At 71.2% G+C, this 55,675-nt stretch carries 53 protein-coding genes, 3 tRNA genes and 1 pseudogene (2 of these 57 running past the window's edge); 30 read left to right on the top strand and 27 right to left on the bottom strand.

Annotated features, from left to right (window positions below; translation table 11 throughout):
* The 8 genes from ACIBUY_RS10730 to ACIBUY_RS10695 all read left to right on the top strand — a co-directional run.
* A protein-coding gene (locus ACIBUY_RS10730) for an ABC transporter ATP-binding protein (RefSeq protein ID WP_399152375.1) crosses the window boundary here: on the top strand, nt 1-805 show its 3' portion. The gene continues 269 nt to the left of window position 1, outside the view; only the last 805 of its 1,074 coding nucleotides appear in the window; the start codon falls outside the window, past its left edge; its stop codon occupies nt 803-805.
* Nucleotides 798-1,673 (top strand): 2-aminoethylphosphonate ABC transporter permease subunit, encoded by an 876-nt coding sequence (locus ACIBUY_RS10725; protein ID WP_365563417.1) that lies wholly within the window; start codon nt 798-800, stop codon nt 1,671-1,673. The genes ACIBUY_RS10730 and ACIBUY_RS10725 overlap by 8 nt, the downstream gene beginning before the upstream one ends.
* Nucleotides 1,660-2,457 carry an ABC transporter permease subunit gene (locus ACIBUY_RS10720; protein WP_365563420.1) on the top strand — a complete coding sequence of 266 codons (798 nt, stop codon included), beginning with the start codon at nt 1,660-1,662 and terminating at the stop codon, nt 2,455-2,457. Before ACIBUY_RS10725 ends, ACIBUY_RS10720 begins: the two co-directional genes overlap by 14 nt.
* 47 nt (nt 2,458-2,504) lie before the next feature.
* On the top strand, nt 2,505-3,566 hold the full coding sequence (locus ACIBUY_RS10715; RefSeq protein WP_399152374.1) for a 2-aminoethylphosphonate ABC transporter substrate-binding protein: 1,062 nt from the start codon (nt 2,505-2,507) through the stop codon (nt 3,564-3,566).
* Between the two features lie 128 nt (nt 3,567-3,694).
* Nucleotides 3,695-5,215: an alkaline phosphatase family protein gene (locus tag ACIBUY_RS10710; RefSeq protein ID WP_365563425.1), complete on the top strand. Its 1,521-nt coding sequence runs from the start codon at nt 3,695-3,697 to the stop codon at nt 5,213-5,215.
* A gap of 83 nt (nt 5,216-5,298) precedes the next feature.
* Nucleotides 5,299-6,078 (top strand): HAD-IIA family hydrolase, encoded by a 780-nt coding sequence (locus ACIBUY_RS10705; RefSeq protein WP_399152373.1) that lies wholly within the window; start codon nt 5,299-5,301, stop codon nt 6,076-6,078.
* A gap of 101 nt (nt 6,079-6,179) precedes the next feature.
* The gene (locus tag ACIBUY_RS10700; RefSeq protein WP_399152372.1) at nt 6,180-6,728 is read left to right on the top strand and encodes a hypothetical protein; all 549 of its coding nucleotides are present in this window, start codon (nt 6,180-6,182) and stop codon (nt 6,726-6,728) included.
* A 7-nt stretch (nt 6,729-6,735) separates the two neighbouring features.
* On the top strand, nt 6,736-7,404 hold the full coding sequence (locus tag ACIBUY_RS10695; RefSeq protein ID WP_399152371.1) for a class F sortase: 669 nt from the start codon (nt 6,736-6,738) through the stop codon (nt 7,402-7,404).
* A gap of 282 nt (nt 7,405-7,686) precedes the next feature.
* Here the strand turns inward: ACIBUY_RS10695 and ACIBUY_RS10690 are convergent, their stop codons facing one another.
* On the bottom strand, nt 7,687-8,436 hold the full coding sequence (locus ACIBUY_RS10690; protein ID WP_365563622.1) for a GAF and ANTAR domain-containing protein: 750 nt from the start codon (nt 8,434-8,436) through the stop codon (nt 7,687-7,689).
* Nucleotides 8,437-8,598: 162 nt separating this feature from the next.
* Between ACIBUY_RS10690 and ACIBUY_RS10685 the strand changes: the two genes are divergently transcribed.
* Nucleotides 8,599-9,597: a glycoside hydrolase family 6 protein gene (locus tag ACIBUY_RS10685; protein ID WP_365563625.1), complete on the top strand. Its 999-nt coding sequence runs from the start codon at nt 8,599-8,601 to the stop codon at nt 9,595-9,597.
* Nucleotides 9,598-9,657: 60 nt separating this feature from the next.
* Here the strand turns inward: ACIBUY_RS10685 and ACIBUY_RS10680 are convergent, their stop codons facing one another.
* The 4 genes and pseudogenes from ACIBUY_RS10680 to ACIBUY_RS10665 form a co-directional block, all read right to left on the bottom strand.
* A complete protein-coding gene (locus ACIBUY_RS10680) occupies nt 9,658-11,598 on the bottom strand; it encodes a kelch motif-containing protein (RefSeq protein WP_365563626.1) in 1,941 nt (646 codons plus the stop codon).
* Nucleotides 11,595-13,547 carry a glycosyltransferase family 2 protein gene (locus tag ACIBUY_RS10675; RefSeq protein ID WP_365563628.1) on the bottom strand — a complete coding sequence of 651 codons (1,953 nt, stop codon included), beginning with the start codon at nt 13,545-13,547 and terminating at the stop codon, nt 11,595-11,597. Before ACIBUY_RS10675 ends, ACIBUY_RS10680 begins: the two co-directional genes overlap by 4 nt.
* 359 nt (nt 13,548-13,906) lie before the next feature.
* A pseudogene (locus ACIBUY_RS10670) lies at nt 13,907-14,310 on the bottom strand (FadR/GntR family transcriptional regulator); the annotation flags it as partial.
* Between the two features lie 351 nt (nt 14,311-14,661).
* Nucleotides 14,662-14,735, bottom strand: a tRNA-Lys gene (locus tag ACIBUY_RS10665).
* Between the two features lie 207 nt (nt 14,736-14,942).
* Here ACIBUY_RS10665 and ACIBUY_RS10660 point away from each other — a divergent pair.
* From ACIBUY_RS10660 to ACIBUY_RS10640, 5 genes are all read left to right on the top strand, one after another.
* Nucleotides 14,943-16,232: a peptidoglycan-binding protein gene (locus ACIBUY_RS10660; protein WP_399152370.1), complete on the top strand. Its 1,290-nt coding sequence runs from the start codon at nt 14,943-14,945 to the stop codon at nt 16,230-16,232.
* Nucleotides 16,233-16,317: 85 nt separating this feature from the next.
* Nucleotides 16,318-17,574 carry an SPFH domain-containing protein gene (locus ACIBUY_RS10655; RefSeq protein WP_399152369.1) on the top strand — a complete coding sequence of 419 codons (1,257 nt, stop codon included), beginning with the start codon at nt 16,318-16,320 and terminating at the stop codon, nt 17,572-17,574.
* Between the two features lie 196 nt (nt 17,575-17,770).
* Nucleotides 17,771-18,391, top strand: coding sequence for a lytic polysaccharide monooxygenase (locus ACIBUY_RS10650; RefSeq protein ID WP_365563638.1), 621 nt, complete (start codon nt 17,771-17,773; stop codon nt 18,389-18,391).
* 129 nt (nt 18,392-18,520) lie between these two features.
* Nucleotides 18,521-19,060 carry a DUF3592 domain-containing protein gene (locus tag ACIBUY_RS10645; RefSeq protein WP_399152368.1) on the top strand — a complete coding sequence of 180 codons (540 nt, stop codon included), beginning with the start codon at nt 18,521-18,523 and terminating at the stop codon, nt 19,058-19,060.
* Nucleotides 19,061-19,213: 153 nt separating this feature from the next.
* Nucleotides 19,214-20,914, top strand: a complete 1,701-nt coding sequence (locus tag ACIBUY_RS10640; protein ID WP_399152367.1) for an AMP-binding protein — start codon at nt 19,214-19,216, stop codon at nt 20,912-20,914.
* A 129-nt stretch (nt 20,915-21,043) separates the two neighbouring features.
* Here ACIBUY_RS10640 and ACIBUY_RS10635 read toward each other — a convergent pair.
* The 6 genes from ACIBUY_RS10635 to ehuB all read right to left on the bottom strand — a co-directional run bounded on the left by ACIBUY_RS10635 (nt 21,044) and on the right by ehuB (nt 25,250).
* Nucleotides 21,044-21,117 (bottom strand) — tRNA-Lys (locus ACIBUY_RS10635).
* A 74-nt stretch (nt 21,118-21,191) separates the two neighbouring features.
* Nucleotides 21,192-21,962 (bottom strand): IclR family transcriptional regulator C-terminal domain-containing protein, encoded by a 771-nt coding sequence (locus ACIBUY_RS10630; protein ID WP_365563646.1) that lies wholly within the window; start codon nt 21,960-21,962, stop codon nt 21,192-21,194.
* A gap of 172 nt (nt 21,963-22,134) precedes the next feature.
* On the bottom strand, nt 22,135-22,950 hold the full coding sequence (gene ehuA / locus ACIBUY_RS10625; protein WP_399152366.1) for an ectoine/hydroxyectoine ABC transporter ATP-binding protein EhuA: 816 nt from the start codon (nt 22,948-22,950) through the stop codon (nt 22,135-22,137).
* Nucleotides 22,940-23,617, bottom strand: a complete 678-nt coding sequence (gene ehuD / locus ACIBUY_RS10620) for an ectoine/hydroxyectoine ABC transporter permease subunit EhuD (RefSeq protein WP_365563651.1) — start codon at nt 23,615-23,617, stop codon at nt 22,940-22,942. The genes ehuA and ehuD overlap by 11 nt, the downstream gene beginning before the upstream one ends.
* Nucleotides 23,614-24,345 (bottom strand): ectoine/hydroxyectoine ABC transporter permease subunit EhuC, encoded by a 732-nt coding sequence (gene ehuC, locus ACIBUY_RS10615; protein WP_365563654.1) that lies wholly within the window; start codon nt 24,343-24,345, stop codon nt 23,614-23,616. Before ehuC ends, ehuD begins: the two co-directional genes overlap by 4 nt.
* A complete protein-coding gene (gene ehuB / locus ACIBUY_RS10610; RefSeq protein ID WP_365563657.1) occupies nt 24,342-25,250 on the bottom strand; it encodes an ectoine/hydroxyectoine ABC transporter substrate-binding protein EhuB in 909 nt (302 codons plus the stop codon). Before ehuB ends, ehuC begins: the two co-directional genes overlap by 4 nt.
* 109 nt (nt 25,251-25,359) lie before the next feature.
* On the opposite strand from ehuB, the gene ACIBUY_RS10605 reads away from it, so the two are divergent.
* A complete protein-coding gene (locus ACIBUY_RS10605; RefSeq protein WP_365563660.1) occupies nt 25,360-25,869 on the top strand; it encodes a DUF3830 family protein in 510 nt (169 codons plus the stop codon).
* Between the two features lie 19 nt (nt 25,870-25,888).
* Here ACIBUY_RS10605 and ACIBUY_RS10600 read toward each other — a convergent pair whose 3' ends face one another.
* Together ACIBUY_RS10600 and ACIBUY_RS10595 are read right to left on the bottom strand one after the other, a co-directional pair.
* Nucleotides 25,889-27,295 carry an amidase gene (locus ACIBUY_RS10600; RefSeq protein WP_399152365.1) on the bottom strand — a complete coding sequence of 469 codons (1,407 nt, stop codon included), beginning with the start codon at nt 27,293-27,295 and terminating at the stop codon, nt 25,889-25,891.
* Between the two features lie 75 nt (nt 27,296-27,370).
* Nucleotides 27,371-28,381 carry a D-2-hydroxyacid dehydrogenase gene (locus ACIBUY_RS10595; RefSeq protein WP_365563665.1) on the bottom strand — a complete coding sequence of 337 codons (1,011 nt, stop codon included), beginning with the start codon at nt 28,379-28,381 and terminating at the stop codon, nt 27,371-27,373.
* A 190-nt stretch (nt 28,382-28,571) separates the two neighbouring features.
* On the opposite strand from ACIBUY_RS10595, the gene ACIBUY_RS10590 reads away from it, so the two are divergent.
* From ACIBUY_RS10590 to ACIBUY_RS10580, 3 genes are all read left to right on the top strand, one after another.
* Entirely contained in the window at nt 28,572-29,369 is a 798-nt protein-coding gene (locus ACIBUY_RS10590) for an aspartate/glutamate racemase family protein (protein WP_365563668.1), read from the top strand.
* 2 nt (nt 29,370-29,371) lie between these two features.
* Nucleotides 29,372-30,103: a decarboxylase gene (locus ACIBUY_RS10585; protein WP_365563670.1), complete on the top strand. Its 732-nt coding sequence runs from the start codon at nt 29,372-29,374 to the stop codon at nt 30,101-30,103.
* A 92-nt stretch (nt 30,104-30,195) separates the two neighbouring features.
* Nucleotides 30,196-31,320 carry an LLM class flavin-dependent oxidoreductase gene (locus ACIBUY_RS10580; RefSeq protein WP_365563672.1) on the top strand — a complete coding sequence of 375 codons (1,125 nt, stop codon included), beginning with the start codon at nt 30,196-30,198 and terminating at the stop codon, nt 31,318-31,320.
* Nucleotides 31,321-31,409: 89 nt separating this feature from the next.
* On the opposite strand, the gene ACIBUY_RS10575 is transcribed toward ACIBUY_RS10580, so the two are convergent.
* Nucleotides 31,410-32,777 carry an MFS transporter gene (locus tag ACIBUY_RS10575; RefSeq protein WP_399152364.1) on the bottom strand — a complete coding sequence of 456 codons (1,368 nt, stop codon included), beginning with the start codon at nt 32,775-32,777 and terminating at the stop codon, nt 31,410-31,412.
* A 77-nt stretch (nt 32,778-32,854) separates the two neighbouring features.
* Complete coding sequence (locus ACIBUY_RS10570; RefSeq protein WP_365563678.1) at nt 32,855-33,313, bottom strand: nuclear transport factor 2 family protein; 459 nt, start codon at nt 33,311-33,313, stop codon at nt 32,855-32,857.
* Between the two features lie 84 nt (nt 33,314-33,397).
* On the opposite strand from ACIBUY_RS10570, the gene ACIBUY_RS10565 reads away from it, so the two are divergent.
* Complete coding sequence (locus tag ACIBUY_RS10565) at nt 33,398-34,288, top strand: LysR family transcriptional regulator (RefSeq protein WP_365563680.1); 891 nt, start codon at nt 33,398-33,400, stop codon at nt 34,286-34,288.
* 41 nt (nt 34,289-34,329) lie between these two features.
* Here the strand turns inward: ACIBUY_RS10565 and ACIBUY_RS10560 are convergent, their stop codons facing one another.
* The gene (locus ACIBUY_RS10560) at nt 34,330-35,994 is read right to left on the bottom strand and encodes a putative bifunctional diguanylate cyclase/phosphodiesterase (RefSeq protein ID WP_399152528.1); all 1,665 of its coding nucleotides are present in this window, start codon (nt 35,992-35,994) and stop codon (nt 34,330-34,332) included.
* A gap of 502 nt (nt 35,995-36,496) precedes the next feature.
* Here ACIBUY_RS10560 and ACIBUY_RS10555 point away from each other — a divergent pair.
* A complete protein-coding gene (locus ACIBUY_RS10555; RefSeq protein ID WP_365563684.1) occupies nt 36,497-37,726 on the top strand; it encodes a M6 family metalloprotease domain-containing protein in 1,230 nt (409 codons plus the stop codon).
* 282 nt (nt 37,727-38,008) lie between these two features.
* Here the strand turns inward: ACIBUY_RS10555 and ACIBUY_RS10550 are convergent.
* The 7 genes from ACIBUY_RS10550 to ACIBUY_RS10520 all read right to left on the bottom strand — a co-directional run bounded on the left by ACIBUY_RS10550 (nt 38,009) and on the right by ACIBUY_RS10520 (nt 44,315).
* Nucleotides 38,009-38,082: transfer RNA gene (locus tag ACIBUY_RS10550), tRNA-Lys, on the bottom strand.
* Nucleotides 38,073-38,699, bottom strand: coding sequence for a bifunctional DNA primase/polymerase (locus ACIBUY_RS10545; RefSeq protein WP_399152363.1), 627 nt, complete (start codon nt 38,697-38,699; stop codon nt 38,073-38,075). The genes ACIBUY_RS10550 and ACIBUY_RS10545 overlap by 10 nt, the downstream gene beginning before the upstream one ends.
* Nucleotides 38,700-38,854: 155 nt before the next feature.
* Nucleotides 38,855-39,211, bottom strand: a complete 357-nt coding sequence (locus tag ACIBUY_RS10540; RefSeq protein WP_365563689.1) for a hypothetical protein — start codon at nt 39,209-39,211, stop codon at nt 38,855-38,857.
* A gap of 101 nt (nt 39,212-39,312) precedes the next feature.
* Nucleotides 39,313-40,689: an AAA domain-containing protein gene (locus ACIBUY_RS10535; RefSeq protein ID WP_365563691.1), complete on the bottom strand. Its 1,377-nt coding sequence runs from the start codon at nt 40,687-40,689 to the stop codon at nt 39,313-39,315.
* Entirely contained in the window at nt 40,686-42,266 is a 1,581-nt protein-coding gene (locus ACIBUY_RS10530) for a hypothetical protein (protein ID WP_399152362.1), read from the bottom strand. Before ACIBUY_RS10530 ends, ACIBUY_RS10535 begins: the two co-directional genes overlap by 4 nt.
* Complete coding sequence (locus tag ACIBUY_RS10525; protein ID WP_399152361.1) at nt 42,263-43,423, bottom strand: hypothetical protein; 1,161 nt, start codon at nt 43,421-43,423, stop codon at nt 42,263-42,265. Before ACIBUY_RS10525 ends, ACIBUY_RS10530 begins: the two co-directional genes overlap by 4 nt.
* Entirely contained in the window at nt 43,338-44,315 is a 978-nt protein-coding gene (locus ACIBUY_RS10520) for a phosphatase PAP2 family protein (RefSeq protein WP_399152360.1), read from the bottom strand. Before ACIBUY_RS10520 ends, ACIBUY_RS10525 begins: the two co-directional genes overlap by 86 nt.
* 213 nt (nt 44,316-44,528) lie before the next feature.
* On the opposite strand from ACIBUY_RS10520, the gene ACIBUY_RS10515 reads away from it, so the two are divergent.
* On the top strand, nt 44,529-45,128 hold the full coding sequence (locus ACIBUY_RS10515; RefSeq protein ID WP_365563703.1) for a histidine phosphatase family protein: 600 nt from the start codon (nt 44,529-44,531) through the stop codon (nt 45,126-45,128).
* 255 nt (nt 45,129-45,383) lie between these two features.
* Here ACIBUY_RS10515 and ACIBUY_RS10510 read toward each other — a convergent pair whose 3' ends face one another.
* Nucleotides 45,384-46,775 (bottom strand): tetratricopeptide repeat protein, encoded by a 1,392-nt coding sequence (locus ACIBUY_RS10510; RefSeq protein WP_399152359.1) that lies wholly within the window; start codon nt 46,773-46,775, stop codon nt 45,384-45,386.
* A 291-nt stretch (nt 46,776-47,066) separates the two neighbouring features.
* Between ACIBUY_RS10510 and ACIBUY_RS10505 the strand changes: the two genes are divergently transcribed.
* Both ACIBUY_RS10505 and ACIBUY_RS10500 read left to right on the top strand, forming a co-directional pair.
* Nucleotides 47,067-47,477, top strand: coding sequence for a hypothetical protein (locus ACIBUY_RS10505; protein ID WP_365564007.1), 411 nt, complete (start codon nt 47,067-47,069; stop codon nt 47,475-47,477).
* Between the two features lie 81 nt (nt 47,478-47,558).
* Complete coding sequence (locus tag ACIBUY_RS10500; protein ID WP_365563709.1) at nt 47,559-48,431, top strand: fused MFS/spermidine synthase; 873 nt, start codon at nt 47,559-47,561, stop codon at nt 48,429-48,431.
* Nucleotides 48,432-48,454: 23 nt separating this feature from the next.
* Here the strand turns inward: ACIBUY_RS10500 and ACIBUY_RS10495 are convergent, their stop codons facing one another.
* Entirely contained in the window at nt 48,455-49,018 is a 564-nt protein-coding gene (locus ACIBUY_RS10495; RefSeq protein ID WP_399152527.1) for a hypothetical protein, read from the bottom strand.
* 196 nt (nt 49,019-49,214) lie between these two features.
* On the opposite strand from ACIBUY_RS10495, the gene ACIBUY_RS10490 reads away from it, so the two are divergent.
* The 7 genes from ACIBUY_RS10490 to ACIBUY_RS10460 all read left to right on the top strand — a co-directional run bounded on the left by ACIBUY_RS10490 (nt 49,215) and on the right by ACIBUY_RS10460 (nt 55,174).
* Complete coding sequence (locus tag ACIBUY_RS10490; RefSeq protein WP_365563711.1) at nt 49,215-49,919, top strand: response regulator transcription factor; 705 nt, start codon at nt 49,215-49,217, stop codon at nt 49,917-49,919.
* Entirely contained in the window at nt 49,916-51,316 is a 1,401-nt protein-coding gene (locus ACIBUY_RS10485) for a HAMP domain-containing sensor histidine kinase (RefSeq protein ID WP_365563714.1), read from the top strand. The genes ACIBUY_RS10490 and ACIBUY_RS10485 overlap by 4 nt, the downstream gene beginning before the upstream one ends.
* A gap of 189 nt (nt 51,317-51,505) precedes the next feature.
* Nucleotides 51,506-52,987 (top strand): cellulose binding domain-containing protein, encoded by a 1,482-nt coding sequence (locus ACIBUY_RS10480; protein WP_399152358.1) that lies wholly within the window; start codon nt 51,506-51,508, stop codon nt 52,985-52,987.
* A 157-nt stretch (nt 52,988-53,144) separates the two neighbouring features.
* Nucleotides 53,145-53,723, top strand: coding sequence for a TetR/AcrR family transcriptional regulator (locus tag ACIBUY_RS10475; protein WP_399152357.1), 579 nt, complete (start codon nt 53,145-53,147; stop codon nt 53,721-53,723).
* A gap of 88 nt (nt 53,724-53,811) precedes the next feature.
* Nucleotides 53,812-54,582, top strand: a complete 771-nt coding sequence (locus tag ACIBUY_RS10470) for an SDR family NAD(P)-dependent oxidoreductase (protein WP_399152356.1) — start codon at nt 53,812-53,814, stop codon at nt 54,580-54,582.
* Nucleotides 54,583-54,659: 77 nt separating this feature from the next.
* On the top strand, nt 54,660-54,923 hold the full coding sequence (locus ACIBUY_RS10465) for a type II toxin-antitoxin system prevent-host-death family antitoxin (RefSeq protein ID WP_365563726.1): 264 nt from the start codon (nt 54,660-54,662) through the stop codon (nt 54,921-54,923).
* Complete coding sequence (locus ACIBUY_RS10460) at nt 54,920-55,174, top strand: type II toxin-antitoxin system RelE/ParE family toxin (protein ID WP_365563729.1); 255 nt, start codon at nt 54,920-54,922, stop codon at nt 55,172-55,174. Before ACIBUY_RS10465 ends, ACIBUY_RS10460 begins: the two co-directional genes overlap by 4 nt.
* Before the next feature lie 98 nt (nt 55,175-55,272).
* On the opposite strand, the gene ACIBUY_RS10455 is transcribed toward ACIBUY_RS10460, so the two are convergent.
* Together ACIBUY_RS10455 and ACIBUY_RS10450 are read right to left on the bottom strand one after the other, a co-directional pair.
* Entirely contained in the window at nt 55,273-55,467 is a 195-nt protein-coding gene (locus ACIBUY_RS10455) for a DUF397 domain-containing protein (protein ID WP_399152355.1), read from the bottom strand.
* 11 nt (nt 55,468-55,478) lie between these two features.
* A protein-coding gene (locus tag ACIBUY_RS10450) for a helix-turn-helix transcriptional regulator (protein ID WP_365563735.1) crosses the window boundary here: on the bottom strand, nt 55,479-55,675 show its 3' portion. The gene runs 685 nt beyond the window's last position; only the last 197 of its 882 coding nucleotides appear in the window; its start codon lies beyond the right edge, outside the window; the stop codon is at nt 55,479-55,481.

Genomic DNA, 55,675 nt, shown 5'->3' with positions numbered 1-55,675 from the left:
GTACGCCCTGTTCCCGCACATGCGGGTCGAGGACAACGTCGCGTTCGGGATGCGCGCCCAGAAGGTGCCGAAGGGCGAGATCCCGGGCCGCGTCACCGAAGCCCTCGAAATGACCGGCATGGCCGCGTACGCCAAGCGTCATCCGCGCGAACTCTCCGGCGGCCAGCAGCAGCGCGTCGCCATCGCCCGCGCCCTCGCCATCCGGCCGGGCGTGCTGCTCCTCGACGAGCCGCTGTCCGCGCTCGACGCGCAGCTGCGCTCCGGGATGCTGGCCGAACTGGCGCGTCTGCACCGGGAGTTGCCCGACGTCTCCATCCTCTACGTCACGCACGACCAGGTCGAGGCGCTGACCCTGGCCGACCGGATCGCCGTCATGGACAAGGCGCGGCTCCAGGACGTCGGCACGCCGCAGGACCTGTACCGCAGGCCGCGCACCGAGTTCACGGCGTCGTTCGTGGGCAACGCCAACCTCCTTCCCGTCACGGTCGGTTCGGGCTGCGTCAGCTTCGGGCAGGCCGAACTGAAGGTGCCCACCCAGGACATCGCGCCCGGCGTCACGGCCACCCTGTGCGTGCGCCCGCACCTCGTCGGGCTCGGCGACGGGCCCAACGCGCTGACCGGCGAGGTCGCCGAAGTGCAGTGGCGCGGCTCGACGCACCGGCTCTACGTCGATGTGGACGGGCACCGCGTCAAGGCCGACCTGCGCGAGCTGCGGACGCCTCCGGCGCTCGGCGAGCGGGTCACGGTGCACTTCGCGCCCGAGGACGGGGTGCTGCTCGCCGCGGGGGTGGGCAAGGATGGCTAGTACGACCCTGAGCGCACCGGTCAAGAAGGCCGTCCCCAAGTCCCGTAGGAGAGTGGGGGGTTGGGTGTGGGCGCTGCCGCCCGTCGCCGCCCTCGGCGTCGTCTTCCTCTATCCCCTCTTCCTCGTCGCCAAGCAGTCCCTGCAGCCCGACACCGGCGGCACGTCGCTGACGCCGTACACGGACGTCTTCGCCTCGACCGCGTTCCGCGAGGCGCTCGGCACGACCGTGTGGCTGGCGCTCGGCTCGACGGTCGGCTGCCTCGTCCTCGGGTTCGCGCTCGCCCTCGTCATCGCGTTCGTGCCGTTCCCCGGCGGGAAGGCCGTCGCCAAGTTCATCGACGTGTTCCTGTCCTTCCCGTCCTTCCTGATCACGCTCGCCCTGCTCTTCGTGTACGGGCAGGTCGGCATGGCCAACGGGCTGTGGACGGACGTCACCGGCGCCGCCACCGGGCCCTTCCAGTTCCTGACCACGCCCTGGGGCGTCCTGCTCGCCGAGATCACGTACTTCACGCCGTTCGTGATGCGGCCGCTGCTCGCCGCGTTCTCCCAGGTCGACACGGCCCAGCTGGAAGTCGCCTCGTCGCTCGGCGCGCGGCCCGCGCGCATCGTGCGGCAGGTCATCCTGCCCGAGGCCCTGCCCGCGCTCGCCGCCGGCGGTTCGCTGGTCCTGGTGATGTGCCTGAACGAGTTCGGCATCGTGCTGTTCACCGGGGCGAAGGGCGTCACGACGCTCCCGATGCTCGTGTACAGCAAGGCGATCCTGGAGTCGGACTACCCGGGGGCGTGCGTGGTGGCCGTGGTCAACGTCCTTATATCCGTAGGCCTTTACGGCCTGTACAGGGTGGTGAGCCGCCGTGCTGGTGCATAGCAAGCCGGGCAAGTGGGCCACCTGGGTCCTCTTCTTCCTCCTCTTCCTTCCCCTCTTCGCGCTGCCCCTCCTCGTCATCGTCGCCGCGTCCTTCGCCACGAACTGGTCCGGCGCGTTCCCCTCTGGGTTCACCGGAGGCCACTACACGGCCGCCACCAGCGGTGACTCGCTCACCGCGCTGACCACCAGCCTCGTCACCGCCGTCACCGCGAGCGTGCTCGCGCTCGTCGTGGGCGGGTGGGCCGCGCTCGCCGCCGCGTCGCTGAAGAAGGGCGGGCGCCGCGCCATGGACGCCCTGTTCATGCTGCCGGTCGCCGTGCCGTCCGTGGTCGTCGGGCTCGCCGTGCTCGTCGCGTTCAGCAAGCCGCCGATGCTGCTCAACGGCACCCGCTGGATCGTCATCGTCGCGCACACGATTCTTGTCACCGCGTTTGCCTACCAGTCGGTTTCGGCCGCCATCGTGCGTCTCGACCCGGCGTACGAGCAGGCCGCGGCGTCCCTCGGCGCCCGGCCCGCGTACGTCCTGTGGAAGGTGAAGCTGCCGCTGCTGCTGCCGTCCCTGAACGCGGCCGCGGGGCTCTGCTTCGCCCTCTCCATGGGCGAGTTGAGCGCCACGATGATGCTCTACCCGCCGGACTGGATGCCGCTGCCGGTGCAGATCTACGCGACCACCGACCGCGGCTCGCTGTTCACCGGGTCCGCGATCGCGGTCGTCCTGATGGGCGCGACGCTGCTCGTGCTGCTCGCCGTGTCGCGGATCCGCACCAAGGCCTCGTACCGCTGACTTCTCACCCGCCAAACCCCCTGATCTTGCTAGGAGTTCACCTCGCCATGCGCAGAAACACGCTCACCGCCATCGGCGCCGTCGTCGGCAGCCTCGCCCTCGCCGCGACCCTGACCGGCTGCGGCGGCAGCTCCAGCGCCTCCGACGCGAAGGTCGTCACCGTCTACAGCGCCGACGGCCTCAAGGGCGAGAACGGCGACGGCTGGTACGACCAGGTCTTCAAGGACTTCGAGAAGAAGACCGGGATCAAGGTCAAGTACGTGGAGGGCGGCTCCGGCGAGATGGTGCAGCGCGCCGTCCGCGAGAAGTCCAACACGCAGGCCGACGTCCTCGTCACCCTGCCGCCGTTCATCCAGCAGGCCGGTGGCAAGGGCCTGTTGGCGAAGTACGAGCCGAAGGGCTCCGACCAGGTCGACGCGGCCGACAAGGGCGCCGACGGCACCTGGACCTCCGTCGTCAACAACTACTTCGGCTTCATCTACAACAAGAAGGAGCTGAAGACGCCCCCGCAGACGTGGGAGGAGCTGCTCGACGGGAAGTACAAGAACAAGCTGCAGTACTCCACGCCCGGTGTCGCCGGTGACGGCACCGCCGTCGTGGTCAAGGCCATGCACGACTTCGGCGGCAAGGACGCCGCCATGGCGTACCTGAAGAAGCTGCAGGCCAACAACGTCGGCCCGTCCGCCTCCACCGGCAAGCTCGCCCCCAAGGTCGACAAGGGCGAACTCCTCGTCGCCAACGGCGATGTGCAGATGAACTTCGCCCAGGCCAAGACCATGCCCAACCTCGGCATCTGGTTCCCGAAGACCGAGAGCGGCAAGCCCACCTCCTTCGCCCTGCCCTACGCGGCCGGCCTCGTGAACAAGGCCCCGCACAGCGCCAACGGCAAGAAGCTCCTCGACTTCATGCTGGAGGCCAAGCAGCAGCAGGAGGTCAGCTCCATCGGCGGCGGCTTCTCCGCCCGCAGGGACGTCAAGGCCACCGACGCGAACGCCGTCGCCCTCGCCAAGGTCATGGACGGCGTCGAGATCTTCGAGCCCGACTGGAGCGACATCGACAAGAACCTCCAGACGTACGTGGAGGACTGGAAGTCGGCGACCGGTTCCTGACCGTTCATCGCGGCGTTCACCGCCGGGCTCTTCCCCACGGGCGGAGCATTGCGGAAAGATAACGGGTATAGACCCAACGCCCCTGGTTCTCCAGGGGCGTTGGCGTGCCCCCACCTATGGAGAACCCCATGGAGGACCGCATGGAGGACCGCCGCATGTCGCCGTCAGGCATCACCCGCCGCTCGATGCTCATAGGTACCGCCACCGCAGCCCTGGCCGTGTCCGTCGCCCCTGCCGCCCACGCCGCGGCCAAGACCCCCAAGGTCCTGGTCATCGGCCTCGACGGCACCCTGCTCAGCAGAGTCAAGGTCGCCGCGGCGCCCCGCCTGAAGGCCCTGATGGCAGCGGGCCTGACCGCGCCCAGCTCGATCTACGCCAACCCGCTGGCGCCCACGCTCTCCGGGCCCGGCTGGTCGACGCTGATCACGGGCGTCTGGCCCGACAAGCACAACGTGAAGGACAACAACTTCACCGGCCACAAGTTCGCCCAGTACCCGGACTTCCTCACCCGGATCGAGACCGCGAAGCCCAGCCTGTCGACGTACGCCGTCTCCTCCTGGGCCCCGCTCACCGACACCGTCTTCTCCTCGAAGGTCGACACCCGCGTCTCCACGCCGAGCGCCGAGTACGACACGGGCACCACCAGCCGCGCCGTCGCCCGGCTCAAGACCGCCAACCCGGACGCCGTCTTCGTGCAGCTCGACAACGTCGACCACGCGGGCCACTCCTACGGTGCCGCCAGCCAGCAGTACCTCGACGCCATCGCCGGCGTCGACGGACAGGTCGGTCAGATGGTCGACGCGGTCACGTCCCGTGCCACGTACGCCAATGAGGACTGGCTGATCCTGATCACCGCCGACCACGGGCACACCGACCCGGGCGGCCACGGCGGCTCCAGCTGGCAGGAGCGGCAGACCTTCATGATCGCCACCGGCGGCACCGTCACCGCGGGCTCGACCCGCTACGACGTCAAGATGCCGGACATCGCCGCCTCCGCCCTCGCCCACCTCGGCGTCGCCATCGACCCGGCCTGGGGCCTCGACGGCCGCCCGATCCAGCAGCCGAGCCCCGACGACTTCGACACCCTGCGGGCCAAGCTCACCGGCCCGGTCGACGAGAGCGGCATCGGCTCCGGCGTCATCGGGTTCACGCACACCCCGCCCGCCGGCTGGTCCGTCGACAACTCCGCCATGGGCACCGGCGGCGTCACCGAGTGGCGCGGCTGGTCCTTCACCACCGACGAGTTCTGGACCAAGGCCGAACGCGACCAGCAGCGCGAGTCCAACATCCGCGCCCGGAACGTCTTCGCGGTCGCCGACGGCGACGAATGGTCCGACAAGACCGTCTCGGGGACCTTCGACTCGACCCTGATCAGCCCCGACTTCCCGGTCACCGGCGGCCGTTCGGCCACCCTCACGTACACGACCATCTACCGCCAGGAGTCCCCGCAGAAGGGCGAGGTCCTCGTCTCCTACGACGGTGGCACCCCGGTCTCCGTGAAGACGTACACGGCGGACGTGCCCTCGCGCACGGAGACCGTCGCGCTGTCCGTGCCCAACGGCGCGACCAGGGCGAAGGTGCGTTTCCGGTACACCGGCGGCAACAACTGGTTCTGGACCATCGACGGGGTCAAGATCAGCGGTTCCTGATTAGGCTGTGGGCGTCGGCACAGAGTCGTCCCGGCGCCCCAGACAGCACGGTTGTTTGACCGCGTACCGCAGGAGTGCACCCCATGGCAGAGCGCAAGCCCATCGATTCGTGGCTCACCGACATGGACGGGGTGCTCATCCACGAGGGAGTGCCGATCCCCGGCGCCGACGCCTTCATCAAGAAGCTCCGCGACTCCGGCAAGCCCTTCCTGGTGCTGACCAACAACTCCATCTACACCGCCCGCGACCTCCAGGCCCGCCTCACCCGCATGGGCCTGGAGGTCCCGGTCGAGAACATCTGGACCTCGGCCCTGGCCACCGCCAAGTTCCTGGAGTCCCAGCGGCCCGGCGGCACCGCATACGTCATCGGCGAGGCGGGCCTGACCACCGCCCTGCACGACATCGGCTACGTGCTGACCGACCACGCGCCCGACTACGTGGTCCTCGGCGAGACCCGTACGTACTCCTTCGAGGCCATGACCAAGGCCGTCCGGCTCATCAACGACGGGGCCCGCTTCATCTGCACCAACCCCGACGAGACCGGCCCCTCCACCGAGGGCCCGCTGCCCGCCACCGGCGCCGTCGCCGCCCTCATCACCAAGGCGACCGGCAAGCAGCCCTACTTCGCGGGCAAGCCGAACCCGCTGATGATGCGCACGGGCCTGAACGCGATCGGGGCGCACTCCGAGTCCAGCGCCATGATCGGCGACCGGATGGACACCGACGTGCTGGCCGGGCTCGAGGCGGGCATGCAGACCTTCCTGGTGCGGACCGGGCTGACCAGCGACGCGGACATCGCGAAGTACCCGTTCACGCCCTCGCACGTCGTCGACTCCATCGCGGACCTCGTCGACCTGGTGTGACCCGGTGTGACCCGGCGCGACCGGTGTGACCTGCGGCCCGGTGCTCCCGGGATGCGAAAAGCGGGCGGACGCGTGAACCTGCCAGTATCAGGAGGTTCACGATGCGTGCAGGTCTGCTTGCTCTGAGTGCCGCAGGGGCGGCCGTCGTCCTGGCCGCCGGGCCGGTCGCCGCCGACGGCGGATCCGTCGCCGTCAACCCGTACGCCGTACCTCCGGGAACCGACGTCGACCTGCGGGTCACGGGCTGCGAGGGGACGACCGGGCGCGCCTACTCCGACGCGTTCGTCTCGCCCGGCGTGCTCGCGCCCTCCGCGGACCAGCCCACGCTGTTCGCGGAGGCCCGCGTGAAGTCGTCCACGGCCCCGGGCAACTACGAGATCAAGGTGACCTGCGACGGCATCGACGCCAAGGTCAAGGGCACCGTACGGGTCCTCGACGGGCGCACGAGCCCGTCGCCGACCCCGACCGCGCCCGTGCACGCCGGAGGCGGCGGAGCGGCCGCCCAGCTGGCGGCGGCGCAGCCGCAGGCGCAAGTGGAGGAGGACGGGCCCGGCACCCGGCACGCCGTGATCGGGCTCGTGCTCGCCGCGGTCGCCGCCGTCGCCGTGGCCTTCCGCAGCGTCCGGCGCCGCCGCTCCGCACAGGACTGAGGCCGCCGTGAGCGACCGGCCGGGCACCACCGGACGCCTGATCACCGGCGTCGCCTGGGCGGTGCTGCTGCTCGGCCTGTGGCTGTGGGGCCGCGGCATCACCGAGGTGAACCTGTCCTCGCCGACCACCGGTGACGCCGCCGTCGGCCGCCCCCTCGACGTCGACCTGCCCGCCGCGCACAAGCCCGTCAAGGCCGCGAAGCCCCAGCGCGTCGACGTGACCGCGCTGCGCATCCAGGCCCCCGTCGTGGCCCGCGGCCTGGACGGCGGCGGAGCCATCGACCCGCCGCCCTACGACCAGTCGGGCGTCGTCGGCTGGTACGGCGGCGGCGTGCAGCCGGGGGAGCGCGGCACGTCCCTGTTCGTCGGGCACGTCGACACCGAGACGCGGCCCGCCGTCTTCTACCACCTCAGCGAGGCCAAGCCCGGTGACGCGGTACGGGTGGTGCGCGACGACGGCTCCGTCGTCACGTTCACCGTCGACGACGTCCAGGTCTTCGCCCGTGACGCCTTCGACCCGCACAAGGCGTACGGGCCGCACCGCTCCGACCGCGCCGAGCTGCGCCTGATCACCTGCGGCGGCACCTTCGACAAGGCGTCGCGGACGTACACCGCGAACGTGGTCGTCTCCGCGTATCTGACCGGGGTCGACGGGGCGCCGGGCAAGGCGACTTGAGCGGGAGGCATATGCGCGGGGCACCTGGCCCGACCGGCGACCCGCTCCCCCCGGAGCCGCCGGCCGGGCTGGTCCTCGACCGCGCGCGCAACGGGCTGCGGGAGTAGCCCGGCGCCGGCGCGGGAGGCTTTGAGGATTCGTCCGGTCCTGAACGTCTGCACGGCCGAGGTCTGGGGCCACTGGTCAGACTGTAGAACGGATGGGCTGCGCGGCCTAGAGGGCGTTTGACGCCAAGTGCGACGCCGCTGACGGACGGTGATGGTCCCAGGTGGCTCCGGGTTTTCAGGCGGATCCGGACTTGCCGGGCCGTAACTGAACGTCGGTCAGGGCCCGTTGGAGGACGGCCCGGGCGACCGTGTCGAGCTGAAGCTGGTTACTGCGTGCGTACTGGCGCAATGTCGAGAACGCGGCGTCCGGCTCGGTCTCCCAGCGCTCGGCGAGCATGCCCTTTGCCTGCTCGATCCGCACACGGCTGGCAAGTGCCGCTTGCAGCTGCCGCGTCAGCTCCCTGTACTGCGCGTAAGCACGCTGATTGTGCAGTCCTACGGCGGCCATGTCGGCCAGCGTCTGTGCGATCGCCAACCCCGGGTCGCTCCAAGGGAGTTCGGACAGGAACACGCCGAGTGCGCCGACCACGTCGTCGCGCCGGCGCAGCGGCACGGCGTAGGTGGCCCCGATGCCGCGGCGCCGGGCGGCCGCCGTGAAGGCGGGCCAGCGGGCCGCGGCCTCCGCCGAGTCCAGGCCGACGGGCGGCACGGCCTTCCCGGTCTCCAGGGACTCGTGCGCCGGGCTCGCGGAGCGTTCCGTGTGCAGCAACTCCCGTACGAGATCGTCCTGTTCGGCGCTGTGTGCGACGGTCGACGCGCCGTCGGGATGGGCGAGCAGGACCCCCGCGCCCCGGGCGCCGACGAGGTCCACGCAGGCGTCGGCCAGGCGGCGCAGATAGTGGACGGGGTCGAAGTCGGTGCGCAGGACGTCCGCGCACTCCACCAGGGCGGCCGCAAGACGCAGTTCGCGGGTCGGATCGGCCATGTCACCTGCCCCTCTCGCCCCGTGGGCAAGACGTTCACTGCTCCGCGCCTACCCAGGTGCGGCAGGCTGTAACAGGTCATTGACAAGCCCGGTCCGGCCTCGTGGCCCGTGGGGGACGTATGACACGATTGAGGGCCAGACAGTGCACCCAAGGGGGAGTGGATGTACCGGAAACTGAGGGCCGGAGCGGTCGTCGTGGGGGCGGCGCTGCTCGTGTCCGCGTGTTCCTCAGGAGGAGACAAGGAGGAGGGCTCCTCCTCGCCGCCGGTCGAGCAACAGCCGAAGGCCGCTGACCCGTTCTGGGTCAATCCGGACAGCAAGGCCGCGGAGGCCGTCGCGTCGCTCGAGAAGGACGGCAAGGACGCCGACGCGGACAAGGTCCGCAAGATCGCCGAGCAGCCCAGCGGTGAGTGGATCCTGCCGGAGAACGCCGAGGACCAGGCGCGCGGCTTCACCGAGGCCGCCGAGAAGGCGGACCGGGACGCGCTGCTCGTGCTCTACAACATCCCGCACCGCGACTGCGGCCAGTACTCGGGCGGCGGCGCCGCCGACGGGAACGCGTACCGGGCGTGGATCGACCAGGTCGCGGCGGGCATCGGGGAGCGGCGCGCGACCGTCGTCCTGGAGCCGGACGCGGTCCAGCACATGGTGGACACCTGTACGCCTGAGCAGTTCCACGAGGAGCGCTACGACCTGCTCAAGGGCGCCATCGGCAAGCTCAAGTCCCTGAAGAACACGACGGTTTACCTGGACGCGGGCAACGCGGGCTGGGGCAAGCCCGACCAGATCTTCCAGCCGCTGAAGCGGTCCGGCATCGACCAGGCCGACGGCTTCTCGGTGAACGTGTCGAACTTCTACACCACCGCGGACTCCGTCAAGTACGGCAAGGAACTGTCGGCGAAGGTCGGCAACAAGCCGTTCGTCATCGACACGAGCCGCAACGGGAACGGGCCGTACACCAGCGGCAACAAGGACGAGAACTGGTGCAACCCGCCGGGCCGCGCCCTCGGCGAGGCCCCGACGACCAAGACCGGCGACCCGCTGGTGAAGGCGTACCTGTGGGTCAAGCGCCCCGGCGAGTCGGACGGCACGTGCAAGGGCGGCCCGAAGGCGGGCGAGTGGTGGGGCGAGTACGCCGTGAAGCTGGCGGCCGGCAAGTAGCGCAAGCGTGAGGGGCGCGGGAGTCAACTCCCGCGCCCCTTCGCACTGTTGTGAGCCGCGCTACGGCACGTGCACCCACTGCGCCTTGCTCGGCGTCCCCTGATCGTCCGTCACGAACAGCATGTACCAGCCCGATTCCACCAGCGACCGGCTCTTCGGCACCGTCACGGTGACCGAGTCCGCCGACTTCTTCAGGTCGAGGGCGATCGACGTCTGGTCCACGTCGGTGACGTGCGTGGAGGCGCTGGGCCTGATCAGCCGCGCCGTCTTGATCGAGGAGGCGTGGTCGGTCTTGTACGTCGCCGACGTGCCCCGCGTGATCGTCTTCTCGCCGCCCTCGAGCGTCGGGCGCGAGTCCCGGTACAGATAGGGCGGCGTGTAGATCTCGATGCGCTGCTCGAACTCGCCGGGCTTGGTGTTGGCCTTGTCCGCGTAGAGCGAGTCGGAGCCGAAGAACAGCACGCGCCCGTCGGGCAGGAGCAGCGACCCCGAGTGGTAGTTGCGGCCCACCTCCGGGTCGGCGACCTTCTTGAAGGTGTTGGTCTTCGTGTCGTAGATCCGCGCCTGGTGGATGTTGGAGTCGCCGCGCCCGCGGTAGTCCTCCGAGCCGCCCGAGACCAGGACCGAGTCGTCGGGCAGGATCGAGGCCTGCGGATAGCGCGTGCCCTTCTCCAGCTCGGGCCCGTCCGTGAACGCCGGGTTCGCGTCCTTCAGGTCCACGATCCGGGTCTTCTTGCTGGACAGCTTGGACTCACCGACACCGCCGCCGCCGATCACCATGTACTTCTGGTTCTGCGCGGGCGGCAGCTCGACCGTGTTGGCCGTCTCCATCATGTTCGGGTCCGAAAGGCCCGGGATCTTCTGGAACTTGTTGGTGCTGAGGTCCCAAATGCCGGGCACACGGCCGACGTTGTCCGGGCCGTATCCGGCGTTCGCACCCGAGTAGAAGATCTTGCCGTTCTCCATCTGGAACAGCGCGGGATACGTCGGGAACTGGCGGACGTCCTTCGTCAGATACGTCCACTTCTTCGTCTTCGGGTCGTACACCTCGTTCTTGCCGGGCACCAGCTGCCCGATCTCGTCGAGGCCCGAGACGGACAGCACGCGGCCGTCGGAGAGCGTGGTCAGCGTGGGGTACCAGCGCGCCTCGTTCATCGGGTCGACCTTGATGTACTTCTCGGCGACCGGGTCGAACTCGTAACTGTCCCGGATCCCCTGGAAGTCCTTCTTGTCGAGCGCGAGCTTCTGCGCGATCCCGTACACGTTGCGCGCGTCCGCGCCGGCGAGGCCCTGCACCCGGTAGTTGTCCTGCGTGCCGGTCTCGTACTTCGTACCGGACTGCTGCGCCTCTACGTAGACCCGGCCCAGGCCCGGGTCGTTGCGCAGGAACTTGCCGGTCGCCGGGTCGAAGACCTTGGTCGCCCGCTCGACCGTGATGTTGTCCTTGGCGACGAACGTCTTCCCGTTCTCCTTGCCGGTGAACTTCGTGCCGGCCTTGATGGTCTTGGGAGCGTCCGGGTCCTCGTTGTGCACGATCATCAGGCCGCCGGCCTTGGTGACGTCGCCCTTGAGCTTCTCGTAGCGCTTGGTGCCGCCCGCGATCAGCAGGTTCCCGTTCGCCAGCTGCGTATGTCCCGTGCAGAACAGGTCCGTCGGCGTCGGGATCTTCTTGATGGTCTTCTTCACCGGGTCGTAGAGCCGGGTGTCGAACTTCTTCGCGTCGAAGTTCTTCTGGTTGTTGCCCGACCCGGCGACCAGCAGGATCTTGCCGGTGTGCAGCAGCGCCGCGTGGATCGTGTTCAGGCGCATGTCCTCGGGGAAGTCGATGACGTCCCAGTGCCCGTTGTCCGCCTTGTACTCGGGTCTGTTGATCTTGTACTCGTGGTACTTGGCCGACCCGAAGCGATACAGCCAGGGTCCGTTCATCCCGGCCAGCGCCAGTACCACCACCGTGCCGATGGCTATGCGCCGGGCACGGCGGCGGCTCGCACCGTCTTTCACTTGTTACGTCCCCCCAGGGAGATCTGCATGGTCTGGTCGTTGCCCCCGTCGCCCGTGCTCGCGGCCCAACTGGGCTTCTGCTGCGGCACGCTGTGCGGCTGCGCGGCAGGCTGGGGCGGCACCTGCTGCTGCGCGGGCGCCTGGGCGGCGGGCGGCTTGGGCTTCTTCTTCTCCTGGCGCAGCATGTACCGCCAGGTGAGCATCGGCGTCGCGGTGATCAGCAGGGCGAAGCAGGCCCAGGTGATCATCGCCGGGTGCGAGTGGCCGTACACGAAACCGGCGGCGATCGACCCGGCGAAGACGAGGATGAAGTACCAGTGGTAGCGGAACGTGCCGAACCAGCGGTCGGGGCTGGCCGAGTCGCCCTTGGGCGTGACGACGAACTTGCTCTTGCGGCGCAGCACCGAGTCGAACAGGGCCTTGGCGTACAGGGGGGCCGACAGCGCGGACATCACCATGCCCGCCACACCGCCCGAACCCTCGGGCTCGTGCGGCGACACGTTGTGCCGGCGGTTCCAGATGTAGAGGCCGATCTGCAGCGCCGACGCGTTCCCGTACAGCATCAGCCAGATCGTCGGGTCGATGTTCACGCCCGATGCGCCGAGACCCAGGAACAGGGCACAACTCAGCGCCGCCAGAATCCAGTTCATGGCCGACATCGGGTAGAAGATGATCATCATCGTGTAGTTGAAGAGCTTGCTCGGCGGGAGCGAGAAGAAGCCCTTCCAGTACTGCTTGAGGATCGTCTCGTACGTGCCGCGCGACCACCGCATCTGCTGCGTGAAGAAGTCCGTCCAGGCGCTGGGGCCCTCACCGACGGCGAGCACGTCCGGGGTGTACACGGAGCGCCACTTCTTGCCCGTCGCCGGGTTCTTCGCGCGGTGGATCTCGAAGCCGGTGGCCATGTCCTCCGTGATGGAGTCGTACAGGCCGCCGATCTGCTTGAGCGCCTTGATCCGTACGGCATTCGAGGTGCCGACGAACATCGGCGCCCCGTAGCGGTTGCCCGCCCGCTGGATCAGCGCGTGGAAGAGGAACTGCTGCGACTCGGCGGCCTTGGTGACGAAGTTGTCGTAGTTGCCGTAGACCTGCGGGCCGATCACGAAGCCGATGTTCGGGTCGCGGAAGAAGCCGAGCATCCGCTCCAGGTAGTTCGGCAGCGGCACGTGGTCGGTGTCGACCGAGGCGAAGAAGTCGTAGTCGTCGCCGTGCGCGTCCAGCCAGGCGTTGTAGTTGCCGTGCTTGGTCTTGGCGCGGTGCGGGCCCTTGGCCTGGTTCCACTTCGCAACTCCCTTGCGGGAGAAGTGGTGTACGCCGAGCCGCTCGCAGACGGCCTTCACCTCGGCGTCGTCGCCCTCGTCGAGCAGCCAGATGTGCAGCAGTCCCCGGTGGCGCAGCTTGACCGCCGCCTCCAGGGTCTTCGTCACCATCTCGATCGGCTCCTTGCCGGGCACGAACGAGGTCAGGAACGCGACTCTCGTACCGGTCTCGGGCACGACCGGGATCGGGTCGCGGGCGACGAGCGTGGCGTGCGCGTTCGACAGCACGTTCATGCAGCGGAAGAACTCGATGAGTCCGATCGACACCAGCATCACGATGTCGAGCGCCGGCAGGAAGTCGTACTTCACGTAGTCGCGCTCGGTCCAGTGCTCGGGCTGCAGCAGCCAGAACAGCAGCACGAGTGAGAGCAGCGGTGCCGCTCCCAGCATCAGCGCCGCCCGTATCCGGTGCGGCTCCTGCGAGAGCAGCGAGCGGTACTGCACCGTGTACGGCTTCGTCGGGTCCGGCTGGGTGAGGGGGCCGGCGAGACGGCTGTAGTGCTCGTAGTCGTACCGCGGCAGTGTCTTCTTGATGCGCCTGAAGCCGCCGGTGCGGTGCGGTGGCACCCGCAGCTGGGTCGTCTCGGACGGGTCGAAGTTTTGCCGGGCGCCCGTCGGCGTCGACGTCATGAGTCATCCCCCCGCACGCGAGTCACCGCGTGGTCGTCGGTCCTCGTCAGGGCACGGTCCCCCTCGACCATTCCCTGACGTATCAGTGGCAGGCCACCGTCCCACCCCTACTAAGACTGGAACGAGGACCTTCCGGTTGCATGATGCCCCCCTCGGCATCGCTTCATGAACGGGGCCCCCATCCCCGCGCCCTCGGCAACCGGATTGTGCCGTATTCCCCACCGTGCGGCCCCGTGCGCGGTCAGCGTGCTGGCGGCAACTGCCGCGCACCGTAAGCCACTTTGGAGCCAAAGGCTCCAGGATAGGGTGCTGCGCCCCGCCTCATGATCGCAAGGGCGATACGCAGTGAAACACGGTGTTTACCGGCCTTGCTGTGGGGTTGCTGTCAATCGGTGCCGAATGTTTCCGAAGTGATCACGTATCGCCCGCTCCGCCCGGATCGCATCGCCGGAGCGCACCGCGCCGAGGATCTCCCGGTGCTGACGGCACGTCATGACCTCGCCGAGCAACGGGTTGCCGAGGCCGCGGCAGAGCGTGGCGTGAAACGGCGGTCGGCGGCGGCACTGACGATCCCCTCCGGGGAGGCGGCCTCCTTCTCCATCTGCCCTACCAGTGCCTCGATTTCGGCCAGATCGGCCTCCGGCACCCGGCCCGCGAGCCGCGCCGCGAGCCCGGTCTCCACGGCCTCGCGCGGCTCGACCAGCTGTAGCAGGTTGTCCTCGCCGCGGTAGTGCGCCGCGACGGTCCTGAAGGCGAGCTCCTCGGAAGCCGCCGCTCGACGATCAGCTTCTTGAGGTGCTCCTGGAGGTCGCGGGTCATCGAACAGCCGTATCCGTCCCGGCCGGGCCGGATGCCCCGTTGGGGGTGTGGGTGGCGGAGCCCCCGCAACGCGCGGCGAAGCCGCGCAGAAACAACGGTGGCGGGACGGTTCGCGCTTTCCGCGAACACATCCCGCCACCGACAACGTGCGCCGCCAGGGACTCGAACCCCGGACCCGCTGATGCTGCATCTCCCGGGGGGCGACCCCCGGACCCCCAGCCGTTTTTCGGCGTCCTGTGACGGCGGGATGCAACGGCAAAGGCCCCCCGCTTTCACGGAGGGCCTTGCTTGTCTGTGCGCCGCCAGGGACTCGAACCCCGGACCCGCTGATTAAGAGTCAGCTGCTCTAACCAACTGAGCTAGCGGCGCCTGCTGACCTGCGTAACTTTACCTGAACTCCGGGGGTGCTCCCGACCAACCTGGCCACTCGACGCGCCGTAGACTTGGGCGATATCTCCCGATTTCCATCATTCGGACCGTCAACATGCGATTTGCGTAGACAGTTGAGACGCTTCCTGCGTGCGAAGACGAGGCTCATTGGTTCAACGGCCGGTATCGGAGTGTGAGGGGAATCGCATGGAGGCTCCGGGTTTCGAGGAGATCGTTCCGGCGGGCGACTGCGGGTGCGCGGGCTGCGTGCGGTGGCGGCGCAGCACACCGCACCAGGCGCGCCCCCGGCTCGGCGCGCGGCACGCGCTGGCCGTCGCCGCCGCGGCGGGCACCGTGATCGGCGGTCTCCAGCTGACCCCGGCGGCCGCGGCCGAGCACCACGAGGCGAGACCCGGGGACCCGGCGCCGGGGGGCGAGGACCCGACCCCGCAGGGCGGCACCAGCCCGCTGCACGGGGCGCCCGGCGTCGCGGCCGGCTCGGTGGACCTGTCGCAGCAGAGCGCCGTGCGCACCACGACCCGGGCGGCGATCATCAACCGCGCCAAGATCTGGGTCGCGGCGAAGGTCCCGTACGACATGGACAAGTACTGGAAGGACGGCTACCGCCAGGACTGCTCCGGCTTCGTCTCCATGGCGTGGGACCTGCCCGGGAACGAGTGGACCGGCTCGCTCGCGACCTACGGGACGCGGATCACGAAGGCGCAGTTGCAGCCCGGCGACATCCTGCTGTTCCACAACCCCGCCGACCCGGAGAAGGGCTCGCACGTCACGATCTTCGGCGGCTGGACCGACTACACGCGCACCTATTACATCGCGTACGAGCAGACGCGCCCCGGCACACGGAAACAGGCCACCCCCTACGCGTACTGGAGCAACTCGAGCCGCTATCTCGCCTACCGCTACAAGGGCGTGAAGGCGGGTTCGACCTCGGGTTCGGACGCGGCCACGACGAAGTATCCGGGGGCCGCGTCCTTCGGGCCAGGTGCGAACAACGCGTACGTCACGCAGCTCGGACGGCTGCTCGTGGAGCGCGGCGGCAAGCGGTTCTACAGCCAGGGTCCCGGCCCGAGGTGGGGCGAGGCGGACCGGCGGGCGACGCAGGCGTTCCAGCGGGCGCAGGGCTGGACCGGCAAGGACGCGGACGGCATGCCGGGGCCGACGACCTGGTCGTACCTGGTGGGCGGGAAGGGGAAGGCGATCCCGGGCGGGGCCGGGGGCGGCGCGGCCGGGTCGAAGGCGCCGGCGTTCCCCGGGACGGCCGCGTTCCGGCCCGGAGCGAACACCGCGGCGGTGACCCAACTCGGCAAGCAACTGACGAAGAAAGGTTTCGGCAAGTACTACGCCCAGGGCCCGGGACCGCGCTGGGGCGAGGCGGACCGGCGGGCGGTCGAGGCGTTCCAGCGGGCCCAGGGCTGGCGGGGCTCGGCGGCCGACGGATACCCGGGCCCCGAGACGTGGCGGCGGCTCTTCTCGTGAGGGGCGCACGCGGCATCCCCGGACCCACCCCCGTACAGAACCCCGTACGGGAATCAGCACAGCACTCATCAGCACGGAGGCGACGATGAGTACGACGGCGGAACAGCCGGAGCGAGCCCTGGGGCGTTTGCCTGAGGGGGTCGAACGCTTCGCGGACGGTGAGCGCGCGGCGGGCGTGCGGACCGAAGAGGGGCGCGCGGGCCGCGACGGCCTGGCGCCGAGTGGTCCCGGAGCTCGCGGTGCGCGGCTCATCCACAACGAGGCGACCACCGAGATCCCCGTGCACCTGCTCTTCCGCGACGACCCGGACCCGGTGCCCGTGCCGGTGCGGCCCGCCGTGGTGGGCACCGGGACCGGCGGCGGCAGGCCCGTACCGCCCAAGCCGCATCTGCGCACGCCGCCGAGGCCGCAGCCGGACGTCGACCCGGATGCGGAGAAGGAGCGGCCGGGGCGGGTACTGCCCGGTGCGGTCGGGGTGTTCGGCGGAGCCGTGGGCGCGGCCGGCGGCGCGGTGTCGCTCGGCTGGGCCGGGGCGCTGCCGCAGATCATGACGGAGGTCGCCGGTCTGCCCGGGTACGAGGGGGTCGGGCTGGGCGTCGCGCAGTGGGCGGCGCTCGCGGGCTCCGGCGCGCTGGCACTGTTCGGGTTCGGCGGGCTCGCGCGCGGGCGGACCGGGCGGGCCTGGGTGCTGACGCTCTTCGGGCGCTACCGCGGGACCGTGCGCAGGACCGGGCTGCTGTGGGTCAACCCGCTGCTGCTGCGCCGCCGGGTCGACGTACGCCTGCGACACTGGCGCAGCGAGCCGATGCACGCGGTCGACGCGAACGGGGTCGCGCTGCGGGTCGTCGTCCTCGTGGTGTGGCGGGTCAAGGACACGGCGCAGGCGACGCTCGGGGTCGAGGACCACGAGGAGTATCTGCGCGAGTGCGTCGAGGCGGACCTCGCCCGGGTGCTGTCGCAGCTGCCGGTCGACGCACCGCCCGCCGGCGCCTCGGGCATCCCCGGCGTGACGGACGCGCCGACGCTGCGCAACGCCGAGGCCGTCGGCGATCTGCTCACCCGCCGGCTCGCCGCCGACGCGGGAGCTGTCGGCATCGAGGTGTACTCGGCGCAGCCGATCCGGATCGAGTACGCGCCGGAGGTGGCGGCCGTGATGCAGCGCCGCCGGATCGCGGCGCTCGACGCGCAGCACCGCGACAGCGTCCTCACCTCCGTCGTGGACTCGGTGGAGGACACGGTGACGCGGCTGACCACGCGGGGTCTGGTCGAGCTCGACGACTACGAGCGCAGGGCGCTGGTGAAGGACCTGACGGTGGCGTTCTACACGGGGAGGGGGGAGTAGGGGCCGCGGTCCTGCGTTCGCGCGCATCTGTGTCGCGCGTTCCTGCGTTTCTGCATTTCTGGTGGAGGGTCACCGGGTGGTCTGCGATTGGTATGGACATGTTCAACTAGCCGCCATACATTGGTTGTTGGTCTAGACCTGGCTCACTGCTGTGCGCACGGCTTCCTGAACTCCCCACACCCCCAGGAGCGGCAGCATGCGGAACACGCGGAAATCAGCGCGACGTACCAAGACCTATGCGGCCCTGCTCGGCCTCGCGACCGCGGGGGCGTTCGCCCTCTCCGCGGGCGGCGCCAGCGGTCACGGCTACACCGATCAACCCATCAGCAGGCAGAAACTCTGTGCCAACGGCACGGTCAGCGGCTGCGGCGGCATCCAGTACGAGCCGCAGAGCGTCGAGGGCCCCAAGGGCTTCCCGGCGGCGGGTCCGGCCGACGGTCAGATCTGTTCGGCGAACCACTCCGAGTTCGGCTCGCTCAACGGAGCGAAGCAGCCGAACGGCTCCGCCTGGCCGACCACCAAGGTGACGGGTGGTCAGAGCTACACGTTCCGCTGGCAGTTCACCGCGCGGCACTCCACCACGGACTTCCGCTACTACGTCACCAAGAACGGCTGGAACGACAGTCAGCCGCTGACCCGCGCCGCCCTGGACACCACCCCGTTCCTCACGGTGCCCTACAGCGGCCAGCCCCCGGCCACCCTCTCGCACTCGGGCACCCTGCCCTCCGGCAAGTCCGGCCACCACGTGATCCTCGCGGTGTGGACGATCGCCGACACGGCCAACGCGTTCTACGCCTGCTCGGACGTCACGTTCTGACGTCAGGTTCGGACGTCACGTTCTGAGCTTGCCTTGAGGCTCTCCCGGACTGTTCGCGGGTAGCTTCCCTGTACGCCGCCCTGATCGCGGGGCGGCGTACAGGGGGAACGCGCGACTCGGGGGAGTGCCATGGAACTGCTTTTCTTTCTCGTGCCGTTGATCATCGCCTGCGGGGCCGTCGGCATGGGGGTCGTGGTGGTGCGGCGCTCCTTGCAGTTGCGCGCCGCGTGGAACAGCGGGCTCACCGCCGAGGCGCGCTGCCTGCGGGCGTACACGCACACGAGCGGCGGCGAGCACCCGACCACGACGCAGCACCACGTCTACGAGTTCACCACGCGCGAGGGCGGTGTGGTGCGCATCGACGAGGAGGGCGGACCCGCAACGACCGTTCAGGGAGACGTGGTTGTGGTGCACTACGCGGCGGACCGGCCCGAGAACGCCACCGCCCATCCGCCCCAGTACGCGGCGAACGTCGTCGGGACGGGGGTGATGCTGGGGTTCCTGGCGCTGGTGGCGGTCTTCTGCGTGGTCTTCATGAACATCGCGTCCGACGCGCCGTCCGACGGGTTCTCCGACATGCCGGGCGGCGAGTACTCGGACGTGCAGGACGGCGACTACTCGGACATGCCGAGCGACGGCTTCTTCGACACGACGACGGACGCGCCCTGATCCCGCCCCCCCTGATCCCGCCCCCTGATCCCGCCCCCTGATCTCGACTCCTGATCCGGACTCCTGATCCCGACTCCTGATCCGGACTCCTGATGTGCGCCGGTCGTCCGTGGGACTCCACATCTGACGGTACGTCAATTATCGTGCGCCGCCATGGGATCCATGACGCGCACCTTCGCGGAACTCGTCCAGGAGCGGTGGGGCGACCACAGGCCCGGGCTCGCGTACGAGGATCAGGTCCTCAGCCATCACCAGGTCGCCGCGGGCGCGGCGGCGCGGGCCGCGCTCCTCGGGGACCTGCTGCCGCGCGGGGGTGCGCCGCACGTCGGGGTGCTGCTCGACAACACCCCTGAGTTTCCCCAGTGGTTGGGGGCGGCCGCACTCGCCGGGGCCGCCGTCGCCGGGATCAATCCGACGCGGCGCGGCGCCGAACTCGCCCGGGACATCACCCACACCGAGTGCAAGGTCCTCGTCACCGAGCGGGCCCATCTGCCGCTGCTCGACGGCCTGAAGCTGCCCGGCGTACGGGTCCTGGTGACCGACACCGGCGCCTACGCCGAACTGCTCGCCGCCTATGAGGGCGCGAAGCCCGACAGCACCGCCGGGGTCGCCCCCGGCACGCACATGCTGCTGTACTTCACCTCCGGGTCGACGGGCGCGCCCAAGGCCGCGATCTGTACGCAGGGCAGGCTCGCCGCGGCCGGGCAGTCCCTGGTCGGCTTCTTCGGCGTACGGCCGGACGACGTGCACTACGTCTGCATGCCGCTCTTCCACGGCAACGCGGTCATCGCCGACTGGGCCCCGGCGATGGCGGCGGGCGCCGGGGTGGCGCTGCGGCGGCGCTTCTCCGCGTCCCAATTCCTGGGCGACGTACGGAAGTTCGGAGCCACGTACTTCACCTATGTGGGGCGGGCCGTGCAGTACCTGCTGGCCACCGAGGAGCGGGCCGACGACCGGGACAATCCGCTGCGGGTCGGGTTCGGCACGGAGGCGGGGGCGGTGGACGCGGCGCGGTTCGAGGAGCGGTTCGGGGTGCGGCTCGTCGAGGGGTACGGGTCGTCCGAGGGCGGTGCCGCCGTGCAGCGGACCGCGGACACCCCGGCGGGGGCGATCGGGCGGGCGCTGCCGGGCGACGACCTGGTGGTCCTGGACGCGGACACGCGGGCCGAGTGTCCCGCGGCGGAGTTCGACGCGGGCGGGCGGCTGCTCAACGGGGCCGAGGCGATAGGGGAGTTGGTGAATCGCGGGCGGTCGCCGTTCGAGGGGTACTGGCGCAACGAGGCGGCGTACGCGGAGCGGGTGCGCGAGGACGGCTGGTACTGGACGGGGGACCTCTTCTACCGGGACGCGGCCGGCTTCCTGTACTTCGCCGGGCGCGGGGACGACAAGGTGCGGGTCGACAGCGAGAACCTCGCCCCCGCCATGATCGAGAACATCCTCGCCCGGTGGCCCGACGCCGCCGCCGTCGCCGTGTACGGGGTGCCCGATCCGGTCTCCGGCGACCAGGTCATGGCGACGCTGGCCCCACGGCCCGGTGTCGCGTTCGATCCGCTCGCGTTCGGTGAGTTCCTGCTGACGCAGGGCGATCTCGGTACGAAGATGGCGCCCCGTTTCGTACGGGTGGTGGACCGGATGCCCGTGACGGCGACGAACAAGGTGCGGCGGGGGGAGCTGCGGCGGGAGGGGTTCTGGAGCGGGGGCGACGTGTGGTGGCGGCCGCGGGGCGAGGCGGTGTACCGGCGCCTGGGGGAGGGGGAACTGGCCGAACTGGAGCGGGAGTTCGCGGAGAAGGGGCGACTGGGGTTGCTCGGCGCGACGCCCGGGGCCGGCCCCGGGGCTGCGTCTGCCGGGTGAGGGCCCGCGTGCCTGTGGTGGCTGGGGGTGTGGGTGGCGGAGCCCCCACGGCGCGCGGCGAAGCCGCGCAGAAACGACGGTGGCGGGACGGTTCGCGCTTTCCGCGAACACATCCCACCACCGACAACGTGCGCCATCAGGGACTCGAACCCCGGACACGCGGATTAAGAGTCCGCTGCTCTAACCAACTGAGCTAATGGCGCCGGTTGACGAGGTAAATATTACCTGGTCCTGAGGGGTGCTCGTGACCACCCCTCCCGGCGCCGGGTGCCGGGCCCTAGATGGCCAGGGAGAGCAGGACCGGGGCCGCGCCCCTGTTCAGCCCGTCCGCGGCCCGGTGGAGGCGGTGTGCGTGCTCCAGCGGGAGCGAGAGCGCCAGGCAGCCGACCGAGGCGCCCGCCGTGATCGGGACCGCCGCGCAGACCGTGCCGACCGCGTATTCCTGGAGGTCGAGGACGGGGACCGTGGCCGGCTGGGCGGCGAGCTTGGACAGGAGGACCTTTTCGTTCGTGATGGTGCGCGAGGTGAGGCGGGCCATCTTGTGGCGGGAGAGGTGGTCGCGCCGCCCGTTCAGGTCGAGCTGGCCGAGCAGGCTCTTGCCGACGGCGCTCGCGTGGGCCGAGACGCGGAAGTCCACCCATTCGTTGACGGGAGGGGTGCCGGGGCCCGCCGCGTACTGCGTGATGTGCACCTCGCCGTCGATGTACCGGCTGATGTAGACCGCCGCGCCCACGGTGTCGCGCAGCTCGTCGAGCGTGAGCTGGAGCTTGGCGGTGAGCGCGGCCTCGCGGCCCTCGGCGGAGCCGAGCCGGGCGAGGGTCTCGCCGGTGACGTACGCGCCGTCGGCGGTCTGCTGGACGTATCCCTCCCGGCGGAGCATGCGAAGGAGCGCCGTCAGCTGGTCGGCGGGCAGGCCTGCGACACGCGCCAGCTCGGTGTCGGTGACCCCGGTGCCGCGGTGGGCGACGGTCTCCAGCACGCGAAGCGCGTACTGCACCGACTGGTGCGGCTGGTACGACGACGCGTCCTGCTCGTGCTTCAGCGCCACGGGATCCCCCTGCATGGAACGGTTCCGGACAGCTGGGCTCCGTCCACGATAGCCGCCAACACACCGATTGGGGGCGGCTGTTGGGGAGATTGGTGGCGCGTCCCGTGCCTCTCAGCAGGAACGCGCCACCGTGGCATATGCCAAAGTCATGCCCCATCGCGTGCGCGGCTGGTCACAGGACCGCGCTCAGGAACTCCCGGGTGCGCTCGTGCTCGGGATCGCTGAAGATCTTCTCCGGCGAACCGGACTCGATGACCCGGCCCGCGTCGAACATCAGCACCTGATCCGAGATGTCCCGGGCGAAATTCATCTCGTGGGTCACGCAGAGCATGGTGATGTCGGTGGTGTGCGCGATGTCGCGCAGGACGTCGAGGACACCGGCCACCAGCTCCGGGTCGAGCGCCGACGTCACCTCGTCGAGGAGCAGCACCTGCGGCCGCATGGCGAGGGCCCGCGCGATGGCGACCCGCTGCTGCTGCCCGCCCGAGAGCTGCGTCGGATACGCGTCGCAGCGGTCGCCGAGCCCCACCATGTCGAGCAGCTCGCGGGCCCGCTGCTCGGCCTCGTCCTTGGACAGGCCGAGCACGGTGACCGGCGCCTCGGTGACGTTGCGCAGCACCTTCATGTTCGGGAAGAGGTTGAACTGCTGGAAGACCATCCCGATGTTCTTGCGGACCTCGCGCACGTGCTTCTCGCCGGCCGGGACCAGCCTGCCGCCCTTGTCCTCGTGCGTGAGGTACTCGCCGCCGACCTTGATCGTGCCCTCGTCGGGCTTGATCAGGGTCATCAGGAGCCGCAGGATCGTCGTCTTGCCGGAGCCGGACGGACCGATCAGCGTGACGTGCTTGCCCGAGGCGACGGAGAAGTCCAGCTGGTCGAGGACGGTGTTGCCGCCGAACCGCTTCACGACCTTGTCGAAGCGGATCAGCTCCTTGCCGTCGACGGCGGGGTTGGGCTGGTCTTTCGAGACGTTCGTGTCAGTGGACAAGGCGGCGCTCCAGGGATCGGAGAAGAAGGGACGCGAGGTAGGAGATGACGATGAAGGCGACACCGACGACCGTGAGGGCCTCCGTGTACTGGAACGTCTTGGCGGCCTCCAGGCGCGAGCGCTGCAGCAGCTCCAGGACGCCGATGCCCGCGAGGAGCGGGGTGTCCTTGAGCATCGCCACGACGTAGTTGCCGAGCGCGGGCACGACGCGGCGGATCGCCTGCGGCAGGATCACGGCCGTCCACGTCTTCCCGTACGGCAGGCTCAGCGCGCGGGCCGCCTCCCACTGGCCGGCGGGCACGGCCTCGATGCCCGCGCGGTAGACCTGCGCGGTGTACGTCGAGTAGTGCAGGCCGATCGCGACGACGCCGGTGGTCAGCGCGGAGAACTGGATGCCGGTCTCCGGCAGCACGAAGTACAGGAAGAACAGCTGGACCAGGAGCGGGGTGTTGCGGATGAACTCCGTGATCAGCCCGACCGGCCAGCGCACGAAGCGGGTCGGCGCGCGGAAGGCGAGTGCCCACACCAGGCCGAGGCTGAAGGAGATGAGGGAGCCGAACAGCAGCACCTTCAGGGTCTCCACGACGCCGTCCCAGAAGTGCGGCATGAAGTCGCTGACGGCGGACCAGTCCCACGTCGAGGTGGCGGCAGCGGCGCTGGTGATCATGAGGCACCTCCGGTGCGGGCCAGGTCACGGGACGCGTCGCGGCGCGTGCCGAACCCCTTGAACAGGCCGGGTTCGGGCTGCTGCCCGATGCCCGCCTTGGCCTTGCGCTCCAGGGCCTTCATGCCGCGGGTCAGGACGAACGCGAGGACGAAGTAGATGACGAGCGAGAGGGAGTAGATCTGCGCGCTCTCCGTCGTCGCGAGCCGCACCAGGTACGCGGCGAACGACACGTCACCGATGCCGAGCAGCGACACCAGGGCCGTGCCCTTGAGCAGCTCGATCAGCAGGTTGCAGAACGGCGGGATCATCTCCGGCACGGCCTGCGGCAGCAGGATCAGCCGCATCCGCTGCCAGGGCGTGAAGCTCAGCGCGACCCCCGCCTCGCGCTGCGCGGGCGTCACCGCGTTCAGGGCGCCGCGCACGATCTCGGCGCCGTACGCACCGTAGGACAGGCCGAGCGCGAGGACGGCCGCCCACATCGGCACGAGCGACCAGCCCGCGAGCTGGGGCAGCACGAAGAAGATCCAGAACATCAGGACCAGGGCGGACGTGCCCCGGAAGATCTCGGTGTAGACGCCGGCGACGAACCGGACGATCCACAGCCGGTGCGTGCGCGCCATGCCCACGCCGAAGGCGACGACGGTCGCCAACGCCGCGCTGTAGACGGTGAGTTGGACGGTTATCCAGATGCCGGGCAGTACCCAGTGTTCCCACAGGCCAGTGGTCATTGTCGGCACAGCTCCTTGGCGGTCAGCGTCGTCATCTCCGCCTTGGTGAAGCCGAACGGCTGGAGGATCCGGAAGAGTTCACCGCTCTTCTTCATCTTGTGGATCTCGACGTTGAAGGCGTCGCGCAGCGTGGTGTCGGTCGGCCGGAACGTGAACCCGCCGCCGTCGATGTGCTTCTTGCCGCCGACCGTCGGCGCGAACGCCTCGGTGGCCTCGGCCTTGCCGCTGCCCTTGGTGACCTCGCGGGTGGTCAGCGCGGTCCCGGCGAAGACGTCGATGCGCCCGGCCTCCACGGCGTTGAGACCGGCCACCTGATCCTGCAGGATCACGATGTCGGACTCCTTGTACCCGGCCTCGACGGCGTACTGGATCTCCGCGTACCCGGTCCCCGTCCCGAACTTCGCCTTGGACTTCACGACATCGGCGTACGTGTGCAGGTTCTTCGGATTGCCCTTGCGGACGATGAACGAGTCCAGCATCTGGTACTCGGGGTCCGCGAAGATGACCTGCTGGCAGCGGTCCTTGTTGATGTACATCCCGGCGGACACCACGTCGAACTGCTGCGTGGTCAGACCGGGGATCAGCGACGCGAAGTCGGTCGCCACCGGCTGGACATGGCCGACACCGAGCCGTTTGAAGATGACCTTGGCGAGTTCCACGGCCTCGCCGGTGAACTCGCCGTTGTCGTCGATGTACCCGTACGGGACCTCGCCCGCGATGCCCAGGCGCACCGTGCCCTGCCCCTTGAGGCGGGCGAGCGTGTCGCCGTCCGGCACGCGGCTGCAGCCCGCCGCTCCCAGGGCGCCGAGCGCGCCGAGCGCACCCGCGGCGGCGAGCAGGGAGCGTCTGCGCAGGGGCGGTTTCTCCGCCGCTTCGTTCCTTCGTATCTCAGTTGGTGGAGCCATGGGCGCGCGGCTACCCGACTCGACTCAACCTATGCCGATCAATTCACACCCCTGACAAGGATGATGCGGTCTTGACCGCATGGGGTGCACGGGGCCAACCATGGAACGCATGGCTGACTCAACGGACCGGTTCATCGAAATCTCCCTGGCCAAGAGGGGAGTTGCGTGCACCGCGCGACTCCTCGACGACCGCGCCCCACTGACCTGCGCGGCGGTCTGGAACGCACTGCCGCTCGTCTCCGACGTCTACCACGCCAAATACGCCCGCAACGAGATCTACGCCCTGTTCCCGGCATTCGCGGAACAGGAGCCACCGCTGGAGAATCCGACGGTGACGCCCATTCCCGGCGACCTCTGCTATTTCTCCTTCAACGGTACGCAGTTGGGGACGCAGTCCTACGGCTACGGAGCCGGCGCCTCCCTCGCGGCCGGCACCCCGGTGATCGACCTGGCCCTCTTCTACGAGCGCAACAACCTTTTGATCAACGGGGACGTGGGATGGGTGCCCGGGATCGTGTGGGGGCAGGTGGTGGAGGGCCTGGAGGAGATGGCCGATGCCTGCCAGGACCTGTGGCGGTCGGGGGCGGTCGGGGAGACCTTGGGGTTCAGCAGGGCCTGAGCCCTGGGGGGGCAGAGGGCTAAGCCACGGCAGGCGGTGCGATCCCCGCGACCCCGGCCTCGTACAGGGCGTGCGCGGCCCGCAGCACCAGATCGTCCCGGTGCCGGGCCCCCACCACCTGCAACCCCACCGGCAGCCCGTCCGCGTCGAGCCCCACGGGGACCGACGCCGCGGGCTGCTGCGTGAGGTTGAAGGGGTAGGTGAAGGGGGTCCAGCCCGTCCAGCGCCTGAGCCCCGAACCCCGCGGCACCTCCACCCCCGCCTCGAACGCCGTGATCGGCAGCGAGGGCGTCACCAGCAGGTCGTACGTCGCGTGGAACAGGCCCATCCGCCGCCCGAGCTCCATCCGGGCGTCGACCGCGGCCAGATAGTCGAGCGCGCTGTACCGGGCGCCCTGCGCGCAGATCTCCCGCAGCCCCGGGTCGAGCAACTCCCGCTGCACCGCCGACAGTTGCTGCGTGACCCGGGCCGCTCCGCTGAACCACAGCACGTGGAACGCCTCGACCGGATCGCTGAAGTCCGGGTCGACCTCCTCGACGTACGCCCCGAGCCCGGCGAGCCGGGACACCGCGTCCCGCACGGCCGCCGCCACCCCGGGCCGCACCGCGACCTGCCCGCCCAGCGACGGCGAGAACGCCACGCGCAGTCCGCGCACCCCGTCGCGCAGCCCGTCCCGGAAGCTGCCGGACACCGGCCCGAGGCCCGACCAGTCCCGGGGGTCGGGCCCGGAGACCACGTCCATCATCAGCGCCGCGTCGGCCGCCGTCCGCGTCAGCGGCCCGACGTGCGCCAGGGTGCCGAACGCCGACGCCGGATACAGCGGGACCCGCCCGTACGTCGGCTTCAGCCCGAAGACCCCGCAGAACGCGGCCGGTATGCGCACCGACCCGCCCCCGTCCGTGCCGAGCGACAGCGGCCCCGCGCCCACCGCAACTGCCGCAGCGCTCCCGCCACTTGAACCGCCGGCCGTGCGTGAAGGGTCGTACGGATTGCGCGTCACACCCGACAGCGGCGAGTCGGTGACGCCCTTCCAGCCGAACTCGGGCGTCGTGGTCCGCCCGACGAACACCGCGCCGTGCTCCCGCAGCCGCGCGACGGAGGGCGCGTCCTCGGCCCAACTCCCGTCCTCCCGAACGGTCTTGGAGCCCCGCAGATTCGGCATCCCGCGCTGCAGCAGGATGTCCTTCACCGTCACCGGCACCCCGTCGACCAGACCCTGCGGCTCACCGCGCCGCCATCGCTCCGTACTCGCCTCGGCCGCGGCGAGCGCTCCCGCCGCGTCGAGCCGCACGAACGCGTTCAGCGCGGGCTCGGTCTCCTCGATCCTGGCGAACACCGCCCGCACCGCGTCGACCGGGCTGAACTCGCCCTTGCGATAGCCGTCCAGAAGTTCCTGCGCGGTCAGTCCGGTGAGCTCGGTCGGCATCAGCCCTCCACACCCCAGCTACGACGGTCAGTGGCGATCAGAGTGATCGGTGGCGATCAGAGTGATCAACGGCGTTCAGTTGCCCGGCACATACCCACGTTTCTTGTCGACTACATTCACCAGCGCCTGCCCGTTCTCCCAGCGCTCGTACAACTCGACGAACTGGCGGCCCAGTTCGTCCCGCCAGCCCACCGTGTCCCCGCTCATGTGCGGCGAGACGATCAGGCCGGGCGCCGTCCACAGCGGGCTGTCGGCGGGCAGCGGCTCGTGCTCGAAGACGTCGAGCGCGGCCCCCGCGATCCACCGCTTCTCCAACGCCGCCACCAGGTCGTCCTCCACGACCAGCTGCCCTCGCCCTACGTTGATGAAGCGCGCGGAGGGCTGCATCACGCCGAACCGGCGCGCGTCGAACATGCCGCGCGTGTCCTCGGTCAGCGGCGCCGCGCACACCGCCCAGTCGGCGCGCGCGAGCAGCCGGTCGAGCTCGGCGCTCCCGTGGATCCCGGCCCGCGCCTTGCGCCCGACCAGCGCCGTGATGATCCCCAGTGCCTTGAGCTGCTTGGCGATCGCGTGCCCGATGGGGCCCGAGCCGATGATGCAGGCCCGCGTCCCCGTGATCCGCTGCGACTCGCGGTGGCGCCACTCGCGGGCCCCCTGCAGGGCGAGCGTGCGCGGCAGGTCCTTGCCCATCGCGAGGACGAGCGCCGCCACATACTCGGCGATGGGCCGGTCGAAGACGCCTCGCGCATTGGTCAACACCGCGTCGGAGTCGACGAGTTCGGGGAACATCAGCCGGTCCACGCCCGCGCTCGCCGTGTGCACCCAGCGCGGCCGCGCCGCGGGAGCGGCCTTCGGCCATGCCTCGCGTACGGCGTCCGACAGGAAGTCCCACACCAACAGCACGTCCGCCTCGGGCAGTTGGGCCCGCAACGCGTCGGCGTCCGCCGCGTGCAGCACCCGGGCCCGCCCGGTGAGAGAGCCGAGCCGGGGCGCCGGAGCCGGGGGAGCGGCGCCCAGGACCAGAACGGTCGGCACAGCCGGAACGGCGGGAACGGTCGGCACGGCCGGGACATCACTTCGCAACATGGCTCCGCTCGTCTGGAAACCTTCGGGTGACATGCTCTGACATGCGCGGATTGACCACGCTGGCACCTGAACCTACCTTCGTCAACAGGGGTACTCCGCAAGCACGTTCCCCGTCTCGCCAATTCCCTTCGTTCCCTTCCGTTCCATTCCGCTCCACGCCCCTCCACTCCGCCGTACTTGGGCAGGCTCTATGGACGTCTCTTTCCTGGGGGGACCGCAGCCGCAGCGCGGCGTCGGTGTCGTCGCACCCTTCGATTTCGCCCTCGACCGCGAGCTGTGGCGCTGGGTGCCCGACGAGATCTCCCTCCACCTCACCCGCACCCCGTTCGTCCCGGTCGAGGTCAGCCTCGACCTGGCGCGCCTCGTCAGCGAGCACGAGACGCTGGGCGAGGCGGTACGGGCACTCGGCGCCGCCGAGCCGGAAGTCCTCGCGTACGCCTGTACGTCGGGCAGTTTCGTCGGCGGTGTCGCGGGCGAACGCGCGATGTGCGAGGCGATGCGCAGGGCCGGCGAGCTTCCTTCCCTGACCACGTCCGGCGCGCTCCTCGAGGCCCTGGACGAACTCGGCGCCCGCCGCGTCGCCCTCGTCACGCCCTACACCCGCTCGGTGACCGAGTCCCTGGAGGACTACCTCGCCGAGGCGGGCATCACCGTCACCGGATGCGCGTACCTCGGCCTGACCCGGCACATCTGGAAGGTGCCGTACCGGGACGTCGCGGCGATGGCGCGCGACGCGGCAGGCGGGGCGGCCGACGCCCTGTTCATCAGCTGCACGAACCTGCCCACGTACGACGTCATCCCGCAGCTCGAGGCCGAACTGCGGATGCCGGTGATCTCGGCCAACCAGGTCACGATGTGGGCAGCCCTGCGCCGACTGGGTACGCGAGCCGTGGGCCCCTACCAGGCGCTGCTCGATCCGGAGGCGCGGCGCCAGTGGCCCGGACAGGGCCTTCCGGAACTTCCGGAGGGCCAGGAAGGGTGGGCATAGACATGACCGCGCTGGGATTTCTCTACCCGGGACACTCCGCCGAGGACGACTACCCGCGCATCGAGATGCTGCTCGACAGCGACGTACGGCTGCCCGTCGTGCACACCGACATCGGCGAGGACGCGCACCGCGTGGACGCGCTCCTGGAGATGGGCTCCCCCGAGCGCCTCGCGGCCGGCGTCGAGGAACTGCGCCTGTCCGGCGCGGAGGCGGTGGTCTGGGCCTGCACCTCGGCCAGCTTCGTCTTCGGCTGGGACGGCGCCCACGACCAGGTCAGGGCCCTGGCCCGCGCCGCCGGCCTGCCCGCCTCCAGCACGTCCTTCGCCTTCGCGCACGCACTGCGCGAACTCGGCGTGAGCCGGGCCGCCGTCGCGGCGACGTACCCCGAGGACGTAGCCGCCCACTTCGCCACGTTCCTGAAGGCGTCCGGCGCCGAGGTCCTCTCGGTCCGCGGCAGCGGGATCATCACGGCCGCGGAGGTCGGCACCTGGGGCTGGGACGAGGTCCTGGCGATGGCCCGGGCGGGCGACCACCCGGAGGCGGAGGCGATCCTCCTCCCGGACACGGCCCTGCACACGGCGGCGTACGTCCGTGACCTGGAACGCGAACTGGGCAAGCCGGTCCTCACGGCGAACCAGGTCACGGTCTGGGAGGCCCTGCGCCTGGTGAACCGCAAACTGAACGCCCCGGCCCTGGGCACCCTGTTCACGAAGGAACCCTTGGTCCAGGCGTAGCCGCCCCGGGGGGCTGGGGAATGAACGGGGGAATAAACCGGAGCCAGCCTCCGTTACCCCCGGGTAAGCAAACCCCGCCCCCAGGAGGAACCGTGCCGGCCACCCAAGACGAGAGCCGCGACGACATCAAGGGCTCCGCCCACGGCACCGCACCGACCCCCCTGTCCGTCCTGGACCTGGTCACCGTGGGAGCGGGCCGCACCGCCACCCAGGCCCTGCGCACCAGCGTCGACATCGCCCGCATGGCCGAGCGCCGCGGCTTCCACCGCTACTGGGTCGCCGAACACCACTCGATGCCCGGCGTCGCCTCCAGCAGCCCCGCCGTGATCCTGGCCCACCTGGCCGCCCACACGGACCGCATCCGCCTGGGCTCCGGCGGCGTCATGCTCCCCAACCACGCCCCGCTCGTCATCGCGGAGCAGTTCGGCACGCTCGAGGCGATGGCCCCGGGCCGCATCGACCTCGGGCTCGGCCGCGCCCCCGGCACCGACGGCGCCACGGCCGCGGCCCTGCGCCGCACGGACCACCTCAACGAAGGCGGCAGTGGCGTCGATGAATTCCCGCAGCAGCTCGCCGAACTGACCCGCTTCCTCGACGACGACTTCCCCGACGGCCACCCGTACGCCCGGATCCACGCCGTCCCCGGCCCGGTCCAGTCCGCGTCTGGGGCCCCCGGCGGCGTCCAGGACCCGCACCGCCCGCCGATCTGGCTGCTCGGCTCGTCCGGCTTCAGCGCCCGCCTGGCCGGGGTCCTCGGCCTCCCGTTCGCGTTCGCCCACCACTTCTCGGCGCAGAACACGATCCCGGCGCTCGACCTGTACCGCGAGTCCTTCCAGCCCTCGGACGTCCTCTCCGCCCCCTACGCCCTCATCGGCGTCTCCGCCCTCGCCACCGACGACGACGGCACCGAGGCCCGCCGCCAGGTGATGGCCGCCGCCCTCAACATGGTGCGCCTGCGCACCGGCCGCCCCGGCCTGGTCCCGACGCCGGAGGAGGCGGAGGCGCACCAGTTCAGCGAGATGGAGCGGGACTTCATCCGCTCCTGGAACTCGAACGTCATCCACGGCACCGCCGACGAGGTCCGCTCGGGACTCGACGACCTCCAAAAGCGCACGGGCGCCGACGAGTTGATGCTCACGGCCAACGCCCACAGCGGCGAGGTCCGGCTGCGCAGCTACGAACTCATCGCCGACGCCTACGGGTTGCCGCAGGCCTGACGCGCGTACCCGCGGACCTGATTACGTACGTGAAGGCGCCGCCCCTCGGGATCGAGGGGCGGCGCCTTCACGTACGTACGACGACAGCCTCACCGGCGGCGCAGCAGGAGCGCCGCCACCGGCACCCCGGCCGCCGCGATCAGCCCGGCCGCGAGGAACGCGTGGTGCATCCCGCCCAGCGCGGACCCGCCGGTCGAGGACGCGATCGCGGCGAGCACGGCCGTCCCGATCGCCCCGACGTACAGCGGCATCTGCGCGAGCGACCCGCCCACTCCCTGCTCCTCGGCGCTCAGCCCCGACGTGATCGTGGCCACGAACGCCACCACGCTCAGCACGTGCCCGAATCCCATGGCGCCCGAAGTCACGAGCAGCAGAACGAGGTTGGCGTGGCCCGGCAGCAGGAACATCGCGCCGGTCCCGGCCGCCTGCACCGCGAGCCCGACGGCCAGCGCACCCGCCGTGCCGCGCCGCGCGATGATCCGCGAGGCGAGGAAGCCCGCCACGAACGCGGCCCCGCCCTCGCCCAGGAACCCGAACCCGGTCTCCAGCGGCGACCAGCCGAGCACGTCCTGCATGTACAGGGTCAGGATCAGCGTGGCCCCGCCGCCCATCCCGTACGTGACCATCCCGACCAGGAACGACCACTTGACCGTACGCCGCTTCAGCAGGCCCAGCGGAACCAGCGGCGCCGGGTGGCGGGCCTCGACGAGGAAGAACCCGGCGAGCGCGACCACGGCCACCAGCAGCGAACCCACGGTCGGCAGGCTGCCCCAACCGGCCTGCGCACCGGTGGAGATGGCGTACACCAGGGCGAAGAGCCCGGCCCCCGACAAGGCGGCACCCGGCACGTCGAGCCTGCTCGCCCGCCGTACGTCACCCTGCTTCGGCAGCACGGTCAGCGCCCCGGTCAGCACGACCGAACCCAGCGCCACGAGCAGCGCCATCGTCCAACGCCAGTTCAGGCCGCTGGTGATGACCCCGCCGCCGATCGTGCCCACGACGAACCCGAGCGAGAGCAGCGCGCCGTTCACGGCCAACGCCCTTGTGCGCTGCGGCCCTTCGGGAAAGGCCGCCGTCATCAGCGCGATCGCGGTCGGCGCGATCATCGCCGCGGCGACGCCCTGACCGGCCCGCGCGGCGATCAGCATGCCGGGCGAGACGGCAGCGGCCGCGACCAGCGACAGCGCGGTGAACAGGAACGTACCGGTGACGAACAGGCGCCGCCTGCCCAGCAGATCGGAGAGCCGGCCGAACAGCGGCAGCAGCCCGGCCGTCGGCAACAAGCACGCGGTCGCGACCCACTGCAGCCCACTGGCCGAACCGAAACCGAGATCACGCCCGATCTCCGGCAGCGCCACCATCACGATCGAGTAGTCGAGACCGGTCATGAACGTGGCCCCGGCGAGCGTGACGAGAATCAGCCAGGCCCGCAGCCCGAACCCCTCTGATTCCTTCAATTCATCTGTTTTAGGGGCAAGTTGGCTGCCGACAGGTACACGGGTGTCCAGGGAAGAACTCACGGGATGTCCTCGAATCAGCTGAAGTGACGGGTGAAGAAGACGTCTGCCTGTGCCTGGTCGGCCGGCTGCTTGCGGATCTCGGTGATCCGCTCGGCGCCGCCGTCCCCGAGGGCCTCGACACGGAAGAAGAGCACCCACAGGGTGTCGAGCGTCCCGTCGGCGGACCGGCAGTGGTGCACCTCGGTCACGTACGGGTCGGCGTGGTGGCGGAAGAGGACGTCGTTGCGGAACTCGGCCTCGCCGAGCCGCTCGAAGTACGCGGCGATCTGGTCGGCGCCGTGCCGGGTACCGGCCAGCGGGTGGTCACCGGCGACGTGCCAGACGGCGTCGGGGGAGAGGATCTCGGTGCGCAGCGCGTGCAGGTTGCCGGTCGCGTAGGCGGAGTAGAAACGGTCGACGATCCCGGGACCGGAGCCGGAGCCGGAGCCGGAACCGGAGCCGGGATCGGGACCGTTCGGTAAGTCTTTCCTCATGCGGAGAGCTTCCCGCCGTGATCCCGGGGCGGTCCAATACACACATCCATAACCGCACGGCATGCATGGACCTAGCCTGTCGGCATGGACATCGACACCCGGCTCCTGCGCTACTTCACGGCCGTGGCCGAGGAGGGCCACCTCACGCGCGCCGCCGAGCGCCTCTACATCTCCCAGCCCGCACTGACCAAGCAGATCAAGCAGCTCGAGAACCTGCTCGGGGTCGACCTCTTCACCCGCTCCCGCGCGGGCATGGCGCTGACCGACGCGGGCCGGGCCCTCGCCGAGCGCACGCCCGCCGTGGTCGACGCGTGGGACGCGGCGCTGCGCGAGACCCGGGGCGCGGCGAGCCGCGCGGCCCGCGTGCTGCGCGTCGGCTTCGTGGCGAGCGCCGCGAACGAACTGACCCAGCGGATCGTCGCCGAGTTCGCGCGCCGTCGCCCCGGCTGGAAGGTCGAACTGACACAGACCGCGTGGGACGACCCGACGGCGGGCCTGGCGAGCGGCGCCGCCGACGCGGCGTTCATCCGCCTCCCGGTCCCCGGGCAGGACGCCTTCCACCTGGAGGTCCTGATCACCGAACCCCGCTGGGTGGGCCTGCCGTTGCACCACCGCCTCGCCGACCGCGACGTCGTCGACTTCACCGACCTCCTCGACGAGCCGTACGTCGCGGCCCCCGCCGGGACCGGCCGCTGGCGCGACTACTGGCTCGCCCTCGACGAGCGCGCGGGACACCCCGTCACCATCGGCGCCACGGCCCACAACCCCGACGAGTGGCTTACCGCCATCGCCCACGGCCACGGCATCTCCCTCACCCCCGAGGCGACGGCCCGCTTCTACCAGCGCCCCGACGTGGTCTACCGCCCGGTGCGCGGCGTGAGCGAGAGCGAGGTCGCGGTGGCGTGGGCGCCTCAACCGTCCGATGCGGTACGGGACTTCGTGGCGGCGTGCAGGTCCAGCCTGCCCGGCGTTTGAGGGCGAGTCCGAAGGACGATCGAGCGGACGCAGTCCGCTGTCTACCCACCGGCCATCAGCCGTCCGATGCGCTCGGCCCCCACCGGCCGCGAGTACAACCACCCCTGCCCGGTGTCGCACCCGATCGCCCGCAACCGCTCCGCCTGCTCCGCCGTCTCCACACACTCCGCGGTCACGGTCAGCCCCAGCCGGTGGGCGAGCCGGACCAGCGCCTCCACGATCACCGCGTCAGCGGGATCCGCGGGGGTGGCCCCACCGTCCTGGAACCCGCGCACGAACGAACCGTCCAACTTCAGTACGGACACGGGCAGTCGGCTCAGATACGCCAGGTTCGAGTACCCCGTACCGAAGTCGTCGATGGCGATCCGCACCCCCATGTCGCTGAGCGCCTGAAGCGCCTGCAACGGCCGCCCGGCCGACCCCATCACGGCGGACTCGGTCAGCTCCAACTGCAAGAGGTCGGGGGCGAGTCGGGTCTCCTCCAGGATCTGTGCGACATCGGCGACGAGATCCGAGTCCCACACCTGTCGCACGGCCACGTTGACGCTGACGAACACCGGCGCCGCCCCGGGGTGCGCCAGCTGCCACGCCCGCGCCTGCCGGCAGGCGGTCCGCAGCACCCAGCGCCCCAACTGCACGATGGAGCCGTCCTCTTCGGCCAGTCCGATGAACCGATTCGGCGTCAGCAGGCCGAGCTGCGGGTGCCGCCAGCGCACCAGCGCCTCGACGCCGCACAGGCCCGCGTCGTCCATCCGTACGAGCGGCTGGTACTCGAGGACGAACTCGCCCCGCTCGACGGCGGGCCGTAGCCCGGACGACAGGGCCTGCCGGGTCATCCGGTGCGCGTTGCGCTCGGGGTCGAACAGGGTCCAGCGCGCCTTGCCGTCTGCCTTCGCCCAGTACAGCGTGGTGTCGGCGGCCTGCATCAGACCGGTGGTCGTCGTCCCGGTCACCTGCCGCTCGACGACCCCGATCGACGCGGAGACCGACAGCCGCTGCCCGGACAGGTCGAACGGCTCCTGCACCGCCTTGAGCACCGCCGCCGCGAGATCCGCCACCTGCTCGGTCCCGGTGGAGTCCTCGACGAGCAGCGCGAACTCGTCGCCGCCGAGCCGCGCCACCAGCGGCGCCCCGGTGGGGTGCCGGGCCAGGTCCGCGCAGTGCGTGAGCCGCTCGGCGACGGCGGCGAGCAGCCGGTCCCCGATGTGGTGGCCCAGGGTGTCGTTGACCGCTTTGAACCCGTCCAGGTCGAGATAGCACAGGCCGATCCGCCCGGTCGCGCCCGTCCCCTCGTACGCACCGGCTTCCAGGGCCGCGGTGACCCGCTCGAAGAACAGGGCGCGATTGGGCAGCCGGGTCACCGGGTCGTGCATCTGCAAGTGCCGCAGCCTGGCCTGCAGTTCGCGGTGGGCGCTGATGTCGTTGAGCGAGACGAGCACGACGTCGGCACCCGGCACGGGCGACACCGTGATCCGCACCCACACGGAGTGCCCGACCGCGTGCTTGAGGCGCCGCGTGCGGCCGAGCCGCGCCTGCCGCCCGCGCAGCACCTCGCGGTACGCGTCCCAGGTGCGCGGGTCGGAGGAGAGGTCGAGCAGCTCGGCGGCGACCTGCCCGACGAGGGGCTGTGCGCCCTCGCCGCACAGCAGCGCGAGCGCGGCCGCGTTGGCGCCGACGACCAGGCCGCCGCGGTCGACCAGCAGCATCGGCGAGGGTGCGGCCAGGAACGCTGCCCCGGCCTGTGCCCCGAACCCCTGCGCCTGGCCACTCTCCGTGAGGATCGCGGGGCGCGGGCCGGGTGGGGAGGCCTCGGTCGCGGTTGTGGGCCCTTCGGGCTGTGCGCTCACCGCTCGCTCCCGCAGTGCGAAGAAGAAACGTCTGGTTGCGTGGTCTGGTGCAGCCGGGTCCCGGCAGGAAAGTGTGCCGATCATAGAGGCAGGTCGGACGGCCCTTCCAGCCTTGACGACGGTGGTATGCCGTTCCGGACGGTTGGACTCCGCCTCGCCAGATCGTTTCTGCTCGCCCTCGGTCGAGCTTCTGCCGCACCCCGATCATCTGTGACAGTCCGTGACCACTCGCGGCGTCACCCCCTCACTCATCCGGGCCAGATAAACAGGGCGAAAACCAACAAACACCCACACTCTGGGTGGGGTGTCTCACATTCCCCTCCCGGAGGTCGACTTGCCGCGTCCGCAGCCACTCGGGGGAGTGGACAAGCCCCGCCTGCGTGCCACCGCGGCGGCGCTGACCGCTCTCACCGCCCTGGCCGCCACGGGCCTGGTCGCGGGCCCGGCAGCCGCCGCCCCGTACGCGGGCCCCTGCGCCCTGGAACGGACCGCGGCCCACCACTCCGAAGGCGTGGACACCTGGAACGCGTCCTACCCGCAGCCCAGGAAGACCCTGAACGCGGTGATGGTCTTCCTCTCCTTCCCTGACTCGCCCCCGCTGACCACGCCCGAGGAACTGACGGCCGACTACTTCCCGGTCACCAGCCGCTTCTTCGACCGGGCCTCGTACGGCAAGTTCCGGCTGGTTCCGCACCCGCAGCGCGAGTGGCTCGAGATGCCGAAGGACTCGACGTCGTACGAGATACAGCGCGACTGGGACGCGGCCCACCGCAGCGAGTACCTCCGTGACGCCCTGCGCGCCGCGGATCCGCACACCGATTTCCGCAAGTACGACATCGTCTACTTCGTCGCCGACCCGGACGCCCCGGGTGTCGACTCGGACGCGACGAAGGTCGTGAACTTCGACCAGCCGATGCGGGCCGACGGCACGGACGTGCGGCGCATCGTCACGGTCTTCGAGCAGCACCCGCCGGACCGCAACGTCCTGGCCCACGAGACGGGCCACGTCTTCGACCTCCCGGACCTCTACCACCGGCCGTCCGACGGCAAGGGCGACTGGGACACGTACGTCGGCGACTGGGACGTCATGGGCAGCCAGTTCGGGCTCGCTCCCGACTTCTTCGCCTGGCACAAGTGGAAGCTCGGCTGGCTGGACCCGCGGCAGGTGGCGTGCGTGACGCGGACGGGTGCGACGCGGCTGACCCTGGAGCCCCTGAGCACGGGGCCGCGCGGCACGGACGCCGCGTTCGGCACCGGCGACGGCACCAAGCTCGCGGTCGTGCGCACCGGCCCCGCCAGCGCCATCGCCCTGGAGGCACGCGGCGCGGGCGGCAACGACGGAGCCACCTGCACCCAGGGCGTCCTCGCCTACCGGGTCCGCAGCGACTCCTCCTCCGGCGGCGGCCCCATCCAGGTCCTCGACGCCCACCCGGACACCGAGGCCTGCTACGGCGACTCGGTGTACCCCCCACTGGCGGACGCCCCGGTCGGGGTCGGCGAGAGCTTCTCCGTGCCCGGGGAGAACGTGCGGATCGAGGTGGAGGACCGCACGGCATCGGGCACGTGGACGGTGAAGGTGACGACGGGCTGAGCCGGTTCGAGGGGCCTCGGGTCACGTGGGGGGTGTGGGTGGCGGAGCCCCCGCAACGCGCGGCGAAGCCGCGCAAAAACAACGGTGGCGGGACGGTTCGCGCTTTCCGCGAACACATCCCGCCACCGACAACGTGCGCCGCCAGGGACTCGAACCCCGGACCCGCTGATGCTGTATCTCCCGGGGGGCGACCCCCGGACCCCCAGCCGTTTTTCGGCGTCCTGTGACGGCGGGATGCAACGGCAAAGGCCCCCCGCTTTCACGGAGGGCCTTGCTTGTCTGTGCGCCGCCAGGGACTCGAACCCCGGACCCGCTGATTAAGAGTCAGCTGCTCTAACCAACTGAGCTAGCGGCGCCTGCTGACGTCGTAGACCTTAGCATCCTGATCGGCGGGAGGAAAAATCGATATGCGCACGTGGGCCTGGGCGCTTGCGCGGGCCGCTCGGACGCATGCCCACAGCAGTACCTCCGGGCCGGGAAGCCAGGGGCGGCGGGTGTCCGGGGCCACTACCCAGCGGGATTCCAGGTGCTGGTCGGGGCGCGGGGCGCAGCCGGTCGTGGGGGCCGGCACGGTGACCGCGTCGCCGCTGCCGTGGCAGAGCAGGGGCGGAACGGCGGGGGCCCATTCCTCCCATTCCAGGAGCGAGGGCAGGCGCTGGGCGGTGCCCGGTGCACAGAACAGGAGCATGCGGCCGCGGTGGGCGGCGACGGGGCCCGAGCCGGGGCCCTCGTCCCAGAGGCGGTCGAGCATGCGCCGGCCGAAGATCGCGGGGACGTTCACCACGTCGAAGACGGAGCCGCAGGGGAGTACCACGGGGGCGGTGGGGCGGGACTCCCAGTGGGCGAGGGTGGAGCGCGGATACGTTCCTGCGGAGGCGAGCCAGGCGGCGCCCTCGGGGGTGACTCCCGCGACGTCGAAGCGGTCGTGGAGCGTGCCGGGGGTGGTGGCAAGTGGGGGGTGTGCGCTGCTCATGCCATCTAGATCTACAGGGCGTGAGGGGTCAGCTCCAAAGGGTTGCCGGAAATCGGGACAGGAGAGGGCGGGGTGGAGTATCTTGCCCCTCTGGCATATGCCAAACGATCTTGACCGAGTGGTCGGGCGGCGGTCGGGCGGCCGTCAGGCGGCCGTCACGGGGCCTGCTCGGTGGTGTTGCGCAGCAGGTCGCGACCGAATTCGACCATCTTCTTCGCGTAGTCCTCGGTCCACTCGGCGCGCTCCGCGATGTCCGCCGTTGTCAGCCGGTCGAAGCGGCGCGGATCGGCGAGCTGCGCGGCCGCGATCGCCTGGAACTCGATCGACCGGTCGGTCGCGGCGCGGAACGCGTGGGTGAGTTCGGTGGCGCGGGCGAGCAGTTCGCGGGGGTCCTCGATGGACTCCAGGTCGAAGAAGTGCTCCGGGTCGGCGGAGGCCTCCGCGGGTTCGAAGATCAGCGGGGCGGGCCGCAGCCGTGGCTGCTGGTTACGGGGCCGCTCGGGCTCCGCCATGGGTTCCTCCTGGGTGCTGTGGTGCGCGGGCCACCTTCTATTGTCCGACGCAGGGCAAGGGGGCCTCGGCCCGGGCCTGCCGGGGCCTGCGGGGTCAAGCGCTACGGGGTCCAGGCCACCCGGTGTGCCGACAGTCGCTCCAGTACCGAGTGGTTCGCCTCCCAGCCGTCGGGGAACTTCACGCTCACCCCGAGCTGCACCGGCTCCGTCGAGGGGTGCTCGTCCAGCAGGTCGGAGACGCCCGCGCGGCACACCACGATGCAGGCGTGCCGGTGCCGGGAGGTCAGTACGCACAGGCGGCCCGTCTCCAGGTGGAACGCCGTGGCGTCGGGGCGGCCCGACAGGGGGTGCAGGACGACGGTCACGTCGAACTCCCGGCCCTGCAGCCGGTTCGCCGTGTCCACCGTGACGTCCTGGACGCCGAGCTCGGCGAGGGCGGCGCGGACCGCCGCCGCCTGGTCGCGGTGCGCGGTGCCGACGCAGATCCGGTCGGCGGTGAGCGGCACCGCCTCCGGGTCCCGCTCGGAGACGGTCTCACCCTCCCGGTCGAGGAGGCGACGGACCACGCGCGCCACGGCCCGCACCGCCTCCGGGTCCGTGCGCGGCGTGTGCGCCGCGGGCAGTTCGAGCAGGCCCCAACCCGCCCCCGCCGCCTCGTCGATGACCCGGTCGGGGCCCGAACCATCCGACACCGTACGGAAGTTCAGCCGCCGGTCGCCCTCGGACGTGCCGCTGCGGAACGGCGTGAACGGGTAGAACGCCCCCGACACCAGCGGCGCCGCCGACGCCGGAAGCCGCCAGGACACCGGGAGTTCGTGCTGCGGCAGCTCGGGGTTGTGGGCCAGCAGCGTCGACACCGCCGAGGCCGACGGGTCGTACGACAGGCCGGCCCACTGCTCCGCGCCGACCGTCGAGAACGGGTCGAGCTGGCCCGGGTCGCCCACGAACAGCGCCCGCTCGAACAGGCCCGCCACGGCGAGCAGCGCGTCGGACCGCATCTGGTAGGCCTCGTCCACGATGGCGTGCCGCCAGGGGTCGACGCCCTTGACGTGCGCCCACTTCGCCGCGGTCGACACGACGACCGGCAGCGGGGCGAGGTCGCCCGCCTTCGTCGAGGTGCGCACGCCCGGCAGGTCGTCGAGCGCCTTGTCGTACGCGTCCGGGTCGCTGCTGTGCAGCCGGCCCACGGCCAGCTCGGGGTTCTTCTCGTGGAGTCGTACGACGAGGTCGTCCACCTGGGCGTTCGTCTGCGCCACGATCATCAACGGCCGCCCCGCGTCCGCGAGTTCGAGCGCGGCCCGCACCACGAGCGTGGACTTTCCGGCGCCCGGCGGGGAGTCGACGACCACACCGCGGGCGCCGCCGTGCAGCGTGTCGTGGAGGATCGCGGCAGTGGCGCGCGCGGCCTCGGCACCCGGATCGAAGGCACTCGGATCGAAGGCACTCGGAGCGAGCGTGCCCGGATCGGTCGTGGTCACAGGATGTCCTCCGCGGTCACGGCGTCGGGGGTCTCCGCGTCCGAGCCCGGCGGCCCGCCGTGCGTCCACGGCGTCTCCTCCGGGTCGGGCAGCTGGGCGCCGCCGCGCTGCTCGTGCTCGAACAGCGTCCAGCAGACCCGGTCGCCCTTCACCGGCACCGAGCCCTCCTCCGCCTCCTTGCCGCGGCCCATCTTGTCCAGGATCCGCAGCACCACCAGATCCGCACCCTCGTAGGCCACGAACTCGGCGCTCTGCGGCTTGCCTTCGAGGGAGCGGAACACCTTCACGCGCTCGGCGAGGTGCGGCCTGTCCTCCGTGCGCACGGTGATCAGCGGGCGTGGCCGCTTCTTCTCGTTGTACGCCGCCACGACCTCGGTCACCTCGCCCGCGAAGGCCTCTCCCGCGAGCCGTCTGCCCGCCATCACCAGCGGGTCGTCGAGCGCCTCCTGCGCGTCCAGGCGGGCCTGTTCGCGCTCGCGCGTCGCCAGCTTGTTGGCCGCGGTCACCGCGTCGTCGCGGCGCGGCTGCGGCGGCTCGCCCGCCGCCACCCGGTCGCGGTGCCCGGTGAACGACCAGCGGTCCCGCGTCCAGCGCTCGGCGGCCCGCGGGCCCTCGGGCAGCGTGCACAGCAGGTCGAGGCCGCGCCACACCGCGTCCCACGTGGGCCGGGTGCGGGACTCGACCAGGGCGTGGATCTCCCGCTCGGCGGCGGTCAGTTCGGCCAGGCGGCCGTCGGCGACGACCGCGTCCTCGGCCGCCGCGAGTTTCGTACGGGCCCTGTCGTACCGCTCGATCGCGGGCGCCAGCAGCTTGTTGTCGAACGCCGGGTCCGTGGCCGGGCCCGCCGGCGGGCACAGCAACTGGCCCGCCGCGTCCCGGCCCAGCTCGGCGCGGAGCGCGGCCTCGGCGCCCGACGTGCCCTCCGGGGCGGCGATCCAGGCGAGCAGCGCGCCCAAGTGCTGGTCCTCCAGGCTGGATTGACCCGTCGCCCAGTGCCGGCCGAGCAGGTCCGTCATGGCGAGGAGCAGAGCGGAGCCGGGGACGCGCGCCCGCTCCCCGAAATGCGTCAGCCAGCGGCCGAGCAGCGGGACGTGCGGCGGCGCCGGGTACGGCGTCTCGGGGTCCTGCTCCGCCGTACGGCGAAAGCGCATCGAGCGCCCGAGGAGGCGGACGAACTCGACGCCCGCGCGGCTCGGCACGATCAACTGCGGGGCGTCCGCGCACAGTTCGACCTCGACCTTGACCTTCTTGCCGGTCTCCGGGTCGGTCTCACTGCGCTCGGCGGCCTCGACCTCGGCCGCGTACGTGTCGACGTACGGCAGGACGATGTCCGCGAGCTGCGTCAGGAACGCGAAGCGCAGGTCGCGGTCGCGCGGCTGGGGCACGACCAGCAGGCGCGGGGCCGTGCGCTCCGTGCCGACGAGGGCGCCGAGCGGGGCGCCCGTCTCGCCCGCGGTCGTCAGCGGGACGAGGACCAGCGGGCGCTGGGACAGGTGCCGGTGCCGGACCGTCGCGATGCGCTGGGCGCGCCCGGTGCTGGTGGCCTCCAGGCGGGCCAGGTGGTTGATCAGGCTCACAGGGCGGCTCCCGCCAGCGCCTCGGCCCGCAGCGCGGCAGCGCGCCGCAGCGCCGCCACCGTCGGATCCGCGGGGTCGCCCGCCTCGCCGTGCGCCGCGGCCAGCACCGCGTCCACCGTGGTCAGACCGCCCAGCTCGGCGCGGAGCGGACGGCCGAGCGCCGTCACCGCGCCCGCCGCGCGCGAGCGGTCCCGGCAGTGGAACGCCAGCTCGCAGGCGGCCAGGCACTCCGGTGCGTACGTCGCGGGCACCGACTCGACCGCCGCCGTCAGCTCGGCCGCGGGCAGGTCGGGGTCGAAGACCGTGCCGGGCGGCAGCGCGGCCGCGATGTCCTCGATCCGGGTCAGGCGCCGCAACTGGCGCCGGGTCACCGACAGCTGCTTGCGCACGTCCACCGCGGACGCGGCCGGCAGGTTCGAGAAGTCCTTCGGGCAGACCAGGACCACCCGGTCCCTGACCACGACGCCCTCGAGGCGGGCCGCGACCTGCTCGAGCGCCAGCACGTACACCGCAGCCTGCCGCGCGGCCGCGCCCACCTTCGCCGCGTCCGCCGCGCCGTCGATCATCGGGAAGGACTTGATCTCCACGACCGTCCAGCTCCCGTCCGGGTGCACCACCACCGCGTCCGGCTCCAGGAACGCGGGGCTGCCCGCCACGTCCAGGGCGAGCATCGGATGGTCGAGGAACGTCCAGGTGCCGGGGGAGTCGAGCGCCTCGCGCAGGGCGAGCGCCGTGCGCGCGGTGCGGCCCTCGGGGCCGATCGCGGCCAGGTCCGGAGCGCGGACGAGCGAAGGGGCCGGCTCGGGGCCGGCGGCGTCCACGCGCGCGTGCACCAGGGCCAGCAGCCCGGCGCCGCCGTCCGCCTTCACCCGCGCCTCGAACACATTGCCCCGCGTCAGCGCGAACTGGGACTGGCCGAACGCGGACGGCGAGCCCAGCGCGTCCGCCAGGCGGGCCTTGTCCACCCCGGCGCCGTCGAGCAGCGCACGCCTGCTGCACCCCGGGTTCGCCGCGAGGGCGGCCAGGGCGCGGGCGTCGAGGGGGCGCGGCTGATGGGCGGGGCCGCGCAGCTCAGCGAGCTGGTGTCGCAGCCCCGTCGCCCGAGTCGCGGGAGGGCGAGGGGGCTGAGGCCTTGCGCTGTCCGGGAATTCGCTCACCCGGGGAAGTCTGGCACCCTCCACTGACAATCGAGGACGGAGTGGCGGAAGGGACCACCGTCGAACCGCCCGTCGAACCGCCCGTCGAACCGACCGCGCCGCCCGCGAACGCCGCGTTCACCCGGTTCCTGATCCGGGCCGCGACCCGCATCACCGGCTTCGTGAGCAGGAAGCCGACGCCCATGACGGCGACCCCGGCCAGCGCGTCGAAGAAGTAGTGGTTCGCCGTGCCCATCACGACGAGCGTGGTGATCAGCGGGTAGGCGACGCCCGCCGCCTTCACCCACGGGCTGCGGCCGTTGCGCCACAGCATGATCCCGCACCACAGCGCCCATCCGACGTGCAGGCTGGGCATCGCCGCGTACTGGTTGGTCATGCCGCCCATGCCCTTGGGCGCGCTGGCCGCGCCGCCCCACCAGCCGTACGAGCTGTACTGGGCCATCGTGTCGACGAAGCCGTGGCCCGCCGACAGCAGCCGGGGCGGACAGGTCGGGAGCAGCGTGAAGCCGATCAGACCGATCATCGTGGAGGTCATCAGCCAGGTGCGGGCCGCGCGGTAGAGGTGGGCGCGACGCCGGAAGAGCCAGATCAGGACGGCCGGCGTGACCACGTAGTGCAGCGAGGCGTACCAGAAGTCGGCGGGGACGCCGAGCCAGGGCTCGCGGGTGAAGAGACGGTTCAGCGGGTGCTCGAGGTTGAGGTGGACTGCCTTCTCGGCCCGGAGTATCGACAGGCCGTGGTCGACGGCCTGCGCCACGTCTCCCCTGGCGAGCAGCCGGCCCGCCGAGTACGCGCCGTACACGAGGATGATCAGTGGCAGTTCGGTCCACCAGCGGAGCCGGGTGCGCGGTATCGCCTCCGCGCGTCGTGCGTCGTCGGTCTGCTGCGACATTCGGGCCGCTCCCCCTCTTCCTCGTCGGGCGGCCTCCGGCCACGGATCCACCTTACGGCGTAGGTGCAGCCCGTGCGGGTGGCCCCCGATCCTCCAAGACGCCGACGTCCTTCACCGGGTTGCCCGACGGGCGGACCACATTCGGATTGCGGGATGATGGACGGCACACGTCACCCGCGTCACCCACGCCCCCCAGCCGTGAAAGGTCCCCGCATGGCACCGCGCATCCTGTTGGCCCGGCACGGACAGACGGAATGGTCCCTGTCCGGACGGCACACCGGCAGGACCGACATCCCCCTCCTCGAAGAGGGCCGCCGCGGCGCGAAGCTGCTCGGCGAGCGTCTGCACCGGGCCCCGTTCGACGGCCTCGCCGGGGTCGAGGTGCGCACGTCGCCGCTGGTGCGGGCGAGCGAGACCTGCGAGCTGGCCGGGTTCGGTGAGCGGGCCACCGCATGGGACGCGCTCATGGAGTGGGACTACGGCGCGTACGAGGGACTGACCCCGGCCCAGATCCAGGAGCTGCGCCCCGGCTGGTTCATCTGGCGCGACGGCGTCCCCGACGGCGAGACGCTCGCCGAGGTGACGGCCCGCGCCGACGAGGTCGTCTCCTGGGCCCGCTCGGCCGACCGTGACGTACTGGTCTTCGCCCACGGCCACATCCTGCGCTCGATCGGCGCGCGCTGGCTCGGCCTGCCCCTGGACTTCGCGTCCCGGATCCGGCTGAACCCGACGTCGCTGTCGGTGCTGAGCTGGGCTTATGGGGAGCCGGCGGTGGAGTCCTGGAACGAGACGGGGCACCTCGCGGTGGGCTGAGCGGATCCGCCTTCGCGCCGTTGAGGGTTGGGCGTGCGTTCGCGGCTGCGGCGCCGTCGTGGCTGGTCGCGCAGTTCCCCGCGCCCCTGAAATGCAGGCGCTTCGCGCCGCATTTCCCCGATGAAGGCAAGCGGCGCAGCCGCAAGCCTTCAGGGGCGCGGGGCTGTGTCGATATGCGGCTCCGCCGCGGGGCGCGAGAAGCCCCACCGGCCGTCAGCCGCGACGTCACGCGAAGCCCTACGGCGCCTCGGCGGTCTATCGACGTGACGCCGAGTGCGCCTCAAGAAAAGCCGCCACCCCCGCCGCCCGCCGGTGCGGCAACAGGACCCGGGCGGTCGTGGCCAGCATCGACTCGATCCGGGACGAGCGGACATCCCGGAGCAGGCTCAGCGCATGCGACCCCGCGGCAGCGGATTCGTCCGGGTGTCCCGCCCGGGCCAGGTCGTCCGCGAGTTCGGCCGTGTACAGGGCGATGTTGCGCGTGAAGTGGGGGTCCTGGAGCGCGGCGGCCCGGCGGGCGTGCCGCACGGCCCGGGTCCAGTCGCCGAGCGCGGACCAGCACTGCGCCTCGAGCCCCTCCAGCTCGGCCTCGCCGTAGAACGACATCCACTCGGGGTCGGCCTCCGACACCCCGCGCGCGAACAACGCCTGCGCCCGCGCAAGGGACCGCTCGCAGGCCCGACGGTCGCCGAGCCCGGCCCAGCCCCCGGCCTCCCGGAGGGCGAGCAGCGACAGGAGCCGCGGCGAGCCGAGCGGCGTCGCCACCCGGGTCGCGGCCTGCGCCGCCCGGACGGCCTCGCGGGGCCGTCCCGCATCGCGCGCGAGAAACGCCGTGTTGCAGAACGCGTGCGCCTCCAGCGCCTCGTCACCCGCCATCCGCGACGTGGCGAGCGCCTCCGCGTAGTGCGAGCGCGCATCGTCGAAGCGGCCCGAGTCATGGGCCAACCAGCCGACGGAGATGGCCAGTTCACCCGCCCCGGCCTGCAGCCGCTCGGCGACCTCGTGCTGCGCGGTGCCCGCGTCGAGCAGTTCGAAGGCGGTCCGCAGCGGGGCCGCGGCCCGTCGGTACAGGCCGTCGGCGCCGTGCCGGTCGTCGAGCAGCCGGATCCGCCGGATCGCCTCCTCGACGGCGCCGACGCCGGCCCGCGCGGGGTGCCGGTCGAGCCCCTCGGGCAGCGCGGGGATGCCGAAGGGGGCGAGTGTGGCGACGGCCACGGTGGCCGTCGAGCCGGTCATGCCGGTCATGAATGCGCGACGCCGCACGTCGCTCTCCTCGTGGTGCGTGGACTCGTACTCGTACTCGTGAACAGCGGGGGGTGCGGAGGGGCGCGCCCCCCGGCCGCGGACCGCCGCGCGGGGTGCGAACCCCAGGTCCGCCAGGCTGCGGCCCGGGAACATGTGGAGGAACACCCGCTCGTAGGCGTAGTTGGGGCAGCGGATCTCGCCGGCCTCGACCCGTCCGATGTAGCGGGCGTCGCAGCTGACCCGTTCGCCGATCTCGCGTGCCGCGCGCCGCACCGCGGCCGCGAACTCGCCTGGCGAGCGTTGTCCGCGCAGCTGCCGGAAGGCGAGGTTCGGCCGTGGGGACGGCGGCGCCGTGGTGTCCGGGACATACGGAGACGGCGGAGACGGCGGAGACGACGTCATGAGCGGGTCCTCCCGTGCGAACCGTGCCGGACGCCAAGGGAGTTGGGGCTCTTGACGGGTTCCGGCGAGGCTCGAAGGTACCGGCTGTGACAGCGGCGACACGCAGTGTTTGGCTACAAACCGGATATCTCACCCGCGATCTGCCATGAAGTGCCATCCTTTGCGGCGGCGTGCCGCCGTAGCCGTTGACGCCCGTATGCGTTGAACCATGCGGCGAAACCCCACGAGCGAGGAGGGGCCGACGTGTTGGACGCGGCACAGCCCATGACGCCCATGACATCGACGACGCCCATGACATCGACGGCACAGCACCGCCCGACGGAGGAGCGCAGCGCGCAGCCGCCGGGCGCCTGCGATCTGGTGACGGTGCCCTCCCGCCAGGGCCTGGAGGCCGTCGACATCCTGCGCAGGGGCAGCAGCGCGGAGACGGTCGGCCCGGTGCTGCACGACGGTGGCGGCGACACCCTCGGCTTCCTCGTCCCGCCGGGCACCGCCGACGCGTGGGACGTCCCCGGCAGCGCCTGTACGCACACCCAGGGCCGGGGTCTCTCGCTCGCCCCGCCCGTCGAGGGCTCCGGCTGGCTGGTGCCACCGGACCCGGCGGGCTCCGCGGCCGCCGACCTGGTCACCGACCCGGCCGTGCTGCGCGCCGCTCTCGACGAGGCCGCCCGCCTGATCGAGGCCGCCGACAACTGCCGCTGAGCCGCCCGCCCGTCGCCCACTACCGCCCTGCCTGAGCCCCTTCGGGGCGCCTCTTTCCATCCGCCCACGGATAATGGGCGAATGGCAAGGTCACGAGAGCGGCAGGGGCGGGGCAGCGGCGGCAGGGAGTCCGTCGTGCAGAGTGTCGACGGCGGTCTCGCCGAGCTGATACCCGACCGGGACAGGCCCGCGGGCTGGACCCTGCTCCTGGACGGCGCACCGCAGTCGCACGTCGACCTCGCCGACCCCGCCCACCTCACCTTCGAGTACCAGCGCCGCATCGGCCACGTCCTCGACCTGGCCGCGGACCCGGGGCGGCCGATCCAGGCCGTGCACCTCGGCGGCGGCGCCTTCACCCTCGCCCGCTACGTCGCCGCGACCCGGCCCCGGTCCACGCAGCAGGTCGTGGAGCGCGACGGGCCCCTGGTCCAACTCGTGCGTACGGCACTGCCGTTGGACCCCGGTGCCCGTATCCGCGTACGGACCGCCGATGCCCGCGAGGCGCTCGCCAAGCTGCCCGACGGCTGGGCCGACGTGCTCGTCGCCGACGTGTTCAGCGGGGCCCGCACCCCGGCCCACCTCACCAGCACCGAGTTCCTGACCGAGGTGCGGCGCGTGCTGCGGCCCGCCGGGACGTACGTCGCCAATCTCGCCGACGGCCCGCCGCTGGCCCATCTGCGGGGGCAGATCGCCACGGCCGCGGCCGTCTTCCCCGAGCTCGCCCTCGTGGCCGACCCGACCGTGCTGCGCGGCAAGCGGTTCGGCAACGCGGTCCTGGTGGGCTCGGCGCTGCCCCTGCCGGTGGCCGAGCTGACCCGGCGGGCCGCGGGGGACCCGCACCCGGGGCGCGTCGAGCACGGCCGGGCGCTGCTCGACTTCGCGGGCGGGGCCGCGCCGGTCGCGGACGCCGCCGCGAAGGCGTCACCGGCGCCGCCGCCCTCGGTGTTTCGGTAGGAGCCCCTCAGTACTAGGGCCCCTCAGTACGTGGCGATCTCGACCGTCGGCTTGTGGTCGTGCCAGGTGCAGAACACCGACACCTTCTTGTCGCCGGACGTGAACTCCACGCGGATCCACGTCGGTTGCTTCCACACCTGCATCGCCCAGCCGGACGCAGGCGTCGCCGTGACCAGGCTCGCCGAGGTCTCCCCGAGGTCGAAGACGGCGCGGCCGCCGGTCGTCGCGTAGCTCTTCACGGTCCCGGAGGACGCGGGGCCGGGGGAGGGCTTCGCCGGCCCCGGGGTCTGCGACGGCGTCCGGCCCGATCCCGAACCCGACGGCTTCGAGGTGTGCGCGGAAGTGGAGGGCGTCGTGGACGGCGAGGGCTCGGGGCGGTGCGTCGAGGAGGCCAGCGGCGAGGCACCGTCGGGGGAGGAACCGTCGGGGGAGGAACCCGAGGCGCTGTCGGAGGCGGCCACCGGCAGCGCCTGCGGCGGGTCGTACGCCGTACCGGCCATCACCGTGTGCACGCCCCACCAGGACAGGGTCACCGCGGCCCCGGTCGCGAGCAGCCAGGCCACCGAGTGCACCAGCCCACGGCGCACCGGCCGCGGAGCCCGCGGGACGTCCGGGGCCCGCGGGACGTCCGGCGTCTGTGCGGCGTCCGGGGCCTGCGGTGGCGGAGGTGGTGTCGAGGGCATCGCGGGCCATACTGCACCACGCGCGCCGCCGCTGTCCCGGGGACCCCGAGGTCACCCGGGGGGAGGACCGGGCTCGCCCGGATGGCGTACGGTGCCGCCCATGGCAAGTGTGCTCGTGGTCGAGGACGACCAGTTCGTACGCTCAGCCCTCATCCGGCACCTGACCGACGCCGCCCACACGGTACGCAGCGTCGGCACGGCCCTGGAGGCGCTGCGCGAGGTCGCCCATTTCCGGTTCGACGTGGTGATCCTCGATCTCGGTCTGCCCGATCTGGACGGGGCCGAGGCGCTGAAGATGCTGCGCGGCATCACCGACGTACCCGTGATCATCGCCACGGCCCGCGACGACGAGGCCGAGATCGTGCGCCTCCTCAACGACGGCGCCGACGACTACCTCACCAAGCCGTTCTCGCCCGAGCACCTGGCCGCCCGGATGGCCGCCGTGCTGCGCCGCTCGCGGGGGAGCGCCACCGCCGAGCCGCCCTCGCGGGTCCTCAGGGTCGGCGGTCTGTCCATCGACCCGCTGCGCCGCCAGGCCGAGCTGGACGGGACGCGGCTCGACCTGACCCGCCGCGAGTTCGACCTGCTGGCCTTCCTCGCCGGACGCCCCGGCGTCGTCGTCCCGCGCAAGGAGCTCCTCGCGGAGGTCTGGCAGCAGTCGTACGGGGACGACCAGACCATCGACGTACATCTGTCGTGGCTGCGGCGGAAGTTGGGCGAAACGGCCGCGCGCCCCCGCTATCTGCACACCCTGCGCGGCGTCGGCGTGAAGCTGGAGCCGCCGCGCCTGGAGGCGGCTCCGTGAGGTGGGCCCTCGTCAAGGTCTGCCTGGCCGTGACGACCATGGTGGTCGTGGCGTTCGCCGTCCCGCTCGGCCTCGTCATCAAGGAGATGGCGCGGGACCGGGCGTTCTCCAACGCCGAGCGGACCGCCGCCGCCATGGGCACCACCCTCTCCATCACCACCGACCGCGACCAGCTCGCCCGCGCCCTCGCCTCCGCGGGGACCGGCGGCGAGGACCGGATATCCGTGTACGTCCCCGCTGCCGGGGACGCTCCCGAGATCCGGCTCGGTGAACTGCTCGTCGACGGGGGCGAGTTGGACCGGATCCGGCAGGCCAGGGCCGTCGACGTGGCGGGCGGCTCTGTGTGGCTGCAGCCGATCGCCGTCGGCAGCGGGAAGATCGCCGTCGTCGAGGTGTACGTCCCCGAGGCCGAGGTCAGCAACGGCGTGACCACCGCGTGGGTGGTGCTCGCGGGCGTCGGCATCGCGCTCGTCATCGGCTCGGTCGCGGTGGCCGACCGGCTCGGGGTGCGGATGGTGCAGCCCGCGCAGCGGCTCGTCGGGGCCGCGCACGACCTGGGCGAGGGCAAGCTGGGCGCCCGGGTGCCCGAGGACGGGCCCACCGAACTGCGGCTCGCCGCCGTCGCGTTCAACTCCATGGCCGACCAGGTCGTACAACTGCTCGCCAATGAGCGGGAGTTGGCCGCCGACCTGTCCCACCGGCTGCGCACCCCGCTCACCGTGCTCCGGCTCAACGCGGCCTCGCTCGGTGACGGGCCCGCCGCCGAACAGACCCGCGTCGCCGTCGAGCAGCTGGAGCGCGAGGTCGACACCATCATCCGTACGGCGCGTGACGCCAAGCCGCAGACCGCCGCGGCCGGGCCAGGCGCCGGGTGCGACGCCGCCGAGGTGATCCGCGAGCGCATGGACTTCTGGTCCGCGCTCGCCGAGGACGAGGGCCGCAAGGTGCGGGTCGCCGGGATCGACCGGCCGGTGCGGATCCCGGTGGCGCGCGGCGAGTTGGTGGCCGCCCTCGACGCGCTGCTCGGCAACGTCTTCCGCCACACGCCCGAGGGCACGGCCTTCGCGGTCGACGTGCACAGCGGCGAGGACGCGGTCATCGTCCTCGTCTCCGACGCGGGGCCCGGCATCCTCGACCCCGAGGCCGCCATGGCGCGCGGCCGCGGCTCCGGCAGCGACGGCTCGACCGGGCTCGGCCTGGACATCGTGCGCCGCCTCGCCGAGTCGACCGGCGGCGACGTGCGCATCGGCTCGTCCGTGCTGGGCGGCACCGAGGTGCGGATCTGGGTGCAGCTCGACGGGCGCGGGCCTGTCGCGGGGCGCCGTGGACGCGGACATCGCGGACGGGAACGTAAAGGATTGGTCTCTACCTTTAATCGCTCCCGATCCCTTCCTTAAGCCAACCCTAAGATCCGTAAGCCCCTTCCCAGTTGTCCGGTCTGCCGGATTCCTGATCGCTAGCGTGCTGCCGCACCCCCAACACCCCCACGTACGCACACCGCGTACACCTCGTACACCTCGTACACCTCGTACACCTCGTACACCTCGTACACCTCGTACACCTCGTACAGCTAAGGCAGGCACGCGATGAGCAGCACGCACCGGCGCAGGGTCAGCGGCAGGAACAAGGCGATAGGCGGCATCGTCGCCGCGGCCGTCGTGGGCGGTGGCGCCTTCCTGTTCGCGTCGAGCGCGTCGGCGGCCTCGGTCGGCGCCGCGTACACGAAGACCAGCAGCTGGTCCGGCGGCTACACCGGCCAGTACGTCATCAAGAACGACACGGACAAGGCCCAGTCCGACTGGACGCTCGAGTTCGACCTGCCGTCGGGTACGAAACTCGGCTCGCTCTGGAACGCCGAGTCGTCCGTCTCCGGCTCGCACGTCACCGTGAAGCCGGCCTCCTGGGACTCGGCGGGCATCGCCGCGGGCAAGTCCGTCACCGTCGGCTTCGTCGTCTCCGGCGACGCCGACCCCACCGGCTGCCTCATCAACGACGCCAAGTGCTCCGTCGACGACGGCGCGACCCCCGAGCCGAGCGGGCGCCCGACCGAGTCGACGACCCCGTCCCCGACGGCCTCGGCGTCCGCTTCCGCTTCGGCGACGGCGCAGCCCACCGAGACGGCGACGGCCAGTCCTTCGCAGTCCTCGTCCTCCGGTACGGGCTCCGGTTCCACCGCGTCCGCCGGCTTCGCCCCGTACGTCGACACGTCCCTGTACCCGAAGTTCGACCTGGTCGCCTCCTCCAAGGCCACCGGCGTCAAGGAGTACAACCTCGCCTTCATCACCTCCGGCGGCGACTGCACCCCGAAGTGGGGCGGCGTCACCGACCTCGGCAGCGATGAAGTGGCCGCCCAGATCGGCGACTTGAGGGCCGCGGGCGGCGACGTCCGGGTCTCCTTCGGCGGCGCCTCCGGCACCGAGCTCGCCCAGGCCTGCTCCTCCGCCTCCGACCTGGCGGCGGCGTACCAGAAGGTCATCGACCAGTTCAAGCTCACCAAGGTCGACTTCGACGTCGAGGGCGGCGCGCTGCCGGACACGGCGGCGAACACCAAGCGCGCCACGGCGATCGCCACGCTCCAGAAGAACAACCCGGGCCTGAACGTCTCCTTCACGCTCCCGGTGATGCCCGAGGGCCTGACCTCGGACGGCGTGAACTTCCTCAAGAACGCCAAGGAGAACGGCGTCTCCACCGACCTCGTCAACATCATGGCGATGGACTACGGCGCCTCGTACAGCGGCGACATGGGCACGTACGCCGAGCAGGCCGCGACCGCGACGCAGGCCCAGATCAAGACGGCCCTCGGCCTCTCGGACGCGGCCGCCTGGAAGGCCGTCGCGATCACCCCGATGATCGGCGTCAACGACGTCTCGTCCGAGGTCTTCAAGGTCGACGACGCCACGCAGCTGGTCTCCTTCGCCAAGTCTAAGGGCCTGGGCGGCCTGTCGATGTGGTCGGCGACGCGCGACAAGCAGTGCGAGGGCGGCGCGTCCAACTCGGCGCAGCCGACGTGCAGTTCGATCGAGCAGGGTGCGAACGCGTTCCAGAAGGCGTTCGCAGCCTTCAACTAGTTCAACTGGTTCAACTGGTTCAACTGGTTCAACTGGTTCGACTGACCACTGAGTAACGGGGGAGCGAGCCCCGGCCGGTACGACCCCCCACCCGGCCGGGGCTCTCTTCACCGAAGGTTATTGACCTGAAGGTCCATTACGAATTACGCTCGCCGGCATGGCGAGACCGAGGAAGTTCGACGAGGCCCAGGTGCTGGAGAGCGCCATGGACGTCTTCTGGCGCAAGGGCTACGCGGCCACGACCCCGCAGGATCTCGTCGACGAACTGGGCCTGGGCAAGGGCAGTCTCTACAACGCCTTCGGCGGCAAACGGGCCTTGTTCGAGCGGGCGTTGGGCCGGTACGCGGACACGCAGGCGGTGCGGCTCACGGACCTCCTCGACGCCGGGGGCCCGGTCAAGGCCCGCATCCGCGACGCCCTGCACCTCTTGCTGGAGCTCGACTTCACCGACCCGGACCGGCGGGGCTGCATGGCGGTCAACACGGCGACGGAGCTGGCGAGTTCGGACCCGGAGGCCGCGGAGGCGGTGCGGCGGATGTTCGCCCGCACGGAAGCGGCGTTCGTCGCGGCGCTCCAGGAGGCGCAGCGCGCGGGCGAGATCGACCCGGCTCGCGACGTACGCGCCCTCGCCTCGCTCCTGCTCGCCACGGTGATCGGGATGCGCGTCCTGGCCAAGACGGCGGACGGGCGGGCGCAGGTGGAGCGCGTGGTGGACGGACTGCTCGACACGCTGTGAGCCCGGGCTGCCCTGCCCTGCCCTGCCGGGCCCGGGGTTTTTCTCTGACTTTGTTTTGTACCTACGGTTATCAATGGAGTGGCACGTCATGGACCTGAACCTCACGGGCAAGACGGCCCTGGTCACCGGCGCGAGCCGTGGCATCGGGCTGGCCGTCACCCGCACCCTGATCGCGGAGGGCGTACGCGTCATCGGCGCGGCCCGAACGATCACGCCGGAGCTGAAGGAGACGGGCGCGCGACCGGTGCCCGTGGACCTGTCGACGGCGGAGGGCGTCCGTCAACTTATCGAGGAGTCAGGCGAGTTCGACATCCTCGTCAACAACATCGGTGGCGGCGACGCGGTCCAGGTCGGCAGCTTCCTCGACGTCGACGACGACAGCTGGCGCCGCACCTTCGACGTCAACTTCTACGCCACCCAGCGCGTGACCCGGGCCGCCCTGCCCACGCTCATCGAGCGCCAGGGTTCGATCGTGAACATCTCCTCGATCGGCGCCCGGCTGCCCGCGGCCGGGCCGGTCGACTACAACGTCGCGAAGGCCGCCCTGACCGCCCTCGGCAAGGCGCTCGCCGAGGAGTTCGGCCCGCGCGGCGTCCGCGTCAACACGGTCTCCCCGGGCCCGGTCCGCACCGACCTGTGGGAGGCCCCGGGCAGCTTCGGCGCGCAACTGGCGGAGCTCCACGGCCTCACCCACGCCGAACTCCTGGACCAGGCACCGCAGTTGATGGGCATGACGACGAACCGCCTGACGGAACCGGAGGAGGTCGCGGCGGTCGTGGCCTTCCTGGTGTCGCCGGTGGCGGGGAGCGTGACGGGGGCGGACTACCGGGTCGACGGGGGGCTGGTGAAGGCGGCCTGAGGCCGGGAGGCGCGGGGCGAAGGGGGGGCCTGCTCCCACCGGGTGCGGTGATGTGTATCTAGCTGTACAGTAGATGCATGTCTGCTACGTATCCCATCGCTGAGGCGCGCGGCAAACTCGGAGACCTCGCCCGCCGTGCGGCACAGCATGAGCACATCACGCTGACGGACCGAGGTGTTCCCGCGGCCGTACTGATCTCCCCTGCCGAGCTCGAAGACCTTGAGGACGCGCTCGCGATCGCCCGCCTGGAGCGCGACCGGGCACTCGGCCTCTCGGCCGCTCCGATACCGCATGACGAAGCCCGCCGCGCTCTCCTTGACGCGGCGGGGAGGAGCGAGTGACCTGGCGGGTGACGTGGGAACCGGTGGCGCTCAATGCGGCGACCGGCTATCTCAAAGAGGACCCGGCGGGCGTTGACGCCCTGCTCCAGGCCACGGATCAGCTCGCGGGGAACGCCCGCCCTGAGGGATCGCGCGCCTGGGGCACGGAGCACCGGCGCCTCAGGAGCGGGCCGTGGCGCATCCTGTACCGGATCGATGAGGTTGCCCACGCCTTGCACATTGAGCACGTCGGCCGTGCGGATGTCGGCTGACGGGGGCGGTGAAGGTGGTTGCCGAAGCCGTTCCCGGAGTACGCGGACGAGCTCGTCGGGCGTGAGAGTGGTCGTTCTGGTGGGACTAGGCGGTCAGGTCAGCATGCCTTGTCCTTGAGGGAGTTCAACAGCGCCGCGAGCGCGCGCGGGCTGGTCGTGGCCACGCGGCCGGGGTCGTCGCTCTCACGCAGATGGACGGTTCGCGCGGGGTCGGCCGGGTCGGTGGCCAGCTCTACGCATTCGCCTTCGCCGCCCGTGCTGTACGAGGACTTCTGCCATGCGAGCCGGGCCATCGGGGTTCCCTTCAGAGCGCGTACATCACGTGCTGGATCAGGCTGAGGGAGTCTCGGCCTTCGTGCGACTCGGGAGTTGACTCGGGGTCCACCGGAGCCAGTGCCAGCTCCGAGAGCCGCTCGAACATCTTGGCGTACTCGTCGAGGTGCTCGCCATCGTGCAGGAACAGGGAGTTCGCCGGATGCTCCAGAAAGACGGTGTCCAGTT

Origin of the sequence: Streptomyces sp. NPDC050085 (assembly GCF_044460595.1) — a bacterium.
Lineage (GTDB): Bacteria > Actinomycetota > Actinomycetes > Streptomycetales > Streptomycetaceae > Streptomyces.
The sequence above is the reverse complement of the archived record's forward strand: the minus strand, read 5'-3'. Positions and strand labels throughout refer to the sequence as shown.

Coding starts and splice junctions, on each gene's coding strand:
- ACIBUY_RS10455 (WP_399152355.1), bottom strand. CDS start 55,467: ATGGCCCGGCTCGCATGGCAGAAGTCCTCGTACAGCACGGGCGGCGAA.
- ACIBUY_RS10685 (WP_365563625.1), top strand. CDS start 8,599: ATGTACCGGAAACTGAGGGCCGGAGCGGTCGTCGTGGGGGCGGCGCTG.
- ACIBUY_RS10510 (WP_399152359.1), bottom strand. CDS start 46,775: ATGACGTCGTCTCCGCCGTCTCCGCCGTCTCCGTATGTCCCGGACACC.
- ACIBUY_RS10560 (WP_399152528.1), bottom strand. CDS start 35,994: ATGCTGCTGGTCGACCGCGGCGGCCTGGTCGTCGGCGCCAACGCGGCC.
- ACIBUY_RS10565 (WP_365563680.1), top strand. CDS start 33,398: ATGGACATCGACACCCGGCTCCTGCGCTACTTCACGGCCGTGGCCGAG.
- ACIBUY_RS10710 (WP_365563425.1), top strand. CDS start 3,695: ATGGAGGACCGCATGGAGGACCGCCGCATGTCGCCGTCAGGCATCACC.
- ehuC (WP_365563654.1), bottom strand. CDS start 24,345: ATGACCACTGGCCTGTGGGAACACTGGGTACTGCCCGGCATCTGGATA.
- ACIBUY_RS10470 (WP_399152356.1), top strand. CDS start 53,812: ATGGACCTGAACCTCACGGGCAAGACGGCCCTGGTCACCGGCGCGAGC.
- ACIBUY_RS10675 (WP_365563628.1), bottom strand. CDS start 13,547: ATGACGTCGACGCCGACGGGCGCCCGGCAAAACTTCGACCCGTCCGAG.
- ACIBUY_RS10655 (WP_399152369.1), top strand. CDS start 16,318: ATGAGTACGACGGCGGAACAGCCGGAGCGAGCCCTGGGGCGTTTGCCT.
- ACIBUY_RS10725 (WP_365563417.1), top strand. CDS start 798: ATGGCTAGTACGACCCTGAGCGCACCGGTCAAGAAGGCCGTCCCCAAG.
- ACIBUY_RS10540 (WP_365563689.1), bottom strand. CDS start 39,211: ATGGCGGAGCCCGAGCGGCCCCGTAACCAGCAGCCACGGCTGCGGCCC.
- ACIBUY_RS10465 (WP_365563726.1), top strand. CDS start 54,660: ATGTCTGCTACGTATCCCATCGCTGAGGCGCGCGGCAAACTCGGAGAC.
- ACIBUY_RS10520 (WP_399152360.1), bottom strand. CDS start 44,315: ATGTCGCAGCAGACCGACGACGCACGACGCGCGGAGGCGATACCGCGC.
- ACIBUY_RS10715 (WP_399152374.1), top strand. CDS start 2,505: ATGCGCAGAAACACGCTCACCGCCATCGGCGCCGTCGTCGGCAGCCTC.
- ACIBUY_RS10475 (WP_399152357.1), top strand. CDS start 53,145: ATGGCGAGACCGAGGAAGTTCGACGAGGCCCAGGTGCTGGAGAGCGCC.
- ACIBUY_RS10500 (WP_365563709.1), top strand. CDS start 47,559: ATGGCAAGGTCACGAGAGCGGCAGGGGCGGGGCAGCGGCGGCAGGGAG.
- ACIBUY_RS10600 (WP_399152365.1), bottom strand. CDS start 27,295: ATGCCGACCGAGCTCACCGGACTGACCGCGCAGGAACTTCTGGACGGC.
- ACIBUY_RS10645 (WP_399152368.1), top strand. CDS start 18,521: ATGGAACTGCTTTTCTTTCTCGTGCCGTTGATCATCGCCTGCGGGGCC.
- ehuD (WP_365563651.1), bottom strand. CDS start 23,617: ATGATCACCAGCGCCGCTGCCGCCACCTCGACGTGGGACTGGTCCGCC.
- ACIBUY_RS10605 (WP_365563660.1), top strand. CDS start 25,360: ATGGCTGACTCAACGGACCGGTTCATCGAAATCTCCCTGGCCAAGAGG.
- ehuB (WP_365563657.1), bottom strand. CDS start 25,250: ATGGCTCCACCAACTGAGATACGAAGGAACGAAGCGGCGGAGAAACCG.
- ACIBUY_RS10490 (WP_365563711.1), top strand. CDS start 49,215: ATGGCAAGTGTGCTCGTGGTCGAGGACGACCAGTTCGTACGCTCAGCC.
- ACIBUY_RS10515 (WP_365563703.1), top strand. CDS start 44,529: ATGGCACCGCGCATCCTGTTGGCCCGGCACGGACAGACGGAATGGTCC.
- ACIBUY_RS10545 (WP_399152363.1), bottom strand. CDS start 38,699: ATGAGCAGCGCACACCCCCCACTTGCCACCACCCCCGGCACGCTCCAC.
- ACIBUY_RS10705 (WP_399152373.1), top strand. CDS start 5,299: ATGGCAGAGCGCAAGCCCATCGATTCGTGGCTCACCGACATGGACGGG.
- ACIBUY_RS10595 (WP_365563665.1), bottom strand. CDS start 28,381: ATGTTGCGAAGTGATGTCCCGGCCGTGCCGACCGTTCCCGCCGTTCCG.
- ACIBUY_RS10660 (WP_399152370.1), top strand. CDS start 14,943: ATGGAGGCTCCGGGTTTCGAGGAGATCGTTCCGGCGGGCGACTGCGGG.
- ACIBUY_RS10585 (WP_365563670.1), top strand. CDS start 29,372: ATGACCGCGCTGGGATTTCTCTACCCGGGACACTCCGCCGAGGACGAC.
- ACIBUY_RS10570 (WP_365563678.1), bottom strand. CDS start 33,313: ATGAGGAAAGACTTACCGAACGGTCCCGATCCCGGCTCCGGTTCCGGC.
- ACIBUY_RS10700 (WP_399152372.1), top strand. CDS start 6,180: ATGCGTGCAGGTCTGCTTGCTCTGAGTGCCGCAGGGGCGGCCGTCGTC.
- ACIBUY_RS10690 (WP_365563622.1), bottom strand. CDS start 8,436: ATGGCCGATCCGACCCGCGAACTGCGTCTTGCGGCCGCCCTGGTGGAG.
- ACIBUY_RS10640 (WP_399152367.1), top strand. CDS start 19,214: ATGGGATCCATGACGCGCACCTTCGCGGAACTCGTCCAGGAGCGGTGG.
- ACIBUY_RS10505 (WP_365564007.1), top strand. CDS start 47,067: ATGACATCGACGGCACAGCACCGCCCGACGGAGGAGCGCAGCGCGCAG.
- ACIBUY_RS10650 (WP_365563638.1), top strand. CDS start 17,771: ATGCGGAACACGCGGAAATCAGCGCGACGTACCAAGACCTATGCGGCC.
- ACIBUY_RS10590 (WP_365563668.1), top strand. CDS start 28,572: ATGGACGTCTCTTTCCTGGGGGGACCGCAGCCGCAGCGCGGCGTCGGT.
- ACIBUY_RS10480 (WP_399152358.1), top strand. CDS start 51,506: ATGAGCAGCACGCACCGGCGCAGGGTCAGCGGCAGGAACAAGGCGATA.